The following is a 56,986-nucleotide window of genomic DNA, read 5'->3' as shown; positions in this document are numbered from 1 at the left end:
GCCGCGCCGCCAGCGAAGAGATCTCCCAGATGATCGCCACCCTGCAAAAAGAGGCCCAAAGCGCGGTTACGGTGATCGGGGATGCAAAAAGCAAAGCCGGTGAGAGCATCAGCAAGACCGAGGAGACCCTGGCGGCCATGCAGAACATCATCGAGCGCATCGCCCGCATCAACGACCTCAATGCCCAGATGGCGCAGTCCGCCGAAGAGCAGGACCGGGTCTGCAGTGAGGTGGACAGTTCGGTGAGCGACATCCGCAACACCTCCAACGACACCCTGGGTCAGGCGCACGCCGCCAACCTCGCCAGCATCCAGTTGGTGGAGCAGTGTCAGAAACTGGAAGCGCTGCTGAAAACCTACCGCTGGTAATCCACGTCACCAACGAAAAAGCGCGACCCGAGGGTCGCGCTTCTGCTTTCTGGATTTGGCTTCGCTCAACTACGGCCTTGCGTGTTCACTATCAACAATGCCGCAGAGCATGCTTTAACGGGCGTTGCGGGTTGCGACGGCATCCGCCAGATTGCGCAGCAGCACTTCGGTATCGGCCCAACCGATACAGGCATCTGTGATGCTCTGACCGACGGTGAGTTCACACCCTTCCACCAGGTCCTGACGACCTTCCACCAGATGGCTCTCTACCATGACGCCAAACACCGCCTTGCTGCCGGCACGCAGTTGATCGGCCACATCTTCGGCCACCACCATCTGGTTCTTGAACTGCTTGCTGCTGTTGGCGTGGCTAAAGTCGATCATCACCTTCTGCGGCAGACCGGCTTTCTCCAGCCCTTTCACTACCTCGCTGACATGGGCGGCGCTGTAGTTCGGCTCACGACCACCGCGCAGGATGATGTGACAGTCCGGGTTGCCGCGGGTCGCCACGATGGCGGAGTGACCGTATTTGGTGACCGACAGGAAGTGGTGCGGCGCACTGGCGGCACCAATGGCATCGATGGCCACCTTGATGGTGCCGTCAGTGCCGTTCTTGAAGCCCACCGGACAGGAGAGACCGGAGGCCAGCTCGCGGTGTACCTGGGATTCGGTGGTACGGGCACCGATCGCGCCCCAGCTCATCAGATCCGCCACATATTGCGGGGTGATCATGTCGAGGAACTCGGAGGCGGTTGGCAGTCCCATGTCGTTGAGATCCAGCAACAGCTTGCGACCAATGCGCAGACCGTCGTTGATCTTGCAGCTATTGTCGAGGTACGGATCGTTGATCAGCCCCTTCCAGCCCACTGTGGTGCGCGGTTTTTCGAAGTAGACCCGCATCACGATCTCCAGCTGATCTTTCAGCTCGTCGCGCAACGCCTTGAGGCGCTTGCCGTACTCCAGCGCGGCAACCGGATCATGGATGGAGCAAGGACCGATCACCACCAACAGACGCTCATCTTCGCCGGCCAGGATATTGTGGATGGCCTGACGGGATTCAAACACGGTAGACGAGGCCACCTCGGTAGCCGGAAACTTCTCAAGCACCGCAACCGGGGGTAATAACTCTTTGATTTCACTGATACGAACGTCGTCGGTTTGATGCTGCATGACAAGGCTTCCTGCTAGATGACTGCGATTAAGAAATCTCAACATAGCCCGCGACAGCGCATGTGTAAATAGGAAATTACAGCAATCACAAAACTATTTTGCGCGACAACCTTGCAAGTTATTTAAATGATGCTAGACGAAATGGCGATACAGGTGAGGAAGGCAAAAAGGCCCGCTCAGCGCGGGCCCGAAGCGTCGGTGATGACGGGTTTGTCAGTGATCAGCCACGCTGGCTGATACTGGCCAGCTTGTCGAAGTAATCCGGGAAGGTCTTCGAGGTGCACTTGGGATCATTAATGGTGACCGGGGTATCCGACAGCGCCACCAGCGAGAAGCACATGGCGATCCGGTGATCGTTGTAGGTATCGATCTCGGCGTGCTTGAGCTGGGTCGGCGGGGTCACGGTGATGAAGTCATTCCCCTCTTCCACCTCGACGCCCAGCTTGCGCAGCTCGGTTGCCATGGCGTGCAGACGATCGGTCTCCTTTACCCGCCAGTTGTAGATGTTACGAATGGAGGTCGGCCCCTCGGCAAACAGCGCGGCAACGGCGATGGTCATGGCTGCATCGGGAATATGGTTCATGTCCATATCCACCCCGTGCAGCGGCGCCTGCTCAGCCTCGATGAAATCATCGCCCCAGGTGATGCGTGCGCCCATCTTCTCCAGCACGTCGGCGAAGTGGATATCCCCCTGAATGCTGTGCTTGCCGATGCCGGTGACCCGCACCTTGCCCTTGATGGCGCCCGCCGCGAGGAAGTAGGAGGCGCTGGAGGCATCCCCTTCCACCAGAAAGTCACCCGGGCTGATATAGGTCTGGTTGCCCTTGATGTAGAACAGCTTGTAGTTGTCGTGTTCGATGACCACCCCGAACTGCTTCATGATGTGCAGGGTGATGTCGATGTAGGGCTTGGAGACCAGCTCTCCCTTGATGTGGATCCGGGTATCACCGGCCGCCATCGGCGCCGCCATCAGGAAGGCAGTCAGGAACTGGCTGGAAACGGAGCCATCGACGTGCACATCGCCGCCCCACAGCCCCTTGGCATCCACCACCAGCGGCGGATAGCCATCTTTTTTCAGGTACTGGATATGGGCACCCGCTTCACGCAGGGCATCCACCAGATGGCCGATGGGACGCTCTTCCATGCGCGGCTCGCCGCCCAGAGTATATTCACCGGAGCCGAGACACAGCGCGGCGCAGAGCGGACGCATGGCGGTACCGGCGTTGCCGAGGAACAGATTGACCGGATCTTTCACCGCAAAGCTGCGACCCAGACCGTGCACGGTGCACTCGGTCTTGTCGGCGGAGAGCTTGTACTTGACCCCGAGCTGGGTCAACGCCGCCAGCATGTGACGAATGTCATCGCTGTCGAGCAGGTTGGTCAGACGGGTGGTGCCACGGGCCAGCGCCGCCAGCAGCAACGCACGGTTAGAGACACTCTTGGAGCCGGGCAGATTAACCTCACCGGCCACACGAGAAATAGGTTCCAAACGCAACGAATTCATAGACTTCCTGTGCTATCTCAAAATAAACGCCTGTCCGGACGTTAACAGCCTGCGTCCCGCTCGGCAAGGGCACTTTCAGGGGAAATCGCACGGCAAACGCCAGCGCGCTGGTTCTGTTGAAAAAAAGACGCCGGGGTCTCCCCGGCGTCTTTGGTGGCAAACGTTCAGCCTTTAACCGTGACGCTTGGCAAAGCCATCCATAAAGCTCACCAGGGCCTTCACTCCCTCCAGCGGCATGGCGTTATAGAGGCTGGCACGCATGCCACCGACAATGCGGTGCCCTTTGAGGGCCAGCAGACCAGCGGCCTCAGATTCAGCCAGGAACTGCTTGTCCAGCTCGGAATTTTTCAGCTGGAACGGGATGTTCATCCGCGAACGGCAGCTGACATCCACCTGATTGCCATAGAAGCTCGACTGATCGAGATAGCCGTAGAGGAAATCGGCCTTCTCCTTGTTGCGTGCCTCCATCGCCTCGAGGCCACCCTGCTCCTTGAGCCACTCGAACACCAGGCCGGCCAGATACCAGGCGTAGGTGGGCGGAGTGTTGAACATGGAGTCGTTCTTGGCAGTGAGCTGATAGTCAAAAATCGATGGCACATCGGCTCTGGCCTGATCCAGCAGATCATCGCGTACGATGGCGATGGCAAGCCCGGACGGCCCGATATTCTTCTGGGCACCGGCATAGATGATGCCAAAGCGGCTCACGTCGATGGGACGGGAGAGAATGGTGGAGGAGAGATCCGCCACCAGCGGCACCTCGCCGGTGGCCGGGATGTCGAACATCTCGATACCGTCGATGGTTTCGTTCGGGCAGTAGTGAACATAAGCTGCATCGGCGCGAAACGCCGGGGTCGGCAGCAGGCGAGAGATCCCCTGCGCGTTCTTGGCAACCCCCTGGAAGGTCTGGATATCGCCATACTTTTTGGCTTCATCCACCGCGCTCTGGGACCAGACGCCGGTCAGCAGGAAGTCCGCCTTCTTGTTGGCACCGCCCAGCAGGTTCATGGGCACGGCGGAGAACTGGCCGCGACCACCACCGTGCATGAACAGCACCTTGTAGTTGTCCGGCACCGCCAGCAGGGATCGCAGATCCGCTTCAGCCTTCTCGGCCACCGCCATGTAGGGCTTGCCGCGATGGGAAAGCTCCATGACCGAGGCTCCCAGCCCCTGAAAATTACAAAATTCGCGCTGGGCGCGCTCCATGACTTCAACCGGCAGCATGGCGGGGCCGGCGCAGAAGTTGTAAATCTGTTTGCTCATGACGCTTTCCGTGAGTGGATGAGAGTAATCGATGACTTGTCAGGTTTTACACAAGAGCCGCCAGCGGATCAAAGGCTTTTTGGGAGCAGGCTCAACCTTTTACCGTCACTCTGCATCCCCCTTGCAGTAGAAAAAGCCCTGAACAGGTCAGGGCTTGCAGGGAACATGCACAGAAATGGCAGGCAGAGCGCATAAACGGCCACAGCTGCGCCGTTTCTGACAAATTTACAGTTTGGCGGTGAGCTCCGGCAGCAGGGTGAAGAGATCCCCCACCAGCCCATAGTCCGCCACCTGAAAGATGGGGGCATCGCTGTCCTTGTTGATGGCCACGATCACTTTTGACTCCTTCATCCCCGCCAGATGCTGGATAGCCCCCGAAATACCGACCGCGATATAGAGCTCGGGCGCCACCACCTTGCCGGTCTGCCCCACTTGCAGGTCGTTGGCGACATATCCAGCATCAACGGCGGCCCGCGACGCCCCCACCGCGCCACCCAGCTTGTCGGCCAGCGCCTCAATCAGGGCAAATTGCGCTTTGGAGCCAAGGGCGCGGCCACCGGAGACCACCACCCGGGCAGCGGTCAGTTCAGGCCTGCTGGAGCGCACCGCTCGGCGCTCTACCAGCCGGGTACGGCCCGCAAATTCGGGTACAGCCAAGCGTTCGATAAGAGCCTGTCCGCCCGTCGCCGCCTTGGCAAACGCGGTGGCCCGCACCGTCATCACCTTGACCGGTGCAGAGCTTGCCACTCTGGCAATGGCATTACCCGCATAGATGGGGCGCAGGAAGGTATCGCTGCTTTCGATGCCGATCACCTCGGAGAGCATCTCAACCCCGAGCCGCGCCGCCACCTGTGGCAACAGTGCCTTGCCCATGGCGCTCGCCGCCATCAGGCAGTGGCTGTACCCCTGACACCAGCGGGCCAGCAGCTTGTCGACCCCATCCAGCAACCCGTCGGCCAGCAGGGGATGCTCGGCAAGCAACACCTTGTCGACACCGCCGATGGCAGTCGCCTGTTCACCCGCCTCGGTCAGCCCCTGACCCAGCAACAGCAGATCGACCTGACCGCCGATGGATGCGGCGGCGGTGACCAGTTGTGCCACGTTGTCGGCCAGATGGCCCTGATGATGTTCGGCAATGATCAGCACGCTCATGGCAGCACCTTCGCTTCGTGTTTGAGTTTGTCCACCAGCTCGTCCACCGAGCCCACCTTGATCCCGGCGCTGCGAGCTGGCGGCGCCATCACCCCGAGCAAACGGGTCTGGTTGGCCACCTCAACGGCGAGTGTCGAGAACGGGGCGCTATCAAGCGGCTTGCGCTTGGCCTTCATGATGTTGGGCAGCGAAGCAAAACGCGGTTCATTCAAACGCAGATCGGCGCTCACCACTGCAGGCAGCGGCATGCCGAGGGTCTCCAGTCCACCGTCGATTTCGCGGGTCACCAGCAGCTCACCCGCTTCCACCTTGAGGGCGGACACGCAGGTCGCCAGCGGCCACTCATTGAGGGCAGCCAGCATCTGGGCCACCTGATTGTTGTCCGAATCGATGGACTGCTTGCCGAGCAGCACCAGACCCGGCTGCTCCTGCTCACACACCTTGTGCAAGGCGCGGGCGACGGTCAGCGGTTCGAGCGTCTCGTCTGTCACATAGTGCAGCGCCCGATCCGCTCCCAGCGCCAGCGCATGGCGCAGCTGCTCGGCCGCCGCGTCCGGGCCGAAGGTCACCACCACCAGCTCGCTGGCGACCCCGGCTTCCCGCAGCCTGACCCCCTCCTCCACCGCAATTTCACAAAAGGGGTTGATCCCCATCTTCACATTGGCGAGCTCCACTTCGGAGCCGTCTCCCTTCACCCGGATCTTGACGTTGTAGTCGACTACCCGTTTGATTGCGACCAGCAGCTTCATGGGGTCATGCCTCGTCTGTTTGGATTGAATTCATTAGTGTGCCTCTGCGTTTGTTGCAGTGCGCTTTTGCCTGATTTTTTGCTTTTTCTTGCTCAGTTTTGCTTACAACCGCTTTACGTTTACGTAAACTACCAGCACTACCCTAAGCCAACCAGAGCGCAGAGGCAAGATGGAACGGGAAGCAATGGAATTTGATGTCGTCATCGTCGGTGGCGGTCCGGCGGGGCTCACTGCCGCCATCGCCCTAAAACAGCAGGATGCCACTCTCTCTGTCTGTCTGCTGGAGAAAGGGGCCGAAATTGGCGCCCATCTGCTCTCCGGCGCCCTGTTTGATCCCGTCGCCTTGCAAGAGCTGCTGCCGGATTGCTGGCAGCAAGCGCCGCTCGGCGTGCCGGTCAGCGACGATCAGGTGCATCTGCTGCAAAGCGAGCAACGCTCCCTGCAACTGCCCGCCTGGGCGGTGCCGCCCCGGATGCACAATGACGGCTGTCACATCGTCAGCCTCGGCAACCTTTGCCGCTGGCTTGGCCAGCAGGCGGAAAAACTGGGAGTCGAAATATACCCGGGGTTTACCGCCAGCGAACTTATCATGGAGGCGGGCCGGGTCAAGGGGGTCATCACCGGCGATCTGGGGCTGGATCGCGCGGGCAATCCAAAATCTGATCATGTGCCCGGCATGGCGCTCTATGGCCGCTACACCCTCTTTGCCGAAGGGGCCCGTGGTCATCTCGGTAAGCAGCTGATCGCCAACTTCAATCTGGAAAACCCCGCCCAACCCCAACACTACGCCATCGGCTTCAAAGAGCTATGGCAACTGCCAGCAGGTAAAGGCAAAGCGGGGCAAGTGCTGCACGGCAGTGGCTGGCCCCTTGGCAAGCAGGGGGACGGCAATAGCCACGGTGGTTTCTATCTCTATCAGATGGAGGGGGATCAAATCGCGGTCGGGCTGATTGTCGATCTCAACTACCAGAATCCCTGGCTCAGCCCGTTCGACGAATTCCAGCGCCTCAAGCATCACCCACTTATCGCCGACCAGTTGCAAGGGGGGGAGCGCATCAGCTATGGCGCCCGCGCCATTACCAAGGGGGGCTGGCACGCCCTGCCCCGCATGCACTTTCCGGGCGGCCTGCTCATCGGTTGTGATGCGGGCACCCTCGACTTTTCCCGCATCAAGGGGATCCACACCGCCATGAAATCGGGGATGCTGGCGGCAAAAACCGTCGCGATGGCACTGCGGGGTGGCGATGAGGGGGGACGGGATCTGGCCCAGTATGGCGACGAGCTGCAACAGAGCTGGTTGGCCCGCGAGCTCAAGGCGGCGCGCAACTTCGGCGCGGCTCTTCACCGCTATGGTCCCTGGTTGGGCGGTGCCTTCAACTGGCTGGAGCAGCGGCTGTTTGGCACAAACTCGCCCTTCAAACTGCTCGATAAGGAGCCCGATTACCGCCAGCTGCGCATGGCCAGCCGCTGCGAGCCCATCCATTATCCCAAACCCGATGGCAAGCTGAGCTTTGACAAGCTCTCGTCTGTGTATCTCGCCAACACCAGTCACGACGAGGATCAGCCCTGCCACCTCAAGCTGCAGGACGAGCATATTCCGGTCGAGGTCAATTTGCCCACCTGGGCCGAACCTGCCCAACGCTACTGCCCGGCCGGGGTGTTTGAAGTGCTGGAAACGGAAGGCGCGGCCAAGCTGCAGATCAACGCCGCCAACTGCATTCACTGCAAGACTTGCGATATCAAGGATCCCAGCCAAAACATCATTTGGACCCCACCGCAAGGAGGCTCGGGGCCGAACTATCCCAATATGTAATGAAGTACGGCGATACCAGATACGGTGATATAAAGGATGCTCACCCCAAAATGTCTTCTGGACACCGCCACAAGGAGGATCCTGGCCCAACTATCCGAATATGTGATGGAATACGGCGATACCAAGACGCGGTGACATCAAGGATGCTCAGCCCCAAAACATCGTCTGGACGCCGCCACAGGGGGGATCCGGGCCCTACTATCCCAATATGTGATGAAGCGGGACGATAGCAAAAGGCAGCCTCAGAAATCCTTCCCCCCTGCCAAAGGCGGGTTCTACCCCGCACGGCCGCTCAGGTGATCCGACCTCGCTGCTTTTTTGAACAAACAGGCTGGATCCCTGATGAATAGCCCCTGACAAGCGCGGCCCGCCCCTGTATAGTTCGCCGCATTCAGGTTTTCCATCGGCCCGATCTGCTTATCCACGGGATCGCCTTCTTCAGCGATCTAAGGCCGCATGACCTGTGCAACCATCCCTGATTACCCATGACTTTTTAAGGGGGGACAGATGATCACCGCCTACATTCTCAATAACAAGGTGCTGGACATAGTCACGCTCGGGCCTGACGACATAGTACCTGACAACACGGTCTGGCTGGATGCCTACAAGCCGGACACGGCAGAGCGAGAATGGTTGACGGGCCTGTTCCTGGAAGAGGTTCCCGACAAGGAAGAGCTCGACGACATCGAAGCATCCGCCCGTTTCTACTGGGATACCGATGGTCTGCACATTCACTCCCTGTTTCCCCAGCGGATCGGTCGTGACACCAAGGGTGTCCACGTCTCCTTTACCCTGCGCAACAACCTGCTGATCAGCATTCGTGAAGATGACATCGGGCTGGTACGCCTGCTGCGCCACTATATGCGCCAGGATCGGCTGGAGGTGGAGGATGCCCTCGACATCCTGCTGGAGGTGCAAAACCTCAAGGTGGAATACCTCTCCGACCTTATCGAGGATGGTTACAAGACCTTGGAAAACACCGCCGATCAGATCTTCGAGCCGGATCAGATCAACCCCATGCTCAAAGAGTTGATGGCACAGGAAGAGGCCAACGGCCAGATCCGTCTCTCCCTGCACGATACCCGCCGCGCCCTGCGTTTCCTCAAACGGAGCCTGCGCCAGCGCATGAGCCTGGAGCAGAACAAGTGGATCGACGAGATGCTGCACGACGTGGAATCTCTCTTGCCCCACACCCAGTTCCTGTTCGACAAGATCAACTTCCAGCTGGAGGCCTCCATGGGGGTCACCAATCTGGAGCAGAACAAGGTGATCAAGATCTTCTCGGTTGCCGCCGTGATCTTCCTGCCGCCGACCCTGATCGCCAGTATCTACGGCATGAACTTCGGCCGCATGCCGGAGCTCGCCTGGGAGTATGGTTATCCCATGTCGCTGGTGCTGATGGTGATGTCATCGCTGGGCACCGGCCTCTTCTTCAAGCGCAAAGGATGGCTGTAACGCCGCCGACGCGCGCTGCGATATCTGAAGAAATGGATTGGGGGGCATGGCCCCCCGATTAATTTGCGCTGATCCCAACGCCTTGCAAAGGGCGCGTCGTCGCCCCATATCCCCTCCATCACTCCATTCAAGTGGCTAACGGGCAACCATGACCCTCTACCCCGAACACCGATATGACGATCACGGCCAGTTGCGCCCGCCCCTCTGGTTCTGGCCCATCGCCCTGTTGCTGACCCGCTCGGTCTGGCTGTTTCTGATGGCTGGCGTCACCCGCGAGAGCGGCAGCGAGATCCTGACTCTCTTCTATCCGGACAAAATCACCCTCTACATCAGCCTGCTGACCGACGTCCCCGCCATCCTGGCGTTGCTCGCCTGCGGGGGCACCTATCAGCAGACCCACAGCATTCGCGCCTGGCTCAGGCGCCACAGCCCGCTGCTGCTGCTCTGCTCTGCCGTCAGCGGCCTGCTGATGCAACTGCACAGCCTCAATCTGCAGAAGTGGTCGTTCAGCTGGCCCACCGCACTGGTGCTGGTCGCCAGCCTCTGGTCACTCTGGTATCTGCTGCGCAGCCGCCAGCTACGGGAATATGCCGCAGATCAGCCCCACTGACGGGGCTGACACCTATTGGCGAGTAACCCGGATCTGCAGGGTCTGGCGCTCGCTCTGGCTGCCTCGCCCTCCCTGTAGCTGGGTGCCGAGGCTGCTCCCCTGATCCGCAGAACTGGTCGAGAGCTCCCCCACCGTCAGCCACTGGCCCGGAGCCCCGCTCACCTCGGTGGCACTCTGCCCACGATTGATGGTGCCCTGCTCCAGCCTCGCCTGTTCGCTGCTCAGCGCAATCTGCACCCGATCGCCAATCAAGGTGGCCGTGGCATAGAGGCCGTTCACCAGCGGCATCATCCCCACCACGGCGCCCCCGTTCCACTGATAGAAGGTCACCGGTTGATAGGAGCCCATCTGCAGCAGCACGGGACGACCCGACAGCCCGCGCACCTGCCAACTGTCGTTCTGGCTGCGCTGGTACTGTTGGGCGTTGCCATCGAGCAGCCACTGCCGCTTGGCCTCGTCGCGACTGATTGAGCCCCCCAGTTGCTGACCGCTGGCGGCCCCATCCACCCGCCACTCGATAAGCAGGCTTTGCGGCGGCTGGTTGATCTGCGCCAACGTCGCTTCGGCCTCCTGCAGCTGGGCTGGCGTCCCGCTCAGCACCAGTTGGTTACCCATGGCGCTTACCCCCAGCTGGGGATAGATCTCCTTGAGGGTCTGCACCGCCGCCTGCGCCTCGAAGACCGGGATCACCTTCACCTCGGCCCACAGCGACGGGCTCCAGAGCCCCATCATGCAGCCAAGCCACAGCAGCACCCTGCGGCCAACCTTGCCCATCCGAACCATTGCGCTCTCCTCGATCTCTATTCTCTTCTTGTGCTCCGCTCAGGCTGCTCAGCTCAGACGTGGCCCAACGCCTGCAGCCAACCGATCGGCACTACTCGGTTCACCCGTTGATGATGAACCCGGCGGTTGCCAAAAAACAACCGGGAATGCAGCAAGTCCGTGATTTGCCGCGGTATGAGGCTCTCATTCCACGCCCGTTATCGCGTAAGATAGCGCCATAATATTTGTCCAAGCGGAATCCATCATGTTGAAACAGCTGTTGTTACTCCCCCTCGCCCTGCTGCTGGGGGCCTGCTCCCTGACCCAGTACAATGTCAGCGAGGCCGAAATCAACCAGTACCTCAAAGATCAGGTCTCTTTTGAAAAACAGCTGGGGATCCCCGGCATCATGTCGAGCAAGATCCGTCTGGATGAGATGCAGAGCCGTATCGGCCGCAAACAAGCGGATCGCATCGAGCTGGACGCCGCTGGCGACCTGCAGGTGAGCAGCCCCCTTGGCAGCCAGCAGATGAAGATCCGCTTTGCCCTGAGTGCCCGCCCCGACTATGTGGCCGATCAGGGCGCCATCTATCTGCGCGACCTTGAACTGATCTCGGTCAAGACCGAGCCGGCCGATATCGGGGCCGCCCTCACCCCACTGCTGCCCACCTTCAATCAGTCGCTCTCCCTGTTCCTGTCGCAGACCCCGGTCTACCGCCTCGACAGCAGCCGCAAGAACGAAGCCAGGATCAAGGACAAGGTTGAAGCCCTCAAGGTAGAGCCGGGCCGTCTGGTCATCCCGTTCAAGGTGCTCTGATCACCGCCGCACTGGCACTTTCATCGCAATAAACAGATAACCGCCCTCTTCGACAACGCACATCCGGTTTAACGTGCAGCCGAATGGGGCGGTTTTTTACTTCTCAAGTCCTCCTCAACACAGCATAATGCAGACCATTCTCATTTAGATTCGTCATGAGAAGCGTCAATAATAAAACCAACCAATGGTGAGAAGGGACATGAGAAAAACCGTACTGGTTCAGGCGATCGCCTGCGCACTGATCAGCGGCGCCGCACACGCTGCCGTCAAGGTCGAAGACAAGACATTCAATACCGCCGCCAACATGCTGGCCTATACCGAATTCGAGCTCTCCGGTGAGCCGCTGGCCGAAGCGCTGGGGCTGGATCTGGACGTGCTGGATGCCAACCGTGCCGATGAGCCGACCCCGTTCGACTTCGCCGCTGGCATCGAATCCTACGAGTACTCCGAAGAGGCCATGTACGCCCTCAACTACCAATCCGGCATGGGCCCTCATCTGGTGAACGGGCCGCAAAACCTGGCCCGTGGTGGCACCATGGCCTCTCTGGGGCAACGGGTACTGGCCATGGCCGATGCGGTCGGCTTCCCGGCCGATGAAGTGCCTCAGGGCATGTATCCCCTCTCCCTTCCCTACGCCTCCGCCAATCCGGAGTTTGCCCAGGCCGTCAACGCCACTCCGGTCAATGGCGACCAGATCACCATCAAGACCGCCAAAGGCACCGAGAAGACCGTCAAGACCCAGGTGCCCGCCTACTTCCGTGACTACAGCACCCTGCGCTGGAGCGGCAGTGACAACCTGCTGGTACCCGCAGCCGTGGGCGGCATCCTGCTCAAAGAGGTGATGTGGTCGCAAGATTTCCTCGGCGGCATGCACGTGGCCGATACCGATGAAGAGGTAGAAGCCGCCTCCGCCACCATGGATCAGGATGGCAAGCACAAGCTGGGCGTCTCTGCCGCTGACGGCTTCAACGGCATGATGCTGACCGAGCAGTCCATCGACAAGCTGGCCATCATGCAAAACCAGCTCGGCTTCGATGGCAAGCAACTGGGCGCCAAGATCACCCCGCAGTACGATCCGGCCAAGGGCGTTGTCTACTTCCCCCATCAGGTGAAAGTGACCGAAACCAGCAACAACGATGCCGGTGCCATCGGCAAGCTGGAGGTGGTGGATAGCTCCGCCCAGCTGCGCGATGCCTGGATGATGCTGTGGCCGCTCTCCGAGTTCTATGCCTTCAGCGATCAGCGCAGCGCCAACACCAACCAGAACCCGGCCTTCCACGCCGTGTTTGACGGCGCGCCGTTTGCCGCCGCACCGGCTGCCAACCAGGCCAATGACCTGGGCAAGGCCGTCACGGGCAGCGATGCCTTCTCGCTGGCGATCAATCTCTCCAACCTCACCTTCAAGAACCTGGCCGCCCTGCACTTTGATACCAAGGCTGGCACCCTGGTCGACAGCTGGCAGGCTGGCAAACAGGGCAAGCACGTCACCACCTTTGACGCCGCTTACGCACTGGTCGCCCTGCAGATCTTCCAGCGTGCTCAGGATGCGCTGCCGGTCGGTTATGCCGCCGGTGACAATGGCGAGCTGAACCTCAAAACCAAGCAGGGTCAGCAGGCGCTCGACTTGATCCGCAAACAGGCCGACTTCATCCTGGCCAACCTCAAGGGCAAGAATGGTCTGGTGCATGACGGCATCACCCTGGGTGGCAAGCTCGATGCTGGCCAGTCTGTCGATGCGCAGTTCGCCGCCATCCGTGGTCTGACCGCTGCGTTTCTCGCTACCTCCGATGCCAAGTACCGTACAGCTGCCCGCGAGCTGTTCATCACCGCCGACAAGGCCTACTTCAATGCCAAGGCTGGCACCTGGCTGGCGGGTAAACAGGGTGAATACACCCCATGGACCCAGGCTGCCATCTCCGGTGCCCTGCGCTCAGCCATGCTGAACCTGCGCAACGAAGGGGCCGAGAAGGCGCCCGAGCTGGAGCTGGCCAAGCTGACCGGTCAGTACGTCAGCTGGTTCCGTGGCACCGTCAACGGTGGCATGCAGATGGCCGAGTGGATCGGTGACTCCGGCGAGAACATCATCGAAGGTGCCGGCAGCGACACCGACGAAGATGGCGTACCGCAAGTGACCGCCGCCGGTGGCAAGCACGGCACCGCCATGGTGATGGCCGCCAAAGCGGTGGTTAGCGAGTAATCCTCGCCATTCACCAGGATGAAAAAGGGAGCCAACTTGGCTCCCTTTGCATTACAGCGTCTGACATAGTTTCAAGGACCTTCCTCAAACCAGCTTGTCCAGCATCTCTTTGGTCACCAGCACGATCCCCTGCTCGGAGCGGTAGAAGCGGCGGCTATCCTCATCGGCGTTTTCGCCCACCACCAGCCCATCGGGCAGCACACACCCTTTATCCACCACCACCCGGCGCAGACGGCAACCGGCGCCGATCTCGACCCCAGGGAAGATGATGGCCTGATCCAGGGTGCAGAAGGAGTGCACCCGCACATTGGTAAAGAGCACCGAGTTGAGCACGAACGACCCGCTGACAATGGTACCACCCGAGAACATGGAGTTGATGGTCATCCCGTGCTGACCATTGCGGTCCTGCACAAACTTGGCCGGTGGCGTCAGGGTCTGGCTGGTCCAGATGGGCCAGTTCTGATCGTAGATATCGAGCTCGGGCAGCACGGAGGCGAGATCCATGTTCGCTTCCCAGAACGAATCCAGGGTGCCCACGTCACGCCAGTAGGGTTTTTGCCCCTCGCGCGCGCCGACACAGGACATGCTGAAGGGGTGAGCAAACGCCAGTCCCTCTTCCACGATGCGGGGGATCAGATCCATGCCGAAGTCGTGTTTGGAGTCCTGATTGAGAATGTCCTCCTCCAGCAGTTGATAGAGGTACTCCGCCTCGAAGATGTAGATCCCCATGGAGGCCAGCGAGCGATCCTCGCAACCCGGCATGGCGGGCGGATTGGCCGGTTTCTCCACAAAGGCGCGGATCTTGCGCTGCTCATCGATGTCCATCACCCCGAAGGCGGATGCCTCGGCTCTTGGCACCTCGATACAGGCCACCGTCACCTTGGCGCCAAGGCGCACATGGTCGAGCAGCATGGCGGCGTAATCCATCTTGTAGATGTGATCCCCCGCCAGCACCACTATGTATTTAGGGCCATAGTCACGGATGATATCGACGTTCTGATAGATGGCATCGGCGGTGCCGCGATACCAGTGCACCTCGTCCACCCGTTGCTGGGCCGGGAGCAGGTCGATGAATTCGTTCATCTGGTAACGCAGGAAGGACCAGCCCGATTGCAGGTGACGCAGCAGGCTGTGAGATTTGTATTGAGTGACTACACCAACGCGGCGGATCCCCGAGTTGATACAGTTGGAGAGCACAAAATCAATGATCCGGAATTTGCCACCGAAATGGACGGCAGGCTTGGCGCGGTTGTCGGTCAACTGTTTCAGGCGACTGCCACGCCCTCCCGCCAGCACCAGTGCCATACTCTGGTTCAGTAATTGTCGTGCTTTGGCACTATTTTCGGGCTCTAACAACATGATTTACCTCTGCCTTGTTTGATCTATTTTCAACTCATCTTCGCCTGATTCGGTAGCTGTGAAAGTGGTTTCACTCACATTTAACCGATCCCAATTGACCCTTTTAACCAAGTTGCGAGGAATAGCATGCTTTGCTCCGCCAGCTTGGTTAAAATTCCCCCATAAAGCAGCCACTTCAAGGATGACAAGATGGTTCACAAGCTCGGACGTTCCCTGTTTCTCATCGCCACCATAGTGACCATACCCCTGCTGCTACTGCAAGCAGTTTGGTTGGCCCTTCAGAGCACACCGCTCACCCTGGCCATTATTGTGGCCACCACACTGCTTGGCATGATCCTGCTGCTGATGCTGGCCATTCGTACCCTGGATGGCCTGCTCCAGCATCAGGAGCTTACCTGGGTCAAGGCGCTCAGAAGCCGGGATCCCTCCCAGCTCGATGAGCCCGCCTCCCGCGAGGTGCTGCAGCAGTTGCTGGAGCAGTTCGAAAGCGCCGAGCAGAGCGCTCATCGCCAGCTGACCGAATTGAGCAATCTGGCCACTACCGACGAGCTGACCCAACTACTCAACCGCCACGCCTTTCGCCGTGACATGACCGAGTTGCTGCAGCGGGATCAGGACACCCAGACCGCCACCCTGGTGCTGATCCGCGCCACCGAGCTTGGCAAGATCAACGCCCAGCGCGGCTTCCAGTCTGGTGATGCCTATATCAAGGACATGGCCGCCCTCATCAAGCGGGTGGTGAGCCGCTTCCCGGGCAATCAGGTCTATCGCATCTCGGGGGCCGATTTCGCCGTACTGGTGCAGCCGGTGGCCAATATCCCCCCCCATCTGCTGGGGCAGGATTTGAAAGCGGCTTTCGATCACTATCAGGATCAGCACGAGCTGGAGAGCACCGCCTACTCCGGCCTCACCAAGCTCAGCAGCGGTCAGCAAATCGAAGCGGTACTGGCCAGAGCGGATCTGGCGCTGGCCCGCGCCCAGACCGAAACCATCAACGGCTGGGCTATCCAGCAGGATGACAACGTCTCCGATCTGCAGGGGCAACACCACTGGCGCGAAGTGCTGACCGAAGTGCTAGCGCAGGAGCGGCTCAGCTTTACCTACCAGCCGATCCAGCCGCTGCACCGCAGCATGCTGGCCTACAACGAGATCTACACCCGCTTCAGCGGCAACGACGGCACCGCCCTGCCCACCGACACCCTGTTTGCCATGGCGCAGCGGCTGGATATGGTGATGCGGCTGGAGCAGTTGGTCATTACCCACATCATGCGCCAGTACCGGGCCTTTGGTGCCAACCAGAGTCGCTGGGGGATCAATCTCTCTCCCAACTTGCTGCAAAACAGCGCCTTCCTGATCTGGCTTGACCGCCAGCTGCTCAAAGATCCCAATACCAGCGCCAATCTGGTGTTCGAACTGGATGAAGAGCATCTGGAACGCAACCTGACCGGCGCCAAGCGGGTGTTTGAACTGCTGCGCCGCAACGGCAGCCGCTCGGCCATCGCCAATTTCGGCAAAGGGATCGGCTCCTTTACCCTGTTTCGCGAGCTCAAGCCCGACTACATCAAGCTGGACCCAGCCCTGATCACCGGGCTGGAGCAGGATCAGACCAACCAGCAGTTCGTGCGGATGATCGTCGATGTATCACATCGAATGGGATGTCAGGTAATTGCAGAGGGGGTAGAACAGCTTGGCCAGAAACAGCTGCTGCAGGGGATGTACGTGGATGGTTTGCAGGGTTATCTGATCGCCCGGCCGCAACCGTTGCGACCGGATATCAGCCAGCTGGGGCTCTTTACTGAGGATGCTTCAGCTTCAAAAGGGTCAGAATGATGTCATTGAGCTGGCGATAGCGCTCCAGCTCTTTCTGATCGTAACGGGTCGCCAGTGTGGTGGGGTTGTGGCGGTTCTTGAGGTAACGGTTGATCTGCAACCGGTTGAACCCCGCCACCTGATAGACCTGGCCAAGCAAGGTATTGAGTTCATCGTGCTCCAGACCTGCTCTGGCCAGATAGTCCCCATCGGCGGGACTATCGGTCTGGTGACTCCACTTGCCAATGCGACCACTCTCCTGCAGATAGCTGAGCCACTGCTCGATATAGAGCGGTTTACACCCCGCCAGCAGATTGAAAAAGCCCACCGCATCGCAACGACAACCGCTCAGGAGCACGACCGCCAGCTGATCATCATCGCACTGGAAGGTCACAGGTCCGGCTTGCGCCCAATCCAGCGCCTGCACCCGAATGCTGGCCTTCTCACCCGCAGCTCCCGTTACGTCGAATACAAACATGGCGCTCCTCCCTTGGCAAAAGGTTGATGATGGACCATCCCCCTGACAGGTGCAAAGGCAAATCGGCTTTTAACTCATCAATCGGGCCATTCGACCATAAAAAAGACCGGCACCCTCACGGGTGCCGGTCTTTGTCCCGATGGCCTGTACGTTCAGGCCATCAATGGAGGCGCTTTCAGGCGTCCAGTTCAACCAATGCCTTGGCCAGCTCGATGGGCTCGAGCTCCTGACCTTCCAGATCGGCGTTCCAGTTCGGGCCGACCAGCACATCGTCTTCATCCAGATCGTTGATCCAGATATCGAGAAACTCTTCCAGATCGATCACTTCCGGCTCGTAATCGGCCCACTCGTCGACGCAGTGCAGACGGGCGTCCTCTTCGGCAGACCAGAGCGGCATCACGTCGGCGTCTTCAAATTCGGCGGAGCGGCAGACGACCCAGTCTTCCCCATAGCGCAGACCCCACACCTGACCCGACTCGCGGACTTGTTCGATAAACAGTTGGAAATTGGCGTCAAGGTTGTCGTTAAGCATGCTCATGGGATTCTCTCTTTCTTTCGGGTGCTGCGGCATTGTCGGGCGACAATACGATGGCCAAATGGTGTCGCAAAAGCGACATGGACTCAAGCATATTGGGGTTATTACTGGAAAAAAGCCGGGATAACCCCCATTAGCCTGCAAAAACGCCTCCCGATGGAGGCGCCTTGCAGATTCAGGAGATCAACGCTCCCAGTAAACCTCTTCCAGGCTGTCCTCTTTCTCCGGCAAACCGCGGGAGAGACGGGGGCTGCTCTGGGCCAGCACCTCGTAGCTGACACGGTTGGCATATTTGCACACCTGGGCCAGTGAGGAGTAGGTCAGGAACTCGGAGGTGTGCTTGGCGGAGTTGGGCACATTCATCCGGTGATAGGAGTTGGCGACCATGTCGTGCAGCACGGCAGAGAGCGCGCCATCCCCTGCCCCGTTGGTGTTTTTGATCTTCTCCGGGCCACCCATGTACGGGGAGATGTGGGAGTAGATGCGAGCCGGTTTGCGGCACTTGGCGCGGGCCATCGGGCGGCTGAACTCATACATGTTGAACTCGGGGATCACGCCAGGCAGCAAGGTATGAGTGGTCTCGCGCTTGTAATCCTCGTCGGTGTAGCTCGCCATGTAGAGACCGATGGGGCCTGCGGTACAGAGCACCATGTCGGCCCAGTCGAGCGCCTTGTCGGCCGCACCGAGCGGATCAGCGATACCGGTCAGGGCTTCACCTTCGTCTTCGTTCATCGCCAGCACAGTCACGTTCTCGGCAATGAAGTCACGCCACCACTGGGGATTTTCATCGATGACGAAACGGGTGCCCAGGGTCAGCACCACGGGAATACCGGCCTCGCGGGCATAACGGACGGCCGCCATGGCGGCCTCTTTCATCGGATCACCATCGTCACCACGCACCAGATAGGCGGTGATCACCAGTGCAGAGGCCCCCTTGATCACATCCTCCGGAATGTGCTGCACATCCAGCTGGTTCATCTTGCCGGCGTTGATGCCGAAGCTGCGCTCGCCGCACTCGGTGATGAAGGTGAAGCAACGGCCGATAGGGCCATCAACCGGCTGCAGATAGTCCAGATTGACGCGAGACGAAGTGTTGCACAGATAACGGTAGGCGTAGCAGCCGATGCGAATGTCCTGACTCATCACACCCAGCAGGATGGAGTGGGAATCGGCCAGCACCGAGTAGTTGTGTACCGTGTTGCCGATGGTGCCACCGGCAAACTCGCTCACCACCATGTTGTTGGCCTTGAGCTCGTCATAAATGCGTTCGGCCACGTCGTCGTTGATGACAACGGAGTGCCCCTTGCTCAGACCATAACGGGTCAGAAACGCTTCATCCACATGGGCTTCGATATCAACCAGGGTCTGATCAATCCCGACCACGTAGGCTTTGCCCAGCTCGGTTAACAGGGGATTTTGCGGCACCAGGGGATCGCGTCTGTCGACAGGGAAGTAGTGTTTGGACTTGCGCTGACCGGGAAATTTCATGGCAATGTTCTGTGCTCTGGGGGAAAGAGGGGCGGGATTTTAACACAATCCGCCGTCCCGAAAAGTCGCCCTGTTTAAATAATGGAGTCAGTATAGACAAGGGTTGCAAGGAAAAACGTTTGCCTTTTCACCATAAAAAAACCACCCCGCCCGGGGTGGTTCTGAAGTACAAAAATGCGGCCAGCGTTCAGTGTGTCGCCACGCCCTGCAACAGGTCCAGCACCGAGAAGAGTCCGAGGGCGAGCCAAAACAGCAGGGTGCCCAGAAAACGGGGCACATTGGGGGCTTTCGGGATCTGGATGCCGATGGCATGAAGGATGCGGCCGACCAGCAGCATGGCGCCACCGGCATGCAGCCAGAGCGCACCGGCACCGGAAATCTCGCACAGCGCCATCAGCAGCAGGGTCAACGGCACATACTCGGCAAAATTGCCGTGAGCCCGGATCGCCGCCAGCAGCTCGGGGGCTTCCCCCTGCCCTATCATCACCCCGAACTGGGCGCGGCGTCTGACCACCCAGAAGGAGAACCCCAGAAACAGCAGCCCCAGCAGGCCTGCGTAAATCAGCGTGATATGTACCATGACTCGACTCCTTGTTTGACTGACTGTCGATCACTCATGCCAGTTCGCGGCAGATGAGCGAGACCATCATCCGGATGTGGGCCTGATCGCTGTTGAGAGCCGCAATATATTCAAACCGCTCGCCACCAGCCTCCATGAAGATCTCCCGGTTCTGTACCTGAATTTCCTCGAGGGTTTCGAGGCAATCGGCAGCAAAGGCAGGACAAATCACATCGAGCCGCTTGATGCCCGCTGCCGGCATACTGGCGATGGTCACGTCGGTGTAGGGCTTGAGCCACTCCTCCTTGCCAAAGCGGGACTGGAAGCTGGCCGTCCACTGCCCGGCCGCCAGCCCGAGTGCTTCGGCCAGCAGGGTGGCAGTATGGCGACACTGGTGACCATAGGGGTCCCCTTCGTTTTCGTAACGCTCGGGAATACCGTGAAACGACATCAGCAGGTGATCCCCCTGGCCGTGCAGCTCCCAGTGACGGCGCACGCTCATGGCCAGCGCCTGAATGTATTCGGGATGGGCGTGATAATCACGAATGAGCCGCACCACCGGCAGATTGCGCTCTTTCTTCATCGCCTTGCCCCAGGCATCGAAGACCGAGGCGGTGGTACTGACCGAATATTGCGGATAGAGCGGCAACAGGATCACCCGGTTGACCCCTTTGGCCTTGAGCGCCTGCCAGCCATCATTCACTGACGGGGAACCATAGGTCATCGCCAGCTCCACCGGCACCTCGACCCCCTCCCGCTTGAGCTCCTGCTCCAGCGCGGCGCGCTGCTGCTTGCTGATCACCATCAGCGGCGAGCCCTGCTCGGTCCACACCTGCTGATAGAGCTTGGCCACTTTGGGCGAGCGCGTCGGCAAGATAATGAAGTGGAGCAGCGGGCACCAGAGATAACGGGGCAGGTCCACCACACGGGGATCGTGCAGGAACTGGCTGAGGAACGCTTTGACGGCAGCGGTGGTCGGTGCGGCTGGGGTACCCAGATTGACCAGCAATATTCCGGTTTTCGTGGTCACGTTGGCTTCCTGTCTATCTGTCATTATGCAAAAAGGGCCCCGCAGGGCCCTTCTCTTTATTTATCTGATGGCACGGGAAACTGTGCCGGCAGCAAAGATCAGCCCAGAATGGTGGCAAGCTGCTTGCTGACCTGATCAACCGGCTGGGTGCCGTCGATCTTGACGTAACGAGTGTGGCCCGCTTCCGCCTCTTTGCCGTAGAAACCGATCAGCGGCGCGGTCTGCTGATGATATACATCCAGACGCTTGCGTACTGTGGTCTCTTCGTCGTCGGCGCGGATCACCAGATCTTCACCGGTCACGTCATCCTTGCCTTCCACTTTCGGCGGGTTGAACACCACGTGGTAGGTACGGCCGGAGCCGGAGTGAACGCGACGGCCGCTCATGCGCTTGACGATCTCTTCGTCCGGCACAGCGAACTCAAGCACGAAATCAACCACAACACCGGCGTCCTTCATGGCTTGCGCCTGGGGAATGGTGCGCGGGAAACCGTCCAACAGGAAGCCTTTGGCGCAATCCGGCTGAGCGATGCGCTCTTTGACCAGACCGATGATGATGTCGTCAGAGACCAGCTGACCTGCGTCCATCACAGCTTTGGCTTTCAGACCGAGCTCGGTGCCCGCTTTGATCGCTGCACGCAGCATGTCGCCGGTGGAGATCTGGGGAATACCGTGTTTTTCCATGATGAACTGAGCCTGAGTACCTTTGCCGGCGCCCGGAGCCCCCAACAGAACAATGCGCATACACGCTCCTATTGATTGGTTATTCAAATCTTGCGAAGGCAAAAAAGTACACGGTTTCGCCCGTTTCTACAAGGGTGAGCCACCTGAATGAGCACTTTATCGCCACAATAACCGGCTGATCGAACAGGATTTCATCGCAAGGGACAGACGCAAAAATAGCCAGGGATTCAGCATAGAGCGCCACATGCAGGAAGGAGGTACGGCAGAAAAAAAGATCCCGGCTCGGGGCCGGGAATTGCGCTCAAAAGTAACTACTTGTCGCTCGTAGTAGGAACAGGGCAATAGTAGTTTGCCCCCTGTGCGTCAACAACTGTCAGATGTGACAGGCAGGCCGCTATGGAACCGGAACTGCGGATCCGGCGAGCAGATAAGCTCGGCTTCCAGCTTGCCAAAGAAGGCCACCCGCTCGCTGATATCCTCCCCTGCGTACTGTTCGGCCAGCGTGAGGTAATCCTGATAGTGGCGCGCTTCGGAGCGCAGTAAAGAGACGTAGAAGCGACTCAGCTCTTCATCCAGATGGGGCGCCAGCTTGGCAAATCGCTCGCAGGAGCGGGCCTCGATATAGGCACCGATGATCATCTTGTCGACGATGGTGGCCGGTTCATGGGTGCGCACATGCTGCATCAATTGGCGGGCATAGCGGGAGGCCGTCACCGGTCCGTACTCGATGCCACGGGCCTGCATGATCTCCAGCACCTGCTCGAAGTGATGCAGCTCCTCCTGAATGAGCCGCACCATGGGAAACAGCAGCGGGTTGCGTTCCAGCTCGGCAAAGACGGTGCGATCAGACTCCCCCATGCTGCGTTTGCCCAGGATCTCGGCCTTCTCCGGAATGGCATCCAGCTCGCGATAAAACTCCAGCTTGGGCAGCAGATGGCGCTTGCCCTTGGGCAGGCAGTAGCGGCGCACCAGACTGTGGGCGGTGAGTGCGGCCTTGGTCTCGCAGTTGGCGTGATCGATGAGCAGGGTCGGCAAACGGGCCGGATCCCGCGCCATCTCTACCCACTCATCCGGGGTCTCGCACTGCAAAAACTGGCGCACTGGGGCTAGCAGATCATCCATCTGAACTCTCGTTTGTTAAACACGCTGGTTAAAAGCGTATCGGTCATATATGTTGCCGCCTATGCTAGCGGATCCCGCTGGCCATGCCCATATCCGGCACGATAAACGGATATTTTTCAAACAGATATCCCCTCCTCCTTCTGCCCGTGCGCGGCAGAAACGACAATGGGGGCCACTGGCCCCCATCTCGCTATCACATCCGGCAAAATCGCAAACGTTTAACTGCCTTCGTTAAAAATTTCCAGATTGCTGGTGCCTTCCTGCCATTCACGCACCGCTTTGGTGTCATCGTTGCGCAGGGCGTTGAGGTGATCCAGATAGGACTGGTCCACATCGGAGGTGACGTAGTGGCCGTTGAACACCGAGGTCTCGAAGTGACGCAGATCCGGGTTGATCTCCCGCACTGCTTCTTCCAGATCTTCCAGATCCTGGAAAATCAGGCCATCGGCACCAATCAGCTTGCACACCTCTTCCACTTCACGGCCGTGGGCGATCAGCTCGTTGGCGGTGGGCATGTCGATACCGTAGACGTTGGGGAAGCGGATTTCCGGCGCCGCCGAAGCGAAGTAGACCTTGGCTGCCCCTGCTTCACGGGCCATCTGGATGATCTGCTCGGACGTGGTACCGCGCACTATGCTGTCATCCACCAGCAACACCTTCTTGCCCTTGAACTCGGAGCCGATGGCGTTGAGCTTGCGGCGCACCGACTTCTTGCGCTGGGTCTGGCCCGGCATGATGAAGGTACGACCGATGTAGCGGTTCTTCACGAAGCCCTGACGGTATGGCAGGTCGAGGGTGTGGGCGATCTCCAGTGCCACGTCACAGGAGGTCTCGGGGATGGGGATAACCACATCGACGTCGAGATCTTCCCATTCGCGGGCAATCTTCTGACCCAGCTTGCGACCCATGTTGAGGCGGGCAGCGTAGACCGAGACCTTGTCGATGCACGAATCGGGACGGGCAAAGTAGACATATTCGAAGATGCAGGAGCTCATCTGCGGGTTCTCCGCACACTGCTCGGAGAAGAGCTGGCCCTGCTCGGTGATGTAGATGGCTTCACCCGGCGCAATATCCCGCACCGTCTCGAAACCGATGGCGTCGAGCGCCACGCTCTCGGAGGCGAGCATGTACTCCACCTGACCCTGCTCGTCCTGACGACGACCGAGGATCAGCGGGCGAATGCCGTTGGGATCACGAAAGCCGATGAGGCCATGGCCAATCACCAGCGAGACCACCGCATAAGCGCCGCGGATCTGCTGATGGGTTCTGCGCACTGCAGCGAAGATATCTTCGGGGCGCAGCGCCATCTTGTCGCAGCGATCCAGCTCATGGGCCAGCACGTTCAGCAACACTTCCGAGTCGGAGGTGGTGTTGATGTGACGGCGGGCGACCTTGAACTGCTGCTCCTTGAGCTCCTTGGCGTTGGTGAGGTTGCCGTTATGGGCCAGCACCATGCCGTAGGGCGAGTTCACATAAAAAGGTTGGGCTTCAGCGGCACTTGAGCTGCCTGCGGTGGGATATCTGACATGACCTATGCCGATGTTCCCTTGCAGACGCTGCATGTGGCGCACTTCAAACACGTCCTTCACCAGGCCATTGGCCTTGCGTTGCCGGAAGTTTCCACTCTCAATGGTCACGATCCCGGCGGCATCCTGTCCCCTGTGCTGCAACACCGTCAAGGCGTCGTAGAGGGCCTGATTGACGGGGGTGGTGCCAACTATACCGACAATACCACACATGTCTTTGCTACCTCGAAGTCACTATACCTGTTTAAGAAAACTGGATGAGTTCAACATGAACCCGAAAAACCACTGGATCACCGGCTTGAACTCCGGCACCAGCTTGGACGCCACCCACCAGTCGCTCTGGGAGAGGCTGGTGAAGGTATCCATGAAAAAAAGCAGGGCACTGACGATCAGCACCCCGCGAATTGCGCCGAAGCAGACCCCCAGCACCCGATCGGTACCGGAGAGACCCGTCTTGTCCACCAACAGGCCCACCACATAGTTGACCACGCTGCCGAGGATCAGGGTCGCCACAAACAGCGCCGCGATGGCCAGACCGTTGCGCACCAGCGCATCGGAGAACGAGGTGAAATAGACGGCGAGATCGGGATAGAAATGGCTGGCAATAAAGAAGGCGATAAACCAGGTGACAAGAGACATGGCCTCCTTGACGAAGCCGCGCACCAGGCTGATGAGAGCAGAAAAACCGACGATGCCGATGATGGCGTAATCAATCCAGACCATAGAAAAAGATGTCCTGCGAAATTGCGGCGCAGTCTAACAAAAACGATTGCGCATTGCTTGATAAAAATGTGTTAACTGTTCAAAGCGGCGCCGAAAAGCCGCATTTTTTCAGCACTAAAACGGTTGACCGGCGCCAGAATGCACAACGCCATGGCAATGCCATGGCGTTGTGGTCAGCGGTGTGAGCTTACCCGATGTGGGTCAGGCCACCCATGTAGGATTGCAGCGCAGCCGGGATGGCGATGCGGCCATCTTCCTGCTGGTAGTTCTCCATCACCGCGACCAGAGTACGACCCACCGCCAGACCGGAGCCGTTCAGGGTGTGCAGCAGCTGCGGCTTGCCGTCGATGCGCACGCGAGCCTGCATGCGGCGCGCCTGGAAGTCGGTGCAGTTGGAGACAGAGGAGATCTCGCGGTAGGTGTTCTGGGCTGGCAGCCACACTTCCAGATCGTAGGTCTTGGCGGCGCAGAAGCCCATGTCACCGGTAGAGAGTGCCATCACGCGATACGGCAGTTCCAGCAGTTGCAGCACCTTCTCGGCGTGACCCACCATCTCTTCCAGCGCTTCCCAGGATTGCTCCGGGTGAACCAGCTGAACCATCTCGACCTTGTCGAACTGGTGCATACGGATGAGACCACGGGTATCACGACCGTAGGAGCCCGCTTCGGAGCGGAAGCAGGGGCTGTGGGCGGTCATCTTGATCGGCAGTTCCTGCTCGTCGAAGATCTCGTCGCGGGCCATGTTGGTGAGCGGCACTTCGGAGGTCGGGATCAGCGAGAACTTGCGCATCTTGCCTTCATCTTCCCCTTCGCCCTCAATCCCGGTATTGAACAAATCCTGGGAGAACTTGGGCAACTGGCCGGTGCCATAGAGGCTATCCGGGTTGACCAGATAAGGGACGTAGCATTCGGTATAACCGTGCTGCAGGGTGTGCAGATCCAGCATGAACTGGGCCAGCGCGCGGTGCAGGCGGGCAATCTGCCCCTTCATCACCACGAAACGGGCACCGGAGAGCTTGACGCCATTCTTGAAGTCAACGCCCTTGGCCGCTTCACCGAGATCGATATGATCACGCACCGGGAAGCTGAACTGACGCGGGGTACCCCAGCGGCGCACTTCCACGTTGTCGTTCTCGTCACGACCCACCGGAGTAGTCTCGCTCGGCAGGTTGGGGATGGCGTCGGCAATGGCTTTCAGCTGGGCCAGCAGGGCATCCAGCTCGACCTTGCTGGTTTCCAGCTCGTCGTTGATCTTGGTCACTTCGGCCTTGAGCGGGGCAACATCTTCACCACGACGGGCAGCTTCACCGATGGATTTGGAGCGGGCGTTGCGCTCGGCCTGCAGCTCCTGGGTACGGGACTGCAGATCCTTGCGTTTCTCTTCCAGAGCGTTGACAGCCGCTACGTCCAGAACGTAACCGCGTGTCGCCAGACGAGCGGCAGCCTCTTCGATATCGCTGCGCAGATATTTGGGATCCAGCATGGTTTACCTACTTTTTTAAAATGGGATCTGGGCCTGAGTCATCATGACGGGCTGGGAAACAGATCCGGAAGTTAACATCGGTTGGCGCACCCCAATCGTGTTCAGAATCGGGCCTTCGAAATCAAGAAGATGGTATCAGGCCGAAACCAACGGGGTCAGACGGGCAGTGTAGCAGACCGCCCCCCCGCCCGAACAGGGACTATTGGGGTCGTTTTTGCCGACTTGTGGGGTCAGACACCCCATTTTTCCGGTGTCTGACCACTTTTCATCCAGCAGGAGAAAACACGCGACTAGCGACCCCGTTTTTGCGGGCTCTGCCGGTCCAGTTCGTGGAGGTAGTCGAGCTTCTGGCCGATCTGCTTTTCCAGACCGCGATCGGTGGGCTGGTAGTACTGCTTGCCCGCCAGCTCCGGCGGAAAATATTGCTCGCCCGCGGCATAGGCCCCCGGCTCGTCATGGGCGTAGCGATATTCGGCGCCATAGCCCAGATCGCTCATCAGTTTGGTCGGGGCATTGCGCAGGTGTACCGGCACCTCGAAGTCAGGCAGGTTTTTGGCATCATGAAGCGCCGCCTTCCAGGCGGTATAGACCGCATTGCTTTTCGGGGCACAGGCAAGATAGACGATCGCCTGGGCGATGGCTCGCTCCCCTTCCGCCGGACCGATCCGATGGAAGCAATCCCAGGCCGACAGGGCGACCTGCATGGCACGGGGATCGGCATTGCCCACATCTTCCGAGGCAATCGCCAGCAAGCGGCGGGCAATATAGAGCGGATCGCAACCGGCACTCACCATGCGGGCATACCAGTAGAGCGCCGCATCCGGCGCCGAACCGCGAATGGATTTGTGCACCGCCGAGATGAGGTCGTAGAAGTGATCCCCCCCCTTGTCGAAGCGGGCCACATGCTCCCCCACCACGGCAGCGAGCAGACCGCTGTCGATCACCCGCGCCCCAGTGCTGTCGGTTTCGGCCATGTCGGCCAACAGCTCCAGATAGTTGAGGGATTTGCGCCCGTCCCCATCGACCGCCTTGGCCAGCGCCTCTTTGACGCCGGGGGCAAAGGTGAGCGCCGGATCATTGAGACCACGGGGATCGGTCATCGCCTGATCGATCATGGCGAGGATGTCGCTCTCCTCCAGCCGCTTGAGCAGATAGACCCGGGCCCGAGAGAGCAGTGCGTTGTTGAGTTCGAACGAGGGGTTTTCAGTGGTGGCACCGATAAAAGTGATGGTGCCATCTTCGATGTGAGGCAGGAACACATCCTGCTGGCTCTTGTTGAAGCGGTGCACTTCATCCACGAACAGGATGGTACGCACCCCGCGCCAGCTGTTCTCCTTCGCCTTGTCGATGGCGGCGCGGATCTCCTTGATGCCGGAGGTGACCGCAGAGAGCCGCTCCACTTCAGCCTGACAGTAATGCGCCATCAGCTCTGCCAACGTGGTCTTGCCGGTACCGGGCGGCCCCCACAGGATCATCGAGTGGCAGTGACCCGCCAGAATGGCTTTGCGCAGGGGCTTGTCAGCCCCCAGGATATGTTGCTGACCGATATACTGGTCGAGGTTTTGCGGCCGCATCCGGGCCGCCAGCGGACGAAAGTCCGATGAAAAATCCAGCGACAAGTTGCTCATCTGTATTGACCGTTCAGTATCACGGATACCGCCATGGAAAAACGGTCCGACGAGGAATCCAATAAGAGGTTACTCATCGGCATTGACCACCCTGCGTCACGCCACTCGCCTTTGACTGGCGCAGTGGCGCACAATCCAACGACCGAGGGCTCATTAGCGCTGGTCGTCCAGCTCGACCCCCTTCGGGATCTTGAAAACAAATTCGTTGCCCTTGAGCACCGGCTTGCGGTTGAAGCTGCTCAGGGTGAATTCGCTCCACTGCCCTTGCGCCTCTTTCACATCGAAACGGCTGATGTTGTTGGCCCGATCGAAGGTGACACGGAAGGAGGCGATCAGCTCATCTTTGTTGCGGCTGGTGACGGTGTAAACATCCCCCTGCTGGGTCACGTCATAGTTCTTCCAGAACTTGTCGTCATTGCCGGCGATCAGAATAAAGGGGGTGTTGAGCACTGCATCTTTCAGCTTGAGGGCAGTGACCTGCTCGACGAAGGGATCATAGACCCAGACATCCTGACCATCGGCCACGATCAGGCTCTCATCCGGCGAGGTGGTGTGCCAGTTGAAACGGTTTGGCCGCTGCACCAGCAGATCGCCGCTGGCCTTTTGCAACTCCTTGCCCTTGCTGTCATAGACGGTCTGGGCAAACTTGGCGGAGAAGAGGCTGACACCCGCCAGCTTCTGTTTGAGATCGCTGGCCGCATCGGCCCACACCTGACTGCTGGCCATCAGCAGTACGGTACCCATCAACAGTTGTTTTTTCATCACGCTCTTCATAAAGACGCTCTCGATAAAAGGCCACGCCCGCGGAGGGCATGGCCAGGGATAGTATGAAACGGTGAGGCTTAGTCCCGCACCGGCGGCGGAGCCAGCACGTCGCGCTGACCATTGCCGCCCGGTGAGCTGACGATGCCCTGATTCTCCATCTGCTCGATGAGACGGGCTGCCCGGTTGTAACCAATCTTGAACTTGCGCTGGACGCTGGAGGTCGAGCCACGGCGAGATTCCACCACAAAGGCGACCGCTTCGTCGAACAGGGGGTCGAGCTCTTCATCGCCACCACCGCCATATTCGCCGCTGCCACCCTCGCCACCCGACTCACCGGAGAGGATCTCCTCGATGTAGTTCGGCTCGCCGCGCAGTTTCCAGTCCGCCACCACCTTGTGCACTTCGTGGTCATCGACGAACGCACCGTGTACCCGGGTCGGGTTGGAGGTACCGGACGGCATGTAGAGCATGTCGCCCATGCCGAGCAGCGATTCGGCCCCGCCCTGATCGATGATGGTGCGCGAGTCTATCTTGCTCGACACCTGGAACGAAATACGGGTCGGGATGTTGGCCTTGATAAGGCCGGTAATCACATCCACCGACGGACGCTGGGTCGCCAGAATGAGGTGAATACCGGCCGCCCGCGCCTTCTGGGCGATACGGGCAATCAGCTCTTCCACCTTCTTGCCGACGATCATCATCATGTCGGCAAATTCGTCCACCACCACCACGATGTGGGGCAGTTTTTCCAGCTCCGGCGGCATCTGATCCATGGAGTCACCCGGACGCCACAGCGGGTCGAGCAGCGGCTCGCCCGCTTCGATAGCGGCCAGCACCTTGTCGTTGTAGCCCTTGAGGTTACGCACGCCAACTGCCGACATCAGTTTGTAACGACGCTCCATCTCGCCCACGCACCAGCGCAGGGCGTTGGCGGCGTCCTTCATATCGGTCACCACCTCGGTCAGCAGGTGCGGGATCCCTTCGTAGACCGAGAGTTCCAGCATCTTGGGGTCGATCATGATGAAGCGCAGGTCATCGGGGGATGACTTGTAGAGCATCGAGATGATCATGGTGTTCACCCCCACCGACTTACCGGAACCTGTGGTACCGGCCACCAGCAAGTGCGGCATCTTGGCCAGGTTCACCACCACCGGCTCCCCTGCGATGTCCTGACCCAGGCCCATGGTGAGCGGGTTGCGGCTGTCGCGGAAGGCATCGCAGTCGAGGGTCTCGCGCAGGTAGACGGTCTGGCGCACCCGGTTGGGCAGCTCAATCCCGACGAAGGTCTTGCCCGGGATCACTTCAACCACCCGCACACTGCTGGCAGAGAGGGAACGGGCCAGATCGCGCGAGAGGTTGGTGATCTTGCTCGCCTTCATGCCCGGCGCCAGATCCAGCTCGAAACGGGTAATGACCGGGCCCGGATAGACGCCGACCACCTTGGCCTGCACGTTGTAGTCGGCAAGCTTGGCCTCCACCAGACGGCCCATGCGATCCAGCTCATCCTTGCTCATCATCTGGGTCTTGGCAGGCGGTCTGTCCAGCAGTTCGATGCTTGGCAACGGGGGCATCGTGGATTGCGGACGACGCTTGGGCCTGGTCGGTGCGACGGCTACCGGTGCGGCGACCTCGTCGTCACCCTCGGCCCACGGCAGATCCAGATCGTCCTCATCATCGTCATCGGCCACAGCCAGTACCGGCTGACGGCGACCATTGGCAGCCGCCACCGCACGTTTGGGCTTGGCAGCCGGAGCCGGCTCGTCATCTTCATCATCAAACTGCGGGTCGAACTCGAAGGTATCGTCGTCGAGTTCCGGCAGCCACTCTTCGGCGGCGGCCTTCTGATCCTTGGCCTTGGGCCTGCGAGTCCAGCTGGTGTGTGGCTCATCTTCCTCGTCATCAAACGCGATGGCCCCTACCCCGCCTTCCAGCAAGGGATCCGGCCCCTCGTTGCGGGGTTGACGCCAGCCACCGGTCAGCCAGCGGCCGAGGGTGGTCGGGAAGTGGTAAACGGCGCTGACCGAACCGGTACAGGCCGCGCCGATCTGCTCGACGATGGTAAGCCATGACCAGCCGGTAAACAGGGTGATGCCGGTTGCCACGAAGCAGAGCAGCATCAGGTTGGCCCCGACGCCGCCAAACAGCGGCACCACCGCGGAGGCAATCACATCCCCCACCAGACCACCGGCGGAGAAGTTCTGCATATCGTTGAAGTTCATGCTGGCAATGGCCGACATGCCGAGCACGGTCAGGATAAAGCCGATGATCCGCACCCCCAGGGTGAGGTAATCCACATCGAGCAGACGGCTCGGGCGCCAGAACAGACTCCAGCCCAGCAGTACCACCAGCGGCGGCACCAGATAGGAGAAGGCACCAAAGGTAAACATGGTGATATCGGCGAGCCAGGCACCGGCACTACCGGCGAGGTTCTTCACCTCCCCTTGCCAGGAGGTCTGGGACCAGCCGGGATCAGCGGGATGATAGGACAACAGGGCAAGCAGAAGATAAGCAGCCATCAGGGTGATGGCGATCAAGACGGCTTCGAAGATCCGTTGTGTACCTGATAAAGGAGTAAACAGCTTTTTATCGGCCAAACTCCGGCTCCTTTCTGAAAACATGTAATGCAGGAAATAAGGGGGCCTAGTATCCCCGAAAAGCCCACCGATTGTCAGCCAGAGCCTGATGGGACGGGGCCATATTTGCAATTATCTTTACAAGAAGAAACGAGCGGACCGGCCGCTCGTTTCTGACTGTCATGGTGTCTCATATGGAAAAGAAACCACGGCATAACCTGCTTTATCGGGTGCTGATCACCAGACGACTGCTCTGCTTGACCTCTTCCATCACCACGTAGGTGCGGGTGTCGTTGACACCGGGCAGACGCAGCAGGGTTTCCCCCAACAAACGGCGGTAAGCCGACATGTCGCTGACTCGGGTCTTGAGCAGATAGTCGAAGTCACCGGAGACCAGATGACACTCCTGGATCTCTTCGAGTACCTGAACAGCCTTGTTGAACTGTTCAAATACATCGGGCGCCCCGCGATTGAGGGTTATCTCTACAAACACCAGCAGAGATGCGTCCAGATAATGAGGGTTCAGAATAGCGGCATATCCTTCGATATAACCTTGTCGCTCGAGGCGACGAACCCGTTCCAGACACGGTGTAGGACTCAGGCCAACTCGTTTGGACAACTCAACATTCGAAATCCTGCCATCCTTTTGCAGTTCATTAAGAATGTTGCGGTCAATCCTGTCCAAATCCTTTAGCCGACTCTTAGCTTCCATCATTTTATTCCATCCTTTGGCTATTTTTTGGTAAGAATCACCAGTCATTTTATAATTATGGTCACAAATCCTGTCAATACCTGAATATACTAGGCGCAAATGTTGGTTAACATTTTGGCAACATGAAACACCAATCTATAGACGAGGGATAGCATGATTATCGGTGTACCTAAAGAGATAAAAAACCATGAATACCGCGTAGGCATGGTTCCGGCCAGTGTACGTGAACTGACAGCACGAAACCATACTGTTTTCGTCCAAAGCGGTGCCGGAAACGGCATTGGCTTCAGCGATGCAGATTATATCGCTGTTGGCGCCGAAATTTTGGCCTCTGCAGCAGAGGTTTTCGCCAAAGCCGAGATGATCGTCAAGGTCAAGGAACCTCAGCCTGTCGAATGTGCCATGCTGCGTCCGGGTCAAACCCTGTTCACCTATCTGCATCTGGCGCCAGACTTGGCCCAGACCGAAGCCCTGCTGCAAAGCGGCGCCATCTGCATCGCCTATGAAACCGTCACCGACGGCCGTGGCGGCCTTCCCCTGCTGGCCCCCATGTCGGAAGTGGCCGGACGCATGTCTATTCAGGCTGGTGCCCAGGCGCTGGAAAAATCGCGCGGTGGTAGCGGGGTGCTGCTCGGCGGCGTACCCGGTGTCGAACCGGCCAAGGTGGTGATCATCGGCGGCGGCGTGGTCGGCTCCAATGCAGCCCGCATGGCCATTGGCCTGCGCGCGGATGTCACCATCCTCGACAACAACGTCGATACCCTGCGCCGCCTCGATAACGAGTTCCAGGGCGCGGCCAAGGTGGTCTACTCCAACAGCGAGACCCTGGAGCGCCATCTGCTGGCCGCGGATCTGGTCATCGGCGGCGTGCTGGTGCCGGGTGCCACTGCGCCAAAACTTGTCAGCCGTGACCACATTGCGCGCATGAAGCCGGGCTCTGCCATCGTCGATGTGGCGATCGATCAGGGCGGTTGTGTGGAAACCTCCCACGCCACCACCCATGAAGATCCTACTTTTATCGTCGATGAGGTGGTGCACTACTGTGTCGCTAACATGCCGGGGGCGGTGGCTCGCACCTCGACCGTGGCGCTCAACAATGCCACCCTCCCCTTTATCATCAAGCTGGCTCAGCAAGGCTACCGCGACGCCCTGTTGTCAGACGTACACCTGCGTCATGGCCTCAACGTGATGAATGGCAAGCTGACTTGCAAGGAGGTGGCCGTGGCTCATGGCCTTGCCCATACGGATGCCCTGACCCTGCTGAACTGATCTGCGCTGGCCTGCGCCAGTCAACGATGAGTGAAAATCCGCCCGCGATGGGCGGTTTTTTTATCCCTTTATTTCGCGCTGTCACCCCTTGCGAACACGATTAGTGCAATCGACTCGCCAGCCTTTGACCGCGGATCACGAATTACCTACAATCGCGCAAACTCATCACATCCCGGAAATTACATCATGAGCCAAGTCACTCACAGCAAATTGCTGATCTTAGGGTCAGGCCCGGCCGGTTACACCGCGGCCGTCTACGCCGCCCGCGCCAACCTCAATCCCCTGCTCATCACCGGCATGCAACAAGGGGGTCAGCTGACCACCACCACCGAAGTGGAGAACTGGCCAGGTGATCCGGAAGGTTTGACCGGCCCGGTGCTGATGGAGCGTATGAAAGCCCATGCAGAGAAGTTCGATACCCGTATCCTGTTTGATCACATCAACAGTGTCGAATTGACTCAACGCCCATTCCGCCTCAAGGGCGACAACGGCGAATACACCTGCGATGCCCTGATCATCGCGACCGGTGCCTCCGCCAAGTATTTGGGCCTGCCCTCCGAAGAGGCCTTCAAGGGCCGCGGCGTCTCCGCCTGTGCGACCTGTGACGGTTTCTTCTACCGCAATCAGGAAGTGGCGGTGATCGGTGGCGGCAATACCGCCGTTGAAGAAGCGCTTTATCTGGCCAACATCGCCAAGAAGGTGCACCTGATCCACCGCCGCGACGAGTTCCGTGCCGAAAAGATCCTGATCAAGCGTCTACACGACAAGGTCGCGAGCGGCAACATCGTGTTGCACACCCACCAGACTCTGGACGAAGTGCTGGGCGATCAGATGGGCGTTACCGGTGTACGCCTGCGCAACACTCAGGACAACAGCACCAGCGAGCTGCCGCTGATGGGCGTCTTTATCGCCATCGGCCACCAGCCCAATACCCAGATCTTCGATGGTCAGCTGGAGATGCAAAACGGCTATCTGAAGGTGCGTGGCGGGCTGGACGGTTTTGCCACCCAGACCAGCATTGAAGGGGTGTTTGCCGCCGGTGACGTGGCCGACCACAACTACCGTCAGGCCATCACCTCCGCCGGTACCGGCTGCATGGCAGCCCTCGATGCCGAGCGTTATCTCGACGCACAATAAACGCGCGCAAGATGTGATATAAGGCATACCAGTCGGTATGCCTTTTTTCATTTAAGGAGTCTAATGAAACAGAAGATATTGATTGTCGAAGATAGCCTGACCATTCGCCGTATGCTGACTCAGGCCATTGCCCAGCAGACTGGCCTCGAGATTGACGCCTTCGATACCCTCGAAGGTGCCCGTCACTGCCGGGGCGAGGAGTATGTGGTCGCACTGGTGGACTTGACCTTGCCGGATGCCCCCCGTGGCGAAGCGGTGAACGAGCTGCTGGAGCGGGGTTTGCCGGTGGTGATCCTCACTGCCGACATCAGCGAGGATAAACGTGCCGCCTGGCTGGAAACCGGCGTGCTGGACTATGTGATGAAGGATTCGCGCCACTCGCTGCAATACGCCGTCAGTCTGGTGCACCGCCTCTATCTCAACCAGTCCATCGAAGTGCTGGTGGTCGATGACTCACGCACCTCCCGCCACCGCACCATGGCCCAGTTGCGCAAACAGCTGTTGCAGGTGCATGAGGCGAGCCACGCCCGTGAGGCGATGGCAATGCTGGAGCAGCACCCGGCCATTAGACTGGCACTGGTTGACTACTACATGCCGGATATCGATGGCATCAGTCTGGTGAGGATGCTGAGAGAGCGTTACAGCAAGCAGCAGCTCGCAATTATCGGGATCTCGGTCTCGGACAAGCGCGGTCTATCTGCTCGCTACCTCAAGCAGGGCGCCAACGACTTTCTCAACCAGCCGTTCGAGCCGGAAGAGCTGCAGTGCCGGGTCAGCCACAATCTGGAAGCACTCGAGCAGTTCAACAGCATTCAGGAGTCAGCCAATCGTGACTACCTGACCGGTCTCTACAACCGGCGTTACTGGTTCAACGAAGGGCAAAAGTGGTTTGAAGAGCATCAACGCCAGCAGACACAACTCGCGCTCTGTGTGCTCGATGTGGATCACTTCAAGCAGGTCAACGATCACTGGGGCCATGCCATCGGCGATCAACTGCTCTGCCACCTGACCCGGCTACTGACCCAGTTCTTCCCCGATGCCATGATCGCCCGCTTTGGTGGAGAGGAATTTGCCATGATGGTGCCCCACTGCACCGTCCCCGTGTTGATCAAGCGTCTTGAAGGGCTGCGTCAGCAGCTGCGCCAGCAACCCCTGTCACCGGAGACCCCGCTGTTTGTGCGCGCCAGTTACGGCGTGATCAGCGTCGGGCGGGTATCCATGGACGAGGCGCTGAGCGAAGCAGACCGGCTGCTTTATCAGGCAAAGAACACCGGTCGCGACAAGATAGTCTCTCAAGAGACGGCTATCTGAATCCTCAGGGCATCAGTCCCGTGTATTACCGCCCGACAGACTTTCCAGCAGGAGAGTCTGCGGGTTCATTTCCTGCCACCGTCTCCCCATCACCATGACTATCGACAGTCAGTAAGTCTTGTCGACCCGCACCCCATCATCGAAATAGAGAATGCGCACCTTGTCCCCATTGGCAAAGACCATGGCGGGATCATAATCCTGGATCACATTGATAAGTGCCTGTTGCTCGTTACGGATCAGCAGCTCCACCAGCTTGTTTTCCACCACGGTTCCCCCAGACTGGTATTGCTGCGCGGCCGCAGCACCCGCGAGCGCTCCGACGGCGGTGGCGATTTCACGGCCATGACCGCCGCCAAACTGGTTGCCAAGCAGGCCACCCAGTACGGCACCACCCAGCGTCTTCCAGCCAGAGTGCTCGGACTCCAGGATCTGACGCTGGGTAATATTGCGCACCGTTTCGACCTGGCCAAACACCACCTGATTGACCGGCCGCGCGGTATTGCGCTGGTAAACTTCCGCCCCGGCGGGCGCCGTGACAAAGTAGAGCAAGCTGGATACTATCAGGATAATGGCCTTCATCTATGAACCTCGTTGCCTTATGTCTCGCTATCTTACCCAACTGGATGATGAGCTTTGCTGGTTTCCCGACCCCAGCCATGCGCTGGAAGAGCCCAACGGCTTGCTGGCGATCGGCGGGGATCTCTCCCCTGCCAGATTGCTGGCAGCTTACCACAAGGGGATCTTCCCGTGGAATGAACCCCACCAGCCGACCCTGTGGTGGTCACCGGATCCCCGCGGAGTGATCCGCCCAGACCTACTCCATGTGGGGCGGACACTCCAGAAGATTATCCGCCGTACCCCATTCGATATTTCCGTCAATCGCGCCTTTAATGAAGTCATCACCGCCTGCGCCGCCCCTCGTCGCACCGCTGATGGCACCTGGATCAGCCAACCCATGATCGAGGCCTACCAGCAACTGCACCGGCTGGGTCATGCCCACTCTATCGAGATCTGGCAGGAGGGAGAACTGCAAGCGGGACTGTATGGCCTCTCTATCGGCCGACTGTTTTGCGGTGAATCCATGTTCAGCCGCATCGATAACGGCGCCAAGCTGGCCATGGTGGCACTCTGTCGCCACTTCGTCCGCCATCGCGGCGCCCTCATCGATTGCCAGATGCAAAACCCGTTTCTGGCGACCCTGGGTATCGAGGAATGGCCAAGGGCCCGTTTTCTGGCCGAGCTGGCGCGCCTTGGCCATCAACCACTGTTGGCTTCCTGCTGGCAAGAGGGAGAGATCAGCTTATGACTGAAGAAGTGATCCTCAAGGTTGGGCTGACCCCCAAGCATCCTTGCAGCTATCTGGATCATGAGCAGGAACAGTTGCTGGTGCTGATGGATCACAATCTGCTCAATGCCAACGGCTACGAGCGATTGTTGACTGCCGGTTTTCGCCGCAGTGGCAACGACATCTATCGTCCTCACTGCCCGGCGTGCCATGCCTGCCAGTCCCTTCGTATTCACAGCGAGCACTTTCGTCCCAGCCGTGGCCAGAAGCGGATCCGCCAGCTCAACAAAGATATCGAGATCGTCCTGAGCTACGATGACAAACCCGAGTATTACCTGCTCTACGAACGCTATATCCGTGAACGCCATCACGATGGCAGCATGTATCCCCCCAACCGCAGCCAGTATCGCGGGTTTCTCCATTGTGACTGGATGCCGCCGCTCTATCTGGAGATGCGCAAGGAGGGCCGTCTTATCGGCGTGGCCACCACAGACCTGCTGCCCCACTCCCTCAGCGCCATGTACACCTTCTTCGATCCGGACTATGCCGATCGCTCCCTGGGCACTTTTGCGATCCTCTGCCAGCTTGATCTGGCCAGGCGAACCGGACGAAGCTGGCTCTATCTCGGCTATCTGGTGGAGGCGTGCCGCAAGATGAATTACAAGCGCAATTACCTCCCCCATGAGCTGTTAATTCAGGGGGAATGGAAAAATATCGACACCAAGCCCGAGTAAACTTTACACATAGCCTTAAATCCGGCATGATCCAGCGGTTTTTTGTTGTGGCTTATCAAGAGGATTCAATGGCTAAAGAAGACAGTATTGAGATGCAGGGCACTATTCTCGAAACCCTGCCCAATACCATGTTCCGTGTGGAACTGGAGAATGGTCACGTGGTTATCGCTCATATTTCAGGCAAGATGCGCAAAAACTACATTCGTATCCTGACTGGAGACAAAGTAACGGTAGCACTGACTCCCTACGATCTCTCCAAGGGACGTATTGTTTTCCGCTCTCGCTAAGCCAGGAATTCAGCAAAAAACCCCAACCTGTCGGTTGGGGTTTTTTGTCGTTTTCTGATCACTGACGCTTAGTGGGAAACAGCTTCAACATTGACCTGAAAATCAAAGCTGAGGCTGTCATTTACCAACTCAACCTTCACTATCCCCCCGTCAACCAGTGAACCGAACAGGATCTCGTTGGCCAGGGGTTTCTTGAGGTGCTCCTGGATCACCCGACCCATCGGTCTGGCACCCATGGCTCTGTCATATCCCTTCTCTGCCAGCCAGTGGCGGGCACGCTCGGACACCTCGAGAGAGACTCCCTTCGCATCCAGTTGAACCTGCAACTCGACAATGAACTTGTCGACCACCTGATGGATCACCGTCATATCGAGATGGTTGAACCAGATGGTGTGATCAAGCCGGTTACGAAACTCCGGACTGAAGGTCTTGTTGATCACCGCCATGGCATCGTGGCTCAAATCCTGTTGCTGGAAGCCAATCGACTTGCGCTGGGTCTCCTGCACACCGGCGTTGGTGGTCATTACCAGGATCACATTACGGAAATCTGCCTTGCGCCCGTTGTTATCGGTCAGGGTACCGTTGTCCATCACCTGCAACAGCAGGTTGAACACATCCGGGTGAGCCTTCTCAATCTCGTCGAGCAACACCACCGAGTGGGGATGCTTGATCACCGCATCGGTCAGCAAACCACCCTGCTCAAACCCGACATAGCCGGGAGGCGCACCAATCAGGCGAGATACGGTATGGCGTTCCATGTACTCGGACATATCAAAGCGCAGCATCTCGACACCCAATGCTTTACCCAACTGCTGGGTCACCTCTGTTTTACCGACACCGGTAGGACCGGCAAACAGGAAGCAACCAACCGGGCGACGCTCGTTGCCAAGGCCCGAGCGTGACAGGCGGATCGCATCAGCCAGCACTTCAATGGCCTTGTCCTGACCAAAGACCACCATCTTGAGATTGCGCTCCAGGTGCTTCAGCACCTCTTTATCAGAGGAGGAGACTGATTTCTCCGGAATGCGGGCAATCTTGGCTACGATGGACTCAATCTCCTGCACATTGATCACTTTCTTGCGCTTGCTCGCTGGCAGCAACCGCTGACCGGCCCCTGCCTCGTCGATCACATCGATAGCCTTGTCGGGCAAGTGACGATCATTGATGTACTTGGCAGAGAGCTCGGCAGCCGCCCGGATCGCCTTGGCGGTGTAGCGCACCCCATGGTGAGCCTCGTAGCGGCTCTTGAGCCCCATCAGTATACGCGTGGTGTCATCGATAGTCGGCTCGACGATATCGATCTTCTGGAAGCGACGCGCCAGCGCACGGTCTTTCTCGAAGATCTGGGCGTACTCCTGATAGGTGGTGGATCCCACACAGCGGAGCAAACCATTGGAGAGCAGCGGCTTGATCAGGTTGGCCGCATCCAGCTGACCACCGGATGCCGCGCCGGCACCGATGATGGTATGGATCTCGTCGATAAAGAGGATCGCACCTTCCTGACGCTCAATCTGCTTGAGCAGTACCTTGAGGCGCTTCTCGAAATCACCACGGTATTTGGTGCCCGCCAGCAGAGAACCCATATCCAGCGAATAGATGGTGCTGCCCGCAATCACCTCTGGCACATCACCCTTGACGATGCGATAGGCCAGCCCTTCGGCAATGGCGGTTTTGCCCACGCCTGCTTCACCCACCAGCAGCGGGTTGTTCTTGCGACGGCGGCAGAGCACCTGAATGGTACGGTTGAGCTCCTGATCACGGCCAATCAGTGGATCGATGCGCCCCTCCAGCACCAGTTGGTTCAGGTTGGTGGCAAAGCTCTCGATCTGGGCGGCCGAGACATCATCATCAGACTCGGGATTGTTATTGCTGCCGAGATCCGGCTTGTTATCCTTGCGCACCCCGTGGGAGAGGAAATTGACGACGTCGAGACGGCTGATCTCGGCTTTTTTCAGGAAATAGGCAGCTTGTGACTCCTGCTCACTGAAGATAGCGACCAGCACGTTGGCGCCGCTGACTTCGGTATTGCCGGAGGATTGCACATGGAAGACGGCACGCTGCAACACGCGCTGGAAGCCCAGTGTCGGCTGGGTTTCACGATCTTCATCATCGCGCGGAATGAGCGGGGTAGTTTGGGTGATAAATGCGCGGATCTCCTTGCGCATCTGCTCGACATCGGCACCACAGGAGCTCAGCGCCTCATGGGCTGAACTGTTATCCAGAAGGGCTAACAACAGGTGCTCGACAGTCATGAATTCGTGGCGCTCGTCACGGGCCAGTTTGAACGCCTCGTTCAGCGTCTTTTCTAGATCTTTATTCAACATAGGCACCTCCCCTAGTACAGCTACAATGTGGTGTCACACTCGCCATCAAGTCATCAGATTCAAGCCTTTTCCATAGTACAGAGCAGTGGATGTTCATTGTTACGTGCATAGGTGTTGACCTGGACAACCTTGGTTTCGGCGATCTCTGCAGTAAACATGCCGCAGACACCCTTACCACTATAATGCACACTCAGCATGACCTGAGTCGCCTTGTCCAAATCCATACCAAAGAACTTTTGCAGCACCTCCACCACAAACTCCATCGGCGTATAGTCATCGTTGTTCAACACAACCTTATACATGGGTGGCGGCTGCAGCTTTGTTTTCTCTGCTTCTGCAATCTCTTCATTAGCAAAGAGTTCTTTCTGCTTGCTCATAATCGCGCTTTGGTACCTCTAGATTACTACCGTCTAACACAAGGTTGTCAATAGACTTGTTAACCAGATCACATCAGCTGTTAACAACTTCTTGACTCGCTCAAAAGTTGGACTAGATTGGTTACTTGCTAATCTGTGCCCATCTGCTATGGGCTTATGTCCCTAGTTATAAAGGGCTGGCGCAGGTTACTCAACGACTTCTGGGTAATCAATAAAAGGATGTAGAAGTATGGCAACCGGCACAGTTAAGTGGTTTAACAACGCAAAAGGATTTGGGTTTATCTGTCCGGAAGGGGGCGGTGAGGATATCTTCGCTCACTACTCCACGATTCAAATGGAGGGCTACAAGACCCTGAAAGCGGGTCAGGCCGTCAATTTTGAACTGCAACAGGGGCCGAAAGGAAATCACGCTTCTGTGATTGTGCCAAACGAAGCACAAAATATGTAAATAACACCCGTTGGATAAATAAAAAACCGGTTCCTCTTTGAGCAACCGGTTTTTTATTGTCAGATTTCTGGCGCGTCCTGCCTCCTCACTGGATCACAGGGTTATCGCCAGTCACGATCAGTCGTGATATTCACTGCAGGCGATCAGGGTATTTTCCATCAGGCTGGCTACCGTCATCGGGCCCACGCCACCGGGTACCGGGGTAATGAAGGAGGCATGGCTGCGCGCCGTCTCAAACTCCACATCGCCGACCAGTGAACCATCAGCCAGGCGATTGATGCCCACATCGATCACCAGTGCGCCCGGTTTGATCCACTCGCCCGGAATGAAGTTGGGCTTGCCGACCGCAACAACCAGCAGATCGGCACGGCGTACCTGATCTTCCAGATCCCGGGTAAAGCGGTGACAAGTCGTTGTGGTGCAGCCCGCCAACAGCAATTCGAGGGTCATGGGACGCCCCACTATGTTGGAGGCTCCCACCACGACCGCATGCAGACCATGCGTCTTCACGCCGGTGGTCTCAATCAGCGTCATGATCCCTTTCGGGGTGCAGGGGCGCAACGCCGGAATACGTTGGGCCAGACGGCCTACGTTATAGGGGTGGAAACCGTCAACATCCTTGTCAGGATGGATCCGCTCCAGCACCTGAGTGGTATCGAAGTGATCCGGCAACGGCAACTGAACCAGAATGCCATCTACGTGACTATCTGCATTCAACTGGTCGATCAGCGCCAGCAACTCTTCCTGACTGGCGGTTGCACTCAGGTCATAGGAGCGGGAGAGAAAACCCACCTCCTCACACGCCCGGCGTTTGCTGCCGACATAGACCTGAGAAGCGGGATCCGCCCCCACCAGAATGACTGCCAGCCCTGGAGCCCGTTTCCCTGCCGCCAACCGCTGTTGGACCTGCGCCGCGACCTGGCTGCGAATCGTTTGCGCAACCTGTTTTCCATCTATGATTTTGGCAGACATCGTTCTCCACTCACCATGTGTTCAACTGCCGCGCATTGTCGCATTTTTTTAGCCGGGGTGTTAGCGGCAGACGCACGCCAGACCTGTAGCGGGCAATAAGTAGGCACTTGAATTTACTGGGGGAAAAATACGTTGACGCTGGCCCGTACGCTTGGCTATGATGCCCGCCCGTTGCCCAGTACGACGCTTGTCGCTATGCTGGTCAGGGATTTTCGGTGATTAGCGCAGTCCGGTAGCGCATCTGGTTTGGGACCAGAGGGTCAAAGGTTCGAATCCTTTATCACCGACCATGTTCATCGACTCGTCGTCAAGACGTGTTGATACAGAGCGCCCTTAGCTCAGTCGGATAGAGCAACGGCCTTCTAAGCCGTGGGTCGCAGGTTCGAATCCTGCAGGGCGCGCCATTGATTCTCCCCTTCCTTTTGGATTGGCGAGCGTTGATGAAGATTTCAGTGGTGGCTGTAGCTCAGTTGGTAGAGTCCCGGATTGTGATTCCGGTTGTCGTGGGTTCGAGCCCCATCAGCCACCCCATTATTCTGTCGATGATTGCCGCAAGGCGATGTCAATCGACCTAGTGCAGAGACATTCTGACCTGCACCACGAAAACCGGCCTTGGCCGGTTTTTTTGTTTTTGCGCACGTTTGCACACGACAGCACCTTGCCTTGTCTGCAAGGCCATCCTTCAGATCGATAAACGCGGCTCCGCCCATTTGTCACGATTCGCGCCTCCCCGTCGATACACACGGCCACGCTTCCCCGCACACCAGCCTGCTCGGTTCTTTTTCTGTATTTCCCAAGCACCATTGATATGCTGAACGCTCTTCTTCTCTCCTGCTTCCCGTTGGAGCTTTTCTATGCAACGCATTCTTTTCGTCGAAGATGATCCCGAGATTGGCCAGCTCATCAGCAGTTGGCTCGGTCGCCACGATATGGAGGTGATCCTCGAGCCCCGAGGGGACATGGCGCTGGCCCGGGTCGAGGCCGAACAGCCCGATCTGGTGCTACTCGATATCATGCTGCCGGGGCAAGATGGCATGTCCCTCTGTCGGGATCTGCGGCCGCGCTTCGACGGCCCCATCGTGATGCTCACCTCGCTGGACAGCGACATGAACCAGATCCTGAGTCTGGAGCTGGGCGCCAACGACTACATCCTCAAAACGACGCCGCCGCCGGTGCTGCTGGCCCGGTTGCGGGTGCAGTTTCGCCAGCACCAGCAAGCATCAACCCAACCCGTCGCCACCAGCAGTGTTCCCCAGCAGCTGCAATTTGGTCGGCTGCGGGTCGATGGCCCGGGGCGAGATGTGCGGCTCGATGGCGAGAGCATTGCCCTCTCGACCGCTGATTTTGATCTGCTGTGGGAGCTTGCCTGCCACGCGGGCCAAATCTTGAGTCGGGAAGCCCTCTTTCGCAGTCTGCGCGGCCGGGAGTATGACGGTCAGGATCGCAGCATGGATGTGGCCATCTCCCGCCTGCGCCGAAAACTGGGTGATAACCCCGACAACCCGACCCGGATCAAGACGGTGCGCCAGAAAGGCTACCTGTTTGTCCCCCACGCCTGGGAATAACCCTCTTTCGGGAGCACCGCCATGCGCCGTCTCTTTATCCAGTTCTATCTGTTGCTGATCGGCTGCTTCACCCTCGCCATTCTGCTGGTTGGCGTGGTCTATCAGGTGACCGCCGAGCGGGCGGGCGATCGCTATCTCGAACGCATGATGCAAGGCTCCCTTGGCCTGTTGACCGGCGAGTTGGCAAGAACCCCGCCCGAGCGCTGGCCAGATCGACTGGCCGAGCAGAGCAGTCAATTTACCCTCCCCCTCAAGATCGGCGAGCTGACACGCCAGCCGCTGGCCAGCGAGGATCAGGCGTTTCTGGCCGCCGGCAACATCGTCATCGTCGAGGAGGATGACACCTTCCTGCAGCGCATTCCCGATACCGACCGGGTACTGATTGTCGGCCCCGTCCCCTACCTCTCCTACCTGCATGAGCTGCACTGGGTCGATGTGGGACTGCTGCTGGTGATCGGCCTCTCTCTCGGCCTGCCGATCCTGCTGTGGCTACGCCCCCACTGGCGCGGCTTGCAGCAGTTGGAGCAGACCGCACGTCGCGTGGGCGATGGGGATCTCTCCTGCCGAACCAATCTGCCACCGGGCAGTAGTCTGGCCCGGGTGGGACGCACCTTCGATCAAATGGCGAGCCAGTTGCAGGCCATGATTGCCAGCCGCAAGCAGCTGACCGATGCCATTGCCCACGAGTTGCGCACCCCGTTAGTCCGGTTGCGCTATCGGCTTGCCATGCTGGAGCCAGCCCCTGCCGAGCAGGAGCAGTTGGCGCTGGAGCGGGATCTGGGAGCGCTGGACGCCCTGATCGAAGAGATGCTCACTTACGCCAGGCTGGATAGACCCGAGCTGCCGCTGCAACGGGATGAGTTGGAGCTGGGCAGCTGGGCAGAGCATCACCTCGGCGACTGGCAAGCGCTGGCCCCCGAAAAGAAGCTCACCCTCGATCTGCCGCAACGCTACATGCCCTGGTGCGGCGATCAACGGCTATTGACGCGTGCGGTGGAGAACCTGATCGGCAACGCCCTGCGTTATGCCGAAAACCGGGTCACCCTCTCGCTTTCGCGCTTGCAGGATAACTATCTGCTGGAGGTGAGCGACGATGGGCCGGGGATCGATCCGGCGCTGGCGTCCCAGATCTTCGAGCCGTTCGTACGCCTTGATCAGAGCCGGGATCGCCGCACCGGCGGCACCGGGTTGGGACTGGCCATCGTGCGCAGCATTGCCCGTCATCACGGGGGGGATGTGACGCTGCTGACCAGTGACCACGGCGCCCGCTTCTGCCTCACCCTGCCTGTACATTTGGATACAAACCGTCACCAACCGCTCACTGAAGGACCGCCGCAACCGTCATAGGATGACGGTCATGGAGAACGCTCCATAACATCAACCCGAATAAGGAAATTGAACATGAAAAAGATCATTCCCCTGACCCTGGCAGCCGTCTTCGCCCTCACCTCCGGTTTCACCATGGCGGCCACCCCGACCAAGACTGCCACACCACAGGCGACCCAGACCAAGGTGGTGAAAAAACACCATAAAACCACCCACGCCAAGACCCCTGCCGTCAAAGTCGCGCCGAAAACCAAGTGATCCAACCGGTCACTGGATAGCACAGAGGGAGGCTGACGCCTCCCTTTCTATATCTTCCCGAAATTTTCACGACGAGCGCCTCCCTCGTCCAAACCGGATCCACGACCCGGCCCCCCTTTGTGGGAAACGGTCTATGACCACAGGAACATGGCATGTGGCGTCATCTGCTTAAATGGCTCGGCCCCTTGTGCAGCTTGCTGCTGCTCGGCACCGCACTGACCGTGCTGTATCACCTGACTCAGGCATGGCACTGGCACGACATTCGTATGGCCATCTGGTCCCAACCCCTGCCGCGACTGGCGGGCGCCCTGTTGCTGACTCTGCTCAGTTATGGTTGCCTCTGCAGCTATGACATGCTGGCACTCCATGCGCTGCGCAAGCGCCTTCCCTGGCAACAGGTCAGTATCACCTCCTTTATCGCCTACACCTTCTCCAACACCCTGGGATTTGCCCTGCTGACCGGCACCTCGGTACGCTATCGCCTCTACTCCGCACTGGGGCTCGCCACCGGAGAAGTGGCCCGCGTGGTGCTGTTCTGCTCCATCACCTTTTTCCTCGGCCTGTTGGCGTGGGGAGGTGGCGCCCTACTGACCTGCGATGTGTCACAGCTGCTGCCTGACTGGCCGCAGTGGGCAGATACCCTGCTCAGGCTGGCGGGCGTGATGGCACTGCTGTTGGTAGCCAGCTACCTCTGCTGGCCCACACCCCGTCTCTTCTGGCGAAAACATAGCCTGACCCTGCCGGGCTTTCGGGTGCGCCTGTTGCAACTGCTGGTCGCGCTGGCCGACTGGATAGCCGCCGCCGCCGTGCTGTTTGTGCTGCTGCCCGCTGATAGCGTTCCCTACCCCGTGCTACTCAGTGCCTTCGTGCTGGCCAGCTTCCTCGGGGTGCTGGCCCACGTGCCGGGCGGGATCGGAATATTCGAAGCGAGCATGAGCCTGCTGCTGGCTAACTATCTGCCAACCGACAAGCTGCTCGCCTCACTGCTGCTCTACCGCTGCATCTATTACCTGCTTCCCTTTCTCTGTGCCCTGCTGCTCTTTGCGAGTCAGGAGATGCTGCGCTGGCAGCGGCTACAGGGGCTGATGAGCGCAGTGCGCGAATTTCTACCCGCCCTTATCAGCATGGGCACCTTCGCCGCCGGCAGCCTGCTGCTCTGCTCGGGGATGATCCCGACCATGCGCAGTCGCATCGAAGTGTGGTTGCAGGTGCTGCCGCTCCATCTGCTGGAGCTCTCCCACGTGCTCGGCAGCGTGAGCGGTATTCTCCTGATCCTGCTGGCGCGCAGCCTCTATCGCCGTCACGACGCCGCATTTCGCATCACTCAGCTACTGCTGGCACTGGGGATCGCCTTCTCCCTGCTCAAGGGCGGCGACTGGGAGTCTGCCCTGCTGCTCGGCAGCTTCCTGCTCATCATGACCCCCTGTCGCCCGCTCTTCTATCGCAAGGGGTCGCTGCTCTATCCCCAATACACCCCGGGCTGGCTCATCTCGGTCGGCGCCGTGCTGCTGGGGGCGCTGTGGTTGCTGCTCTTCTCCTATCGTCAGGTGGAGTATGACCACGCCCTCTGGTTCCACTTCTCACCCCACGGCGGGGCGGCCCGCGGCCTGCGCGCCATGGGGAGCGTGGTAGCCGTGCTGGCCGTAGCCGGGGTTACCCAGCTGCTTGCGCCGCTGCGCGTGGTCGGTGAAAAGCCGGACAAAGAGACGCTGGCGCGCGCCCACGAGCTGGTACTGCGCGAAGGGGGGATCCACGGCTATCTGGCCCAGTTGCAGGACAAGTCCCTGCTGTTCCATCCCGCCGGCGACGCCTTCCTGATGTATGGCATCGAGGGCAACAGCTGGATTGTGATGGGGGATCCCGTCGGCCGCCCCGAGCAGATCGAAGAGCTGCTCTGGCAATTTCGCGAGCGGTGCGACGAGCACGACGCCAATCCGGTCTTTTATCAGGTCTCGGCCCGCTATCTTCCGTTCTATTTGGAGCTGGGGCTGATCCCCTTCAAGCTCGGTGAAGAGGCGATGGTCGATCTGGCTACCTTCGATCTGGCGGGCAGCCGGCTGCGCAACCTGCGCCAGAGCCACGCCAAGGGCAAACGGGAAGGATTGACCTTCGAGGTGGTCGAGGCAAGTACCGTGGCCCCCCTGCTGCCCAGGTTGCAGACCGTCTCCGATAGCTGGCTGCAGAGCAAGATGGGCAAGGAGAAGGGCTTCTCGGTCGGCCGTTTCGAGCCTGACTACCTGACCTTGAGCCCGGCTGCGCTGGTGTGGCAGGAGGGGCAAATCGTCGGCTTTGCCAACCTCTGGGTGAGCGACAACAAGGAGACGCTCTCCATCGATTTGATGCGCTACAGCCTGGATACCTGCACCGCCCCCATCATGGATTTTCTCTTTGTCGAGCTGCTGCTGTGGGGCAAGGCGCAGGGGTACGCCAGTTTCAATCTGGGGATGGCCCCCATGTCCGGCTTCAACGATCACCCGCTCAACGGCTACTGGGCCCGCCTTGGCAATACCCTGTTCGTCCGTGGCAGCCGCTTTTACAACTTCCAGGGGCTCAGACGCTACAAGGAGAAATTTTCGCCCCGCTGGGAACCCCGCTACCTGCTCTGCAGCAGCAAGCTGGTACTGCCCAGAACCCTGACTCACCTGATCACCCTGATTAGCCGCGGCCCGCTGGGGCTGATCAAGAAATAGGAGCATGGCCAATGAGAGCCTTGATATTGCTGTTACTCAGTCTCGTACTGCCCGTTTCATCTTTTGCGGCGCACGCCGCCCCGGTCAAGGATGACCTGAGCCTGATTGAGCTGCCGGTCAAGCAGCCATCGGACGCCCCCATGGTGATCTTTCTCAGCGGCGATGGCGGCTGGGCAGCCCTCGACAAGGGGTTGAGCGCCCAGTTTCAGCTGCACGGCATGCCGGTCGTGGGCTGGAGCTCCCTCACCTACTACTGGAAGAAGAAAACCCCGGAGCAGGTGACCGCCGATCTGGAACGGATCCTCGATGATTATCAGGCGCGCTGGCATCGCCCCCGCTGGCTGCTGGTCGGTTTCTCGTTTGGTGCCGAGATTGTCCCCTTCGTCATCAACCGGTTGCCGGAGCACTATCGTCAGGAATTGGTCGGGGCCGTGATGCTCTCCCCCTCCACCAGCTCGGACTTCGAGATCCACGTCAGCGACATGCTGACCCACAAGGCACGCAGCTACCCGACCGAACCGCAAGTGAAGACCATCCGCGACCTGCCGATGCTCTGCCTGCAAGGTGCCGATGATGACGACGGCGACCGTCTCTGCCCCCTCCTCAACCAACCCAACGTCACGACCGTCACCCTGCCGGGAGGACATCATTTTGACGATAACTACATCCACCTCTACGACACCATCACCAACCAGCTGAACCTGCTACCGGATCCACGGCCTGTGGAGCGTTAACCGGTATCACCATGGAATGCCTTATAAACACCAATCAAGACAAATCAGCGAGTAATTAAAAGGGCCTCTCTTGCGAGAGGCCATTTTACTAAATTCGGCGGAAAGTTTGACAGGAACAAGCTTGGGTACGGCGTCAAGGTCACTGCAACTTTTCACTGCGATTGCCAAAGCGGCTCAGCCAGATGCGCTATCAAGAATGAAGATTTGCATTCTTATGCCAGCAACCACGCTGGGATTGCGCCATAAAACAAAAAGCCCTGACGTTTCCATCAGGGCTTTGCAATTTGGCGGTGAGGGAGGGATTCGAACCCTCGATACGTTGCCGTATACACACTTTCCAGGCGTGCTCCTTCAGCCACTCGGACACCTCACCAAATTTTTGCTCACTGCTTTGTGTGCTTGAGCTGCACATTCGCTTGCGGGCCATGCCGCGGCGACGGGGCGTAATGTAAGGGATACGATGGCTTTTGGTCAATGCAATTTTTTACTTTTTGCGTTCGCTTGCTCAATTACCGAACCAAGTGACCAAAAATATGCCGTTTCGTATCCCTTTCAATCAATTTACCGCCGCTTCGTGCAAATGTTCACCTTTGAGCGCTTCTTCCAGCGAACCGTAAAACTCCAGCTTGCCGGGCTGTGGTCGCACCTTGGCACGGGCCAGGGTCTTGAGCGGCTGGAACTGCAGTTCGGCCACTCGCAACTCGACACCGGCTTTGGCCATCAGCTTGCCAAACTGAAGGAAGGCTGACAGGCCGCCCGCATCGAGGATGGAGACCGCCTCCATCTGCAATACCAGCACCTTGTGCCCTTTGACTTGTGCTTCCAGCTCGGCAAAGACCCGTTCGGCCGCGGCGAAGAAAAGCGGGCCGTTGATCTTGTAGAGCAGGCCGTTGTTCGGTACCTCATGGGCATAGCGCTTGTGCTCGGCCAAATCGTGCAGTTTGGTCATCTTGGCGATTTCACGCATAAAGAGCAGGGACGCCAGGATCACCCCGAAGGTGATGGCAATGACCATGTCGAAGATGACGGTGAGCGACAAGCAGACCAGCAGCACCAGCACATCGGATTTTGGGGCGCGGCGGATCAGCTCCACCACCTTGTGCGCTTCACTCATGTTCCAGGCCACGATCAGCAACAACGCAGCCATGGCCGAAAGCGGCAACCAGGAGAGCCAGGGGGCCAGCACCAGAATGGCGGCCAGCACCACCAGCGCATGGACGACCCCCGAGATGGGTGACGTTGCCCCGGCACGCACGTTGGCGGCAGAGCGGGCGATGGCGGCGGTGGCAGTAATGCCGCCAAAGAAGGGGGCGAAGATGTTGCCAAGCCCCTGCCCCACCAGCTCGGCGTTGGAGCTGTGTTTGCGACCGGTCATGCCATCGAGCACCACGGCGCAGAGCAGCGATTCGATCGCCCCCAGCATCGCCATGGAGAAAGCGGCAGGCAGCAACCGCTCAAGGGCGGCCAGATCCCACGCCACCGGGGCGCCATCCGGCCCGGGCAAGGCCCATGGCATCACCAGGGTCGGCGCGATGGGGGGGATCCCCATCCCCTGGCTGCCATCGGCCAGGGTATAGCTGAACTTGCTGCCGATGGTGGCCACATCCACCCCAAAGTAATGGAGGCCAAAACCCAGGCCCACCCCGACCAGCACGGCGGGCAGGTGGCCGGGCACTGGCAGACGCAGCCGCGGCCAGAGCAGCAGCACGGCCAGCGTTGCGACCCCCACCAGGGTATCGCCCCACTGCCAGCTTGGCAGGGCGGCGGCCAGCGCCTCGACCTTGCCCAGATAGGTTTCCGGCATCTCGGGCACGCTCAGACCAAAGAAGTCCTTGATCTGCAAGGTGGCGATCACGATGGCAATACCACCGGTAAAGCCCAGCGTCACTGACGGCGGAATGTACTCGATGAGGCGGCCAAGACGGGCCATCCCCATCGCCACCAGAAAGAGGCCGGAGATAAGGGTCGCCATCAACAGGCCACCGACCCCGAACTGCTGGGCGACCGGATAGAGGATCACCACAAAAGCAGCGGTCGGGCCGGAGATGGAGTAACGGGAGCCACCGGTCACGGCGATCACGATACCGGCGATGATGGCGGTATAGAGACCGTGTTGCGGCGGCACACCGCTGGCGATGGCCAGCGCCATGGCGAGCGGGATGGCGATGATGCCCACCGTCACACCGGCGATAAGATCACGGCCGAAGCGGGCCATGCTGTAGGGTTCATCAATACAGGACTGGCGTAAGGCGATGGCGAGCTTCACGCTATTTAAAGAGGCTTGCTTGTGCATGTATATCGTAATACCAGAAGAGGGAGATAAAGGCCGGAGAGATCCGGCGCCCGATCATCATCAAGGGCCGGCAGGGCTGTCGACGCGGCGATGGTATCCTGCGCAACCTTACTCCAGACTGGCCATTTTTTCGATGGGCAGGATCAATGAAAAGCATTCTGACCCCTTATTTGGCCTATTTGCCGCCAAATCGCCGATCTTGACTCCTGCTCTCCCTCTTTTAGCCGCAAAGATTACCATTTGAGCCTCAATTAATTGTCAGCACGTTCGCGACATCATGCTGGCATCATCAGGTTGATGCGAACCGAACAAATCCACCCTGCACCGGTTGGCCAAGGTGATGGCAAGGGACTGATTGTGCTGAAAATAAACCGCAAAGCGCAACTTTTGGGCAAACAGTCCGAAAATCCGGTTTTCAGGGAGTTCGCGGGTTGACACCCGCCTCCCTGGTCATTAATATTCGCCCCGTCTTAACGAGACAGGCAATTCCTCCTTAGTTCAGTCGGTAGAACGGCGGACTGTTAATCCGTATGTCACTGGTTCAAGTCCAGTAGGAGGAGCCAATTCCCTCGTAGTTCAGTCGGTAGAACGGCGGACTGTTAATCCGTATGTCACAGGTTCAAGTCCTGTCGAGGGAGCCAAATACTGTTCCGAGAAGGAACGAGAAAGACCAGAAACCCGCATTCCGAAAGGCTTGCGGGTTTTTTGTTGTCCGAAATAGTTCGGCGAAGTTCGCCAAGGACCGGGGTCATTGGTACCATGAATAGTACCAGCGAACACCAACGCCAATTTTCATTGGCGCTTCTCGTTGTATTAGTGTCATTGTTGATGCTGGTACCACCAGCACAACTCGTGGTACCAAAACAAGGCAAACATAGTCAACGCTGGTACCACGTCAGTCATCATCAAGGAGGATAATGAGATGGCTAAAGATCTGCTGAGCGACAGCAAAATCAAGGCGGCAAAGCCCAAAGAAAAGGACTACACCCTGTCAGATGGTGAAGGGCTACAATTGCGAGTCTCTGTGCAAGGTACCAAACTTTGGGTGTTCAAGTACTATCGGCCCGCAGATAAAACTCGGACCAATATGAGCTTCGGCTCTTATCCCGAAGTCCCCCTCGCCAAGGCTCGAGAATTAAGGCAAGGCGCTCGCAGCCTTCTAGCTCAAGGCATCGATCCGAAAGCTCACCGAGATGAACAAGCTCAGGCTGCGGCTGACCAACAGGCAGCAAACTCAGCAACCTTTGTAGTGGTCAACTAAATCCGGACACTTGGTTAGGCCGAACCTCGGCTTTTGCTGGCGGTATCCCGTCATTGTGTTGATGTGGACGCCGCCAGTTGTAGTAAACCATCAGGTAATAACTGATATCCCGCTTTGCTTCCCGCAGACCCATGTACCCCGTTGCCGGGAGCCACTCTGACTTCAGGCTTCTGAACAATCGCTCCATCGGTGCGTTATCCCAGCAATTACCACGCCGACTCATGCTCTGGGTCATGCGATAGCGCCACAGTCGTTGCCGAAATGCCCGACTGCCGTATTGGCTACCTTGGTCAGAGTGAAACAGCACACCGGATGGGCAACCTCGCAGCTGATAGGCCATCTCCAGTGCTTTTATTGCCAATTCTGCATCTGGTTTGTCAGACATCGCCCAGCCCACGACCCGCCGGGTATGCAGGTCGAGCACTGCGGCCAGGTAATGCCAGTGACCACCGGCCCAGACGTAAGTGATATCGCCACACCACACCTGATTGGGTTGCTGGACATCAAATTCGCGGGCCAGCAGATTGGGAATATCCGGTCGTTCAGACTGTGCCACCTTATAACGGTGTGCGCCCAGCGGCCTGGATGCCAGCCCGGCTTCCTTCATCAGGTTACGTACTTTGAATCGACCAATCTGATACCCCAACTCCCGCATCATCGACATCAAGGTGCGGCTGCCTGCCGAGCCTCGGCTCTCTTTGAACAACCGGCGCAACTCGCTGCGTTGCTGTATCCGCTCACGGTTAATCGTCCGCTTGCGAGCCAGATAGTCGTAAAAACAGGATGTTGGAACATCGAAAGCGCAGCAGACCAGGGTAATGGGGGCTTGCTCTCTTAATTGGTCTATCAGCGCGTACGTGTGAACTCGTCCGTCATCAAGAGAGCCGTAGCCTTCCTAAGAAACACCCTCGATTGCCTGTAGGGTGAAACCAAACTCGGCGGCCCGACGGTGCAATCCCTTGACCACCCGATCGCGGTACTGCTGCTCGTAGTGATCGGCACCGGGATCCTGATATTCCATACCAAAACGCATGGCGTTGTAGAACAAGACCGCAATCTTGCGGGCCGTGGCGGTAACCGCCTTCGCTTTGCCGATGCGCGCAGACAACCGTCGGTAGAATGCCCCCAGCGCTGTATTTGTTCTGCCGATGGTCACCGCTGCCAGTCGTAGGTGGGCGGTCACTCGATTCTTGGTCTTGCGAGTATGAGCTGACAACACCTTGCCACCACTGATCCGGCAGCCCGGAGCCAGTGTCAGCCATGAGGTGAAGTGTTGGGCTGTTCGCCAGCGACTCAGATCCGTTCCACACTCGGCCACCAAACGCAGTGCCAGGTAAGGGCCAATGCCATGGATCTGGGTCAGATCGATACCGACCAGTTGATAGAGCAAGGTGCGCACATCAAAGTTGAGTGAGTTCGGCTGCCGGGTACGGTGGCGAGGCTTGGGTAGCGCTTCGCTGGGACGGGGCTTGCCACGAGAGAGTTGTTGCAAGCTTTGGGCAATCTGTTCATCACAGAGAGAAATCTGGGCCTGGTAGGCGTCATACATGGCCAGTGCCTGACTCAAGGCAAACACATGCTCGGGCTGGTAATTGCCAACCAGCGCACGCTGGATAGTTTCGACGCTCGACTGACAGCGCTGGTCGCGCATGGCGGCGAGCATTGTGGCATTTCGCTCTCCTGCGACAATGGAACGGATGATCCGCATACCGGTGGCGCCAGTGATGTCACTCACCACATGCTGCAATTGCAGGTTCATGTGAGTTAGCGCCTTCTGCATGTGCTGGATATGGGCCGCAGCGTAATCGAGGTGACGTTCACGTAGCCGCAGATAACTGCGCAGCGCGGCGATCTCCCGTTCAGGATGGAAGCTGGCGCGCAGTAGACCGCAAGCATGCAGGCGCTGGATCCATTGCGCATCGTTGACGTCGGTTTTGCGTCCAGGTACGGCCCGGGCATCCCTGGCGTTAGCCAAGATGACCTGTAAGCCATGGGTCTCCAGGATCTCGTACACTGGTATCCAGTACACGCCCGTTGACTCCATTGCCACGGTGGTGATCCCAAGCTCGACCAACCAAGCAGCCATGCGCTCCAGGTCTGCCGTGAAAGCCTGAAAGGTTTGCACTGGTTCTTCGGCGAGTGCAGTGGGCACCGCAACCACATGGAACCGCGAACCGATATCGATGCCCGCGGCGCGGGCATGGATGATCGGCAAACCGTGTTCTGTATTGTGCTTTTTCATGAATACCCCTCCATCACAAATAGTGCCGGACGGGGACTCGGATTCGATCACATTCCTAAACGGGGTCACCAAGGTGCCACCACTCACGGGTCCGCAGCTTCCCCTGGGTCAGGTTTTTTGACGGGGACTCAGCCTCCAAAAAGCAAACGACCACTGTCCGGTGAGATCAGTGTAGTGGACGTGTTTCTAATTCCATGGGCCACGGAGTGCCGGGGAGGCGGTTTTTTAGAATGTCCTTTTCGCGCTCGAGCCGATGGATGCGGGCTTCCAGCTCCTGGATTTTCTGCTGCTCCGGGGTCAGCGCTTTGCTGATAGGCGTGGTGCCGGTTCGTTCGGATTGCAGTTGCTGAACCCAGCGGCGAAGTATGGTTTCACCGACATCCAGTGAACGGCTGGCTTCGGGGACAGAATATCCCTGGTCGAGCACCAGGGATGCGGCTTCGAGTTTGAATTCGGCAGTAAATGAGCGACGTAATCTTGTCATTGAACACCTCAGGTCATGGTGGCGACTCTACCACCTAAAATGGTGTCTGAATCGCCCCCAGTTCCCTAGACACCTCACAGCCTTAAAATGAGGCAACTATTGGAGGTGTTATGACCCGTCAGCGTTATCCAGAAACATTCAAAATCGAAGCCGTTAAACAAATCACCGAGCGCGGACGGCCGGTGGCTGACGTTGCACGAGCCCTTGGGGTATCCAGCCACAGTCTGTATGCCTGGCTCAGGCAGTACGGCAAGCCTGCTGACCAGCAGCTCGAAGAGTCTGCCTTGCAAGCCGAGATCCGCCGCCTGAAAGCCGAACTGCGCCAGGTCACCGAGGAGCGCAATATCCTAAAGGAGGCCGCTGTAGATTCAACCTGTCAACGCAACACCCTTTTCAATAACTTCTTTAGGTGTTTTAAATTTCAGGGTCTTCCTCGGCCTGCTGTTTAGTTGGGCTGCAACCTTATCCAGCTCCTGCTGGGAATATTGGGCAAGACATGTCTTTTTGGGGAAGTATTGTCGGATCAGCCCATTGGTGTTTTCATTCGTCCCCCGTTGCCAGGGACTCTGGGGATCACAGAAGTAAACCTTCACCCCAGTGTTTGCAGTAAACTCCAGATGCTTGGCCAGTTCCATGCCGCGATCCCATGTCAGCGACTGTCTGAGCTTACGCGGCAACGTCTTAAATTTTTCTGTAATTGCTTGATTCACAGAACCAGCATCTTTTCCACTTAGCTTGAGAATGATGGTGTAGCGCGACTTTCTATCTACTAGCGTGGCAATGTGGGAGTTGTTAGTGCCGGAAACCAAGTCGCCTTCCCAGTGACCAAAAGTTCGTCGATTATTGATGTGTCTGGAGCGCTCATGGACTGAAATACCGTTCACTATATTGATGGTCCCCCTCTCTCCCTTGCGGGTATGGCGTTTCCCATGACGCAGGCTGTGAGAACGACGTAGATGCTTGACAAGCAGATGGTGCAGCGCACTCCGGCTACGAAAATACAACGTTTTATAGATCGTTTCGGCAGAGATCTGCATCGCTTTCTGGCGAGGCATCGTTCTTTTGAGCCACCCCGATATCTGCTCTGGAGACCATTTCAACTCGAGCTTTTCCAGCACCAGTTCTCGCAGTCGCGAATTCCGTTCGAGAAGGCATGCTTTGGGTCTTTTAGCCATACGGTTAGCGCGATTATTAGCATCAACAGCTTTGTAATAGCGTCTGCCACGGTTGCGTTGAACTTCCCGAGATATTGTTGATGGAGAGCGGTTAAGGGCCCGCGCTATATCACGGATACTCATCTTTGCAGAAAGACCGGCTCGAATCTCCTCACGTTCGGATAGCGTCAGGTGAGCTACTGCTCGGCGACGCTCGGTTGGTTTGATGCCTCCAGTGTCTCTCAACATGGTGAAAATTGTACCGGGTTTTGAATTCAGGATTTTTGCTATATCACTGAAGCCAGTACCGCGCTTCCACAGATCAAAAACAAACGCTTTTTCCTTTGCTGTAAATGTTCGTTTCATTCAACAATCCTCCGCAACTGCATGTTTTCACATGGTTGTTGCGTTGACCAATTGAATCTACAGCCGCGTACTTTGCCAGCGAGTCAAGGAAAGGTACGCGTTCATAACCTCCCGACTCGGCCGGTACAGTGTCGTTACC

Annotated in this window: 50 protein-coding genes, 6 tRNA genes and 3 pseudogenes (1 of these 59 cut by a window edge); 27 read left to right on the top strand and 32 right to left on the bottom strand. The window is 58.5% G+C overall.

All coding sequences use genetic code 11. The features are described 5' to 3' along the window. Window positions 1–368: the 3' end of a methyl-accepting chemotaxis protein gene (locus OKC40_RS08810; protein WP_182937632.1), read on the top strand. 1,228 nt of this gene lie to the left of the window's left edge; only the last 368 of its 1,596 coding nucleotides appear in the window; its start codon lies beyond the left edge, outside the window; the stop codon is at window positions 366–368. 114 nt (window positions 369–482) lie between these two features. On the opposite strand, the gene aroG is transcribed toward OKC40_RS08810, so the two are convergent. From aroG to OKC40_RS08785, 5 genes are all read right to left on the bottom strand, one after another. Further along, window positions 483–1,538, bottom strand: a complete 1,056-nt coding sequence (aroG, locus tag OKC40_RS08805; RefSeq protein ID WP_182937633.1) for a 3-deoxy-7-phosphoheptulonate synthase AroG — start codon at window positions 1,536–1,538, stop codon at window positions 483–485. A 220-nt stretch (window positions 1,539–1,758) separates the two neighbouring features. Beyond that, window positions 1,759–3,042 carry a 3-phosphoshikimate 1-carboxyvinyltransferase gene (aroA, locus tag OKC40_RS08800; RefSeq protein WP_182937634.1) on the bottom strand — a complete coding sequence of 428 codons (1,284 nt, stop codon included), beginning with the start codon at window positions 3,040–3,042 and terminating at the stop codon, window positions 1,759–1,761. A gap of 171 nt (window positions 3,043–3,213) precedes the next feature. After that, entirely contained in the window at window positions 3,214–4,302 is a 1,089-nt protein-coding gene (gene serC, locus OKC40_RS08795) for a 3-phosphoserine/phosphohydroxythreonine transaminase (RefSeq protein ID WP_182937635.1), read from the bottom strand. A 225-nt stretch (window positions 4,303–4,527) separates the two neighbouring features. After that, on the bottom strand, window positions 4,528–5,454 hold the full coding sequence (locus tag OKC40_RS08790) for an electron transfer flavoprotein subunit alpha/FixB family protein (protein WP_182937636.1): 927 nt from the start codon (window positions 5,452–5,454) through the stop codon (window positions 4,528–4,530). Beyond that, the gene (locus OKC40_RS08785; RefSeq protein WP_182937637.1) at window positions 5,451–6,203 is read right to left on the bottom strand and encodes an electron transfer flavoprotein subunit beta/FixA family protein; all 753 of its coding nucleotides are present in this window, start codon (window positions 6,201–6,203) and stop codon (window positions 5,451–5,453) included. Before OKC40_RS08785 ends, OKC40_RS08790 begins: the two co-directional genes overlap by 4 nt. Before the next feature lie 169 nt (window positions 6,204–6,372). Here OKC40_RS08785 and OKC40_RS08780 point away from each other — a divergent pair, with 169 nt between their 5' ends. The 3 genes from OKC40_RS08780 (at window position 6,373) to OKC40_RS08770 (ending at window position 10,081) form a co-directional block, all read left to right on the top strand. Beyond that, window positions 6,373–8,016: an electron transfer flavoprotein-ubiquinone oxidoreductase gene (locus OKC40_RS08780; RefSeq protein ID WP_182937638.1), complete on the top strand. Its 1,644-nt coding sequence runs from the start codon at window positions 6,373–6,375 to the stop codon at window positions 8,014–8,016. Window positions 8,017–8,523: 507 nt separating this feature from the next. Continuing rightward, window positions 8,524–9,471, top strand: a complete 948-nt coding sequence (corA, locus tag OKC40_RS08775) for a magnesium/cobalt transporter CorA (protein WP_005337059.1) — start codon at window positions 8,524–8,526, stop codon at window positions 9,469–9,471. 148 nt (window positions 9,472–9,619) lie between these two features. Continuing rightward, window positions 9,620–10,081: a DUF2919 domain-containing protein gene (locus OKC40_RS08770; RefSeq protein WP_075112396.1), complete on the top strand. Its 462-nt coding sequence runs from the start codon at window positions 9,620–9,622 to the stop codon at window positions 10,079–10,081. Window positions 10,082–10,093: 12 nt separating this feature from the next. Here OKC40_RS08770 and OKC40_RS08765 read toward each other — a convergent pair whose 3' ends face one another. Next, on the bottom strand, window positions 10,094–10,813 hold the full coding sequence (locus tag OKC40_RS08765) for a hypothetical protein (RefSeq protein WP_418133314.1): 720 nt from the start codon (window positions 10,811–10,813) through the stop codon (window positions 10,094–10,096). A gap of 295 nt (window positions 10,814–11,108) precedes the next feature. Here OKC40_RS08765 and OKC40_RS08760 point away from each other — a divergent pair, with 295 nt between their 5' ends. Together OKC40_RS08760 and OKC40_RS08755 are read left to right on the top strand one after the other, a co-directional pair. Next, on the top strand, window positions 11,109–11,660 hold the full coding sequence (locus OKC40_RS08760) for a lipoprotein (protein ID WP_139708309.1): 552 nt from the start codon (window positions 11,109–11,111) through the stop codon (window positions 11,658–11,660). A gap of 199 nt (window positions 11,661–11,859) precedes the next feature. Further along, window positions 11,860–13,857 carry a hypothetical protein gene (locus OKC40_RS08755; protein ID WP_182937640.1) on the top strand — a complete coding sequence of 666 codons (1,998 nt, stop codon included), beginning with the start codon at window positions 11,860–11,862 and terminating at the stop codon, window positions 13,855–13,857. Window positions 13,858–13,941: 84 nt separating this feature from the next. Here OKC40_RS08755 and glgC read toward each other — a convergent pair whose 3' ends face one another. After that, window positions 13,942–15,216: a glucose-1-phosphate adenylyltransferase gene (gene glgC / locus OKC40_RS08750; protein WP_042063835.1), complete on the bottom strand. Its 1,275-nt coding sequence runs from the start codon at window positions 15,214–15,216 to the stop codon at window positions 13,942–13,944. A gap of 189 nt (window positions 15,217–15,405) precedes the next feature. On the opposite strand from glgC, the gene OKC40_RS08745 reads away from it, so the two are divergent. Beyond that, window positions 15,406–17,046, top strand: coding sequence for an EAL domain-containing protein (locus OKC40_RS08745; RefSeq protein ID WP_270794833.1), 1,641 nt, complete (start codon window positions 15,406–15,408; stop codon window positions 17,044–17,046). Here OKC40_RS08745 and OKC40_RS08740 read toward each other — a convergent pair. From OKC40_RS08740 to OKC40_RS08700, 9 genes are all read right to left on the bottom strand, one after another. After that, the gene (locus tag OKC40_RS08740; protein ID WP_270794831.1) at window positions 17,009–17,503 is read right to left on the bottom strand and encodes a hypothetical protein; all 495 of its coding nucleotides are present in this window, start codon (window positions 17,501–17,503) and stop codon (window positions 17,009–17,011) included. The two genes, OKC40_RS08745 and OKC40_RS08740, sit on opposite strands and share 38 nt — an antisense overlap. Before the next feature lie 175 nt (window positions 17,504–17,678). Continuing rightward, entirely contained in the window at window positions 17,679–18,041 is a 363-nt protein-coding gene (locus OKC40_RS08735; protein ID WP_005337077.1) for a DUF2750 domain-containing protein, read from the bottom strand. Between the two features lie 180 nt (window positions 18,042–18,221). Further along, window positions 18,222–19,526, bottom strand: a complete 1,305-nt coding sequence (locus OKC40_RS08730; protein ID WP_042063841.1) for an inosine/guanosine kinase — start codon at window positions 19,524–19,526, stop codon at window positions 18,222–18,224. Between the two features lie 187 nt (window positions 19,527–19,713). Next, window positions 19,714–20,106 carry an MAPEG family protein gene (locus OKC40_RS08725; protein WP_270794830.1) on the bottom strand — a complete coding sequence of 131 codons (393 nt, stop codon included), beginning with the start codon at window positions 20,104–20,106 and terminating at the stop codon, window positions 19,714–19,716. Between the two features lie 34 nt (window positions 20,107–20,140). Then, complete coding sequence (gene hemH, locus OKC40_RS08720) at window positions 20,141–21,115, bottom strand: ferrochelatase (protein ID WP_270794829.1); 975 nt, start codon at window positions 21,113–21,115, stop codon at window positions 20,141–20,143. Between the two features lie 98 nt (window positions 21,116–21,213). Further along, window positions 21,214–21,858 (bottom strand): adenylate kinase, encoded by a 645-nt coding sequence (adk, locus tag OKC40_RS08715; protein WP_042657889.1) that lies wholly within the window; start codon window positions 21,856–21,858, stop codon window positions 21,214–21,216. Between the two features lie 303 nt (window positions 21,859–22,161). Continuing rightward, window positions 22,162–22,920, bottom strand: coding sequence for a tRNA isopentenyl-2-thiomethyl-A-37 hydroxylase MiaE (miaE, locus tag OKC40_RS08710; RefSeq protein WP_139690445.1), 759 nt, complete (start codon window positions 22,918–22,920; stop codon window positions 22,162–22,164). 218 nt (window positions 22,921–23,138) lie between these two features. Then, entirely contained in the window at window positions 23,139–24,659 is a 1,521-nt protein-coding gene (gene purF, locus OKC40_RS08705; protein WP_058051778.1) for an amidophosphoribosyltransferase, read from the bottom strand. Between the two features lie 21 nt (window positions 24,660–24,680). Then, window positions 24,681–25,169, bottom strand: coding sequence for a CvpA family protein (locus tag OKC40_RS08700; protein WP_042657886.1), 489 nt, complete (start codon window positions 25,167–25,169; stop codon window positions 24,681–24,683). 8 nt (window positions 25,170–25,177) lie between these two features. Here OKC40_RS08700 and OKC40_RS08695 point away from each other — a divergent pair, with 8 nt between their 5' ends. Then, entirely contained in the window at window positions 25,178–25,354 is a 177-nt protein-coding gene (locus OKC40_RS08695; protein WP_162626921.1) for a hypothetical protein, read from the top strand. Window positions 25,355–25,356: 2 nt separating this feature from the next. Here the strand turns inward: OKC40_RS08695 and serS are convergent, their stop codons facing one another. The 5 genes from serS to lrp form a co-directional block, all read right to left on the bottom strand. Next, window positions 25,357–26,652: a serine--tRNA ligase gene (serS, locus tag OKC40_RS08690; RefSeq protein WP_042657885.1), complete on the bottom strand. Its 1,296-nt coding sequence runs from the start codon at window positions 26,650–26,652 to the stop codon at window positions 25,357–25,359. Between the two features lie 290 nt (window positions 26,653–26,942). Beyond that, window positions 26,943–28,280 (bottom strand): replication-associated recombination protein A, encoded by a 1,338-nt coding sequence (locus OKC40_RS08685; protein ID WP_270794826.1) that lies wholly within the window; start codon window positions 28,278–28,280, stop codon window positions 26,943–26,945. A 153-nt stretch (window positions 28,281–28,433) separates the two neighbouring features. Continuing rightward, window positions 28,434–29,042 (bottom strand): outer membrane lipoprotein chaperone LolA, encoded by a 609-nt coding sequence (gene lolA / locus OKC40_RS08680; protein WP_042063852.1) that lies wholly within the window; start codon window positions 29,040–29,042, stop codon window positions 28,434–28,436. An 80-nt stretch (window positions 29,043–29,122) separates the two neighbouring features. After that, window positions 29,123–31,639 carry a DNA translocase FtsK gene (locus OKC40_RS08675; protein ID WP_075112405.1) on the bottom strand — a complete coding sequence of 839 codons (2,517 nt, stop codon included), beginning with the start codon at window positions 31,637–31,639 and terminating at the stop codon, window positions 29,123–29,125. 202 nt (window positions 31,640–31,841) lie between these two features. Further along, complete coding sequence (gene lrp, locus OKC40_RS08670; RefSeq protein WP_005300047.1) at window positions 31,842–32,333, bottom strand: leucine-responsive transcriptional regulator Lrp; 492 nt, start codon at window positions 32,331–32,333, stop codon at window positions 31,842–31,844. A 150-nt stretch (window positions 32,334–32,483) separates the two neighbouring features. Here lrp and ald point away from each other — a divergent pair, with 150 nt between their 5' ends. From ald to OKC40_RS08655, 3 genes are all read left to right on the top strand, one after another. Continuing rightward, window positions 32,484–33,599 (top strand): alanine dehydrogenase, encoded by a 1,116-nt coding sequence (gene ald / locus OKC40_RS08665; RefSeq protein WP_042657883.1) that lies wholly within the window; start codon window positions 32,484–32,486, stop codon window positions 33,597–33,599. A 186-nt stretch (window positions 33,600–33,785) separates the two neighbouring features. Then, window positions 33,786–34,736 carry a thioredoxin-disulfide reductase gene (gene trxB / locus OKC40_RS08660; protein ID WP_270794823.1) on the top strand — a complete coding sequence of 317 codons (951 nt, stop codon included), beginning with the start codon at window positions 33,786–33,788 and terminating at the stop codon, window positions 34,734–34,736. A 63-nt stretch (window positions 34,737–34,799) separates the two neighbouring features. After that, window positions 34,800–36,047, top strand: coding sequence for a diguanylate cyclase (locus OKC40_RS08655; RefSeq protein ID WP_182932480.1), 1,248 nt, complete (start codon window positions 34,800–34,802; stop codon window positions 36,045–36,047). A 108-nt stretch (window positions 36,048–36,155) separates the two neighbouring features. On the opposite strand, the gene OKC40_RS08650 is transcribed toward OKC40_RS08655, so the two are convergent. Next, on the bottom strand, window positions 36,156–36,626 hold the full coding sequence (locus OKC40_RS08650; protein WP_270794821.1) for a glycine zipper 2TM domain-containing protein: 471 nt from the start codon (window positions 36,624–36,626) through the stop codon (window positions 36,156–36,158). A 19-nt stretch (window positions 36,627–36,645) separates the two neighbouring features. On the opposite strand from OKC40_RS08650, the gene aat reads away from it, so the two are divergent. The 3 genes from aat to infA all read left to right on the top strand — a co-directional run bounded on the left by aat (window position 36,646) and on the right by infA (window position 38,353). Further along, on the top strand, window positions 36,646–37,353 hold the full coding sequence (gene aat / locus OKC40_RS08645; RefSeq protein WP_270794820.1) for a leucyl/phenylalanyl-tRNA--protein transferase: 708 nt from the start codon (window positions 36,646–36,648) through the stop codon (window positions 37,351–37,353). Beyond that, a complete protein-coding gene (locus tag OKC40_RS08640; RefSeq protein ID WP_088869181.1) occupies window positions 37,350–38,066 on the top strand; it encodes an arginyltransferase in 717 nt (238 codons plus the stop codon). The genes aat and OKC40_RS08640 overlap by 4 nt, the downstream gene beginning before the upstream one ends. 68 nt (window positions 38,067–38,134) lie before the next feature. After that, window positions 38,135–38,353, top strand: coding sequence for a translation initiation factor IF-1 (gene infA / locus OKC40_RS08635; RefSeq protein ID WP_005300033.1), 219 nt, complete (start codon window positions 38,135–38,137; stop codon window positions 38,351–38,353). 68 nt (window positions 38,354–38,421) lie between these two features. On the opposite strand, the gene clpA is transcribed toward infA, so the two are convergent. Then, window positions 38,422–40,677 (bottom strand): ATP-dependent Clp protease ATP-binding subunit ClpA, encoded by a 2,256-nt coding sequence (gene clpA / locus OKC40_RS08630; RefSeq protein ID WP_042657877.1) that lies wholly within the window; start codon window positions 40,675–40,677, stop codon window positions 38,422–38,424. A 59-nt stretch (window positions 40,678–40,736) separates the two neighbouring features. Then, window positions 40,737–41,054, bottom strand: a complete 318-nt coding sequence (gene clpS, locus OKC40_RS08625; RefSeq protein WP_005337111.1) for an ATP-dependent Clp protease adapter ClpS — start codon at window positions 41,052–41,054, stop codon at window positions 40,737–40,739. Window positions 41,055–41,283: 229 nt separating this feature from the next. Here clpS and cspD point away from each other — a divergent pair, with 229 nt between their 5' ends. Continuing rightward, window positions 41,284–41,502, top strand: coding sequence for a cold shock-like protein CspD (gene cspD, locus OKC40_RS08620; RefSeq protein ID WP_005300025.1), 219 nt, complete (start codon window positions 41,284–41,286; stop codon window positions 41,500–41,502). 117 nt (window positions 41,503–41,619) lie between these two features. Here the strand turns inward: cspD and folD are convergent, their stop codons facing one another. Next, window positions 41,620–42,474 (bottom strand): bifunctional methylenetetrahydrofolate dehydrogenase/methenyltetrahydrofolate cyclohydrolase FolD, encoded by an 855-nt coding sequence (gene folD / locus OKC40_RS08615; protein WP_042062215.1) that lies wholly within the window; start codon window positions 42,472–42,474, stop codon window positions 41,620–41,622. 213 nt (window positions 42,475–42,687) lie between these two features. Between folD and OKC40_RS08610 the strand changes: the two genes are divergently transcribed. The 8 genes from OKC40_RS08610 (at window position 42,688) to OKC40_RS08575 (ending at window position 49,047) form a co-directional block, all read left to right on the top strand. After that, a tRNA-Pro gene (locus tag OKC40_RS08610) sits at window positions 42,688–42,764 on the top strand. 37 nt (window positions 42,765–42,801) lie between these two features. Then, window positions 42,802–42,878: transfer RNA gene (locus OKC40_RS08605), tRNA-Arg, on the top strand. A 51-nt stretch (window positions 42,879–42,929) separates the two neighbouring features. Then, window positions 42,930–43,005 (top strand) — tRNA-His (locus OKC40_RS08600). 323 nt (window positions 43,006–43,328) lie between these two features. After that, a complete protein-coding gene (gene rstA, locus OKC40_RS08595) occupies window positions 43,329–44,039 on the top strand; it encodes a two-component system response regulator RstA (RefSeq protein WP_111809657.1) in 711 nt (236 codons plus the stop codon). 21 nt (window positions 44,040–44,060) lie between these two features. Continuing rightward, entirely contained in the window at window positions 44,061–45,386 is a 1,326-nt protein-coding gene (rstB, locus tag OKC40_RS08590) for a two-component system sensor histidine kinase RstB (RefSeq protein WP_111809658.1), read from the top strand. A 54-nt stretch (window positions 45,387–45,440) separates the two neighbouring features. Beyond that, the gene (locus OKC40_RS08585) at window positions 45,441–45,623 is read left to right on the top strand and encodes a hypothetical protein (RefSeq protein ID WP_076494658.1); all 183 of its coding nucleotides are present in this window, start codon (window positions 45,441–45,443) and stop codon (window positions 45,621–45,623) included. A gap of 152 nt (window positions 45,624–45,775) precedes the next feature. Continuing rightward, window positions 45,776–48,313 (top strand): bifunctional lysylphosphatidylglycerol flippase/synthetase MprF, encoded by a 2,538-nt coding sequence (gene mprF, locus OKC40_RS08580; protein WP_270794815.1) that lies wholly within the window; start codon window positions 45,776–45,778, stop codon window positions 48,311–48,313. 11 nt (window positions 48,314–48,324) lie between these two features. Further along, entirely contained in the window at window positions 48,325–49,047 is a 723-nt protein-coding gene (locus OKC40_RS08575; RefSeq protein WP_270794814.1) for an AcvB/VirJ family lysyl-phosphatidylglycerol hydrolase, read from the top strand. Between the two features lie 285 nt (window positions 49,048–49,332). Here the strand turns inward: OKC40_RS08575 and OKC40_RS08570 are convergent. Then, window positions 49,333–49,420 (bottom strand) — tRNA-Ser (locus OKC40_RS08570). Window positions 49,421–49,603: 183 nt separating this feature from the next. Continuing rightward, window positions 49,604–51,340, bottom strand: a complete 1,737-nt coding sequence (gene dauA / locus OKC40_RS08565; protein WP_270794812.1) for a C4-dicarboxylic acid transporter DauA — start codon at window positions 51,338–51,340, stop codon at window positions 49,604–49,606. Window positions 51,341–51,827: 487 nt separating this feature from the next. Between dauA and OKC40_RS08560 the strand changes: the two genes are divergently transcribed. The 3 genes from OKC40_RS08560 to OKC40_RS08550 all read left to right on the top strand — a co-directional run bounded on the left by OKC40_RS08560 (window position 51,828) and on the right by OKC40_RS08550 (window position 52,601). Further along, a tRNA-Asn gene (locus OKC40_RS08560) sits at window positions 51,828–51,903 on the top strand. 2 nt (window positions 51,904–51,905) lie between these two features. Next, window positions 51,906–51,981: transfer RNA gene (locus OKC40_RS08555), tRNA-Asn, on the top strand. Between the two features lie 281 nt (window positions 51,982–52,262). Beyond that, entirely contained in the window at window positions 52,263–52,601 is a 339-nt protein-coding gene (locus tag OKC40_RS08550; protein WP_270794810.1) for an integrase arm-type DNA-binding domain-containing protein, read from the top strand. Here OKC40_RS08550 and OKC40_RS08545 read toward each other — a convergent pair. From OKC40_RS08545 to OKC40_RS08535, 3 genes and pseudogenes are all read right to left on the bottom strand, one after another. Beyond that, window positions 52,594–53,496 (bottom strand): annotated as a pseudogene (locus OKC40_RS08545) (IS3 family transposase); the annotation flags it as partial. The gene OKC40_RS08550 and the pseudogene OKC40_RS08545 sit on opposite strands and share 8 nt — an antisense overlap. Next, window positions 53,497–54,843, bottom strand: coding sequence for an IS110 family transposase (locus tag OKC40_RS08540; RefSeq protein ID WP_270694461.1), 1,347 nt, complete (start codon window positions 54,841–54,843; stop codon window positions 53,497–53,499). It lies immediately after the preceding pseudogene. Between the two features lie 223 nt (window positions 54,844–55,066). After that, a pseudogene (locus tag OKC40_RS08535) lies at window positions 55,067–55,327 on the bottom strand (transposase); the annotation flags it as partial. A 110-nt stretch (window positions 55,328–55,437) separates the two neighbouring features. Between OKC40_RS08535 and OKC40_RS08530 the strand changes: the two are divergent. Further along, window positions 55,438–55,683, top strand: a pseudogene (locus OKC40_RS08530) (transposase); the annotation flags it as partial. A gap of 12 nt (window positions 55,684–55,695) precedes the next feature. Here OKC40_RS08530 and OKC40_RS08525 read toward each other — a convergent pair. Together OKC40_RS08525 and OKC40_RS08520 are read right to left on the bottom strand one after the other, a co-directional pair. Continuing rightward, window positions 55,696–56,847, bottom strand: a complete 1,152-nt coding sequence (locus tag OKC40_RS08525) for an IS30-like element ISAhy3 family transposase (RefSeq protein WP_234606359.1) — start codon at window positions 56,845–56,847, stop codon at window positions 55,696–55,698. Beyond that, on the bottom strand, window positions 56,804–56,986 hold a 183-nt coding region (locus OKC40_RS08520), incomplete at its 5' end, for a hypothetical protein (RefSeq protein ID WP_270794808.1). The genes OKC40_RS08525 and OKC40_RS08520, both read right to left, overlap by 44 nt.

Source organism: Aeromonas sp. QDB11 (assembly GCF_027705265.1).
Classification (GTDB): Bacteria; Pseudomonadota; Gammaproteobacteria; order Enterobacterales; family Aeromonadaceae; genus Aeromonas; species Aeromonas allosaccharophila.
This window is presented reverse-complemented; position numbering and strand designations above follow the sequence as displayed.

Bases quoted from the DNA above. Each gene is read 5' to 3' on its own strand.
- aroG (WP_182937633.1), bottom strand. From the start codon at position 1,538: ATGCAGCATCAAACCGACGACGTTCGTATCAGTGAAATCAAAGAGTTA.
- aroA (WP_182937634.1), bottom strand. From the start codon at position 3,042: ATGAATTCGTTGCGTTTGGAACCTATTTCTCGTGTGGCCGGTGAGGTT.
- serC (WP_182937635.1), bottom strand. From the start codon at position 4,302: ATGAGCAAACAGATTTACAACTTCTGCGCCGGCCCCGCCATGCTGCCG.
- OKC40_RS08790 (WP_182937636.1), bottom strand. From the start codon at position 5,454: ATGAGCGTGCTGATCATTGCCGAACATCATCAGGGCCATCTGGCCGAC.
- OKC40_RS08785 (WP_182937637.1), bottom strand. From the start codon at position 6,203: ATGAAGCTGCTGGTCGCAATCAAACGGGTAGTCGACTACAACGTCAAG.
- OKC40_RS08780 (WP_182937638.1), top strand. From the start codon at position 6,373: ATGGAACGGGAAGCAATGGAATTTGATGTCGTCATCGTCGGTGGCGGT.
- corA (WP_005337059.1), top strand. From the start codon at position 8,524: ATGATCACCGCCTACATTCTCAATAACAAGGTGCTGGACATAGTCACG.
- OKC40_RS08770 (WP_075112396.1), top strand. From the start codon at position 9,620: ATGACCCTCTACCCCGAACACCGATATGACGATCACGGCCAGTTGCGC.
- OKC40_RS08765 (WP_418133314.1), bottom strand. From the start codon at position 10,813: ATGATGGGGCTCTGGAGCCCGTCGCTGTGGGCCGAGGTGAAGGTGATC.
- OKC40_RS08760 (WP_139708309.1), top strand. From the start codon at position 11,109: ATGTTGAAACAGCTGTTGTTACTCCCCCTCGCCCTGCTGCTGGGGGCC.
- OKC40_RS08755 (WP_182937640.1), top strand. From the start codon at position 11,860: ATGAGAAAAACCGTACTGGTTCAGGCGATCGCCTGCGCACTGATCAGC.
- glgC (WP_042063835.1), bottom strand. From the start codon at position 15,216: ATGTTGTTAGAGCCCGAAAATAGTGCCAAAGCACGACAATTACTGAAC.
- OKC40_RS08745 (WP_270794833.1), top strand. From the start codon at position 15,406: ATGGTTCACAAGCTCGGACGTTCCCTGTTTCTCATCGCCACCATAGTG.
- OKC40_RS08740 (WP_270794831.1), bottom strand. From the start codon at position 17,503: ATGTTTGTATTCGACGTAACGGGAGCTGCGGGTGAGAAGGCCAGCATT.
- OKC40_RS08735 (WP_005337077.1), bottom strand. From the start codon at position 18,041: ATGAGCATGCTTAACGACAACCTTGACGCCAATTTCCAACTGTTTATC.
- OKC40_RS08730 (WP_042063841.1), bottom strand. From the start codon at position 19,526: ATGAAATTTCCCGGTCAGCGCAAGTCCAAACACTACTTCCCTGTCGAC.
- OKC40_RS08725 (WP_270794830.1), bottom strand. From the start codon at position 20,106: ATGGTACATATCACGCTGATTTACGCAGGCCTGCTGGGGCTGCTGTTT.
- adk (WP_042657889.1), bottom strand. From the start codon at position 21,858: ATGCGCATTGTTCTGTTGGGGGCTCCGGGCGCCGGCAAAGGTACTCAG.
- miaE (WP_139690445.1), bottom strand. From the start codon at position 22,920: ATGGATGATCTGCTAGCCCCAGTGCGCCAGTTTTTGCAGTGCGAGACC.
- purF (WP_058051778.1), bottom strand. From the start codon at position 24,659: ATGTGTGGTATTGTCGGTATAGTTGGCACCACCCCCGTCAATCAGGCC.
- OKC40_RS08700 (WP_042657886.1), bottom strand. From the start codon at position 25,169: ATGGTCTGGATTGATTACGCCATCATCGGCATCGTCGGTTTTTCTGCT.
- OKC40_RS08695 (WP_162626921.1), top strand. From the start codon at position 25,178: ATGTCCTGCGAAATTGCGGCGCAGTCTAACAAAAACGATTGCGCATTG.
- serS (WP_042657885.1), bottom strand. From the start codon at position 26,652: ATGCTGGATCCCAAATATCTGCGCAGCGATATCGAAGAGGCTGCCGCT.
- OKC40_RS08685 (WP_270794826.1), bottom strand. From the start codon at position 28,280: ATGAGCAACTTGTCGCTGGATTTTTCATCGGACTTTCGTCCGCTGGCG.
- lolA (WP_042063852.1), bottom strand. From the start codon at position 29,042: ATGAAAAAACAACTGTTGATGGGTACCGTACTGCTGATGGCCAGCAGT.
- lrp (WP_005300047.1), bottom strand. From the start codon at position 32,333: ATGATGGAAGCTAAGAGTCGGCTAAAGGATTTGGACAGGATTGACCGC.
- ald (WP_042657883.1), top strand. From the start codon at position 32,484: ATGATTATCGGTGTACCTAAAGAGATAAAAAACCATGAATACCGCGTA.
- trxB (WP_270794823.1), top strand. From the start codon at position 33,786: ATGAGCCAAGTCACTCACAGCAAATTGCTGATCTTAGGGTCAGGCCCG.
- OKC40_RS08655 (WP_182932480.1), top strand. From the start codon at position 34,800: ATGAAACAGAAGATATTGATTGTCGAAGATAGCCTGACCATTCGCCGT.
- OKC40_RS08650 (WP_270794821.1), bottom strand. From the start codon at position 36,626: ATGAAGGCCATTATCCTGATAGTATCCAGCTTGCTCTACTTTGTCACG.
- aat (WP_270794820.1), top strand. From the start codon at position 36,646: ATGTCTCGCTATCTTACCCAACTGGATGATGAGCTTTGCTGGTTTCCC.
- OKC40_RS08640 (WP_088869181.1), top strand. From the start codon at position 37,350: ATGACTGAAGAAGTGATCCTCAAGGTTGGGCTGACCCCCAAGCATCCT.
- infA (WP_005300033.1), top strand. From the start codon at position 38,135: ATGGCTAAAGAAGACAGTATTGAGATGCAGGGCACTATTCTCGAAACC.
- clpA (WP_042657877.1), bottom strand. From the start codon at position 40,677: ATGTTGAATAAAGATCTAGAAAAGACGCTGAACGAGGCGTTCAAACTG.
- clpS (WP_005337111.1), bottom strand. From the start codon at position 41,054: ATGAGCAAGCAGAAAGAACTCTTTGCTAATGAAGAGATTGCAGAAGCA.
- cspD (WP_005300025.1), top strand. From the start codon at position 41,284: ATGGCAACCGGCACAGTTAAGTGGTTTAACAACGCAAAAGGATTTGGG.
- folD (WP_042062215.1), bottom strand. From the start codon at position 42,474: ATGTCTGCCAAAATCATAGATGGAAAACAGGTTGCGCAAACGATTCGC.
- rstA (WP_111809657.1), top strand. From the start codon at position 43,329: ATGCAACGCATTCTTTTCGTCGAAGATGATCCCGAGATTGGCCAGCTC.
- rstB (WP_111809658.1), top strand. From the start codon at position 44,061: ATGCGCCGTCTCTTTATCCAGTTCTATCTGTTGCTGATCGGCTGCTTC.
- OKC40_RS08585 (WP_076494658.1), top strand. From the start codon at position 45,441: ATGAAAAAGATCATTCCCCTGACCCTGGCAGCCGTCTTCGCCCTCACC.
- mprF (WP_270794815.1), top strand. From the start codon at position 45,776: ATGTGGCGTCATCTGCTTAAATGGCTCGGCCCCTTGTGCAGCTTGCTG.
- OKC40_RS08575 (WP_270794814.1), top strand. From the start codon at position 48,325: ATGAGAGCCTTGATATTGCTGTTACTCAGTCTCGTACTGCCCGTTTCA.
- dauA (WP_270794812.1), bottom strand. From the start codon at position 51,340: ATGCACAAGCAAGCCTCTTTAAATAGCGTGAAGCTCGCCATCGCCTTA.
- OKC40_RS08550 (WP_270794810.1), top strand. From the start codon at position 52,263: ATGGCTAAAGATCTGCTGAGCGACAGCAAAATCAAGGCGGCAAAGCCC.
- OKC40_RS08540 (WP_270694461.1), bottom strand. From the start codon at position 54,843: ATGAAAAAGCACAATACAGAACACGGTTTGCCGATCATCCATGCCCGC.
- OKC40_RS08525 (WP_234606359.1), bottom strand. From the start codon at position 56,847: ATGAAACGAACATTTACAGCAAAGGAAAAAGCGTTTGTTTTTGATCTG.